Annotated in this window: 52 protein-coding genes and 2 riboswitches (1 of these 54 cut by a window edge); of the genes, 26 read left to right on the top strand and 26 right to left on the bottom strand. The window is 70.5% G+C overall.

Annotation, left to right across the window (positions count from 1 at the left end):
* A protein-coding gene (locus ACZ6SD_RS21380) for an NADPH-dependent F420 reductase (RefSeq protein ID WP_465318718.1) crosses the window boundary here: on the top strand, positions 1–366 show its 3' portion. Its footprint begins 363 nt before the window's first position; the window shows 366 of its 729 coding nt (coding positions 364–729); its start codon lies beyond the left edge, outside the window; its stop codon occupies positions 364–366.
* A 434-nt stretch (positions 367–800) separates the two neighbouring features.
* On the opposite strand, the gene ACZ6SD_RS21375 is transcribed toward ACZ6SD_RS21380, so the two are convergent.
* Positions 801–1190 (bottom strand): MerR family transcriptional regulator, encoded by a 390-nt coding sequence (locus tag ACZ6SD_RS21375; RefSeq protein WP_465318717.1) that lies wholly within the window; start codon positions 1188–1190, stop codon positions 801–803.
* A gap of 59 nt (positions 1191–1249) precedes the next feature.
* Between ACZ6SD_RS21375 and ACZ6SD_RS21370 the strand changes: the two genes are divergently transcribed.
* Positions 1250–2113 (top strand): NAD(P)-dependent oxidoreductase, encoded by an 864-nt coding sequence (locus ACZ6SD_RS21370; RefSeq protein ID WP_465318716.1) that lies wholly within the window; start codon positions 1250–1252, stop codon positions 2111–2113.
* Positions 2114–2224: 111 nt separating this feature from the next.
* On the opposite strand, the gene ACZ6SD_RS21365 is transcribed toward ACZ6SD_RS21370, so the two are convergent.
* The 5 genes from ACZ6SD_RS21365 to cobN form a co-directional block, all read right to left on the bottom strand.
* On the bottom strand, positions 2225–2998 hold the full coding sequence (locus tag ACZ6SD_RS21365; protein ID WP_465318715.1) for a pirin family protein: 774 nt from the start codon (positions 2996–2998) through the stop codon (positions 2225–2227).
* Positions 2999–3508: 510 nt separating this feature from the next.
* Entirely contained in the window at positions 3509–6100 is a 2592-nt protein-coding gene (locus ACZ6SD_RS21360; RefSeq protein ID WP_465318714.1) for a bifunctional FO biosynthesis protein CofGH, read from the bottom strand.
* A gap of 88 nt (positions 6101–6188) precedes the next feature.
* Positions 6189–6749 carry a DoxX family membrane protein gene (locus ACZ6SD_RS21355; RefSeq protein WP_465318713.1) on the bottom strand — a complete coding sequence of 187 codons (561 nt, stop codon included), beginning with the start codon at positions 6747–6749 and terminating at the stop codon, positions 6189–6191.
* A gap of 12 nt (positions 6750–6761) precedes the next feature.
* Positions 6762–7268, bottom strand: a complete 507-nt coding sequence (locus ACZ6SD_RS21350) for a hemerythrin domain-containing protein (protein WP_465318712.1) — start codon at positions 7266–7268, stop codon at positions 6762–6764.
* Between the two features lie 259 nt (positions 7269–7527).
* Entirely contained in the window at positions 7528–11112 is a 3585-nt protein-coding gene (gene cobN, locus ACZ6SD_RS21345; protein ID WP_465318711.1) for a cobaltochelatase subunit CobN, read from the bottom strand.
* A 49-nt stretch (positions 11113–11161) separates the two neighbouring features.
* Positions 11162–11279: riboswitch (cobalamin riboswitch) on the bottom strand.
* 42 nt (positions 11280–11321) lie between these two features.
* Between cobN and ACZ6SD_RS21340 the strand changes: the two genes are divergently transcribed.
* The 10 genes from ACZ6SD_RS21340 (at position 11322) to ACZ6SD_RS21295 (ending at position 19503) form a co-directional block, all read left to right on the top strand.
* The gene (locus ACZ6SD_RS21340; RefSeq protein WP_465318710.1) at positions 11322–12512 is read left to right on the top strand and encodes a precorrin-3B synthase; all 1191 of its coding nucleotides are present in this window, start codon (positions 11322–11324) and stop codon (positions 12510–12512) included.
* Positions 12509–13129, top strand: coding sequence for a precorrin-8X methylmutase (locus ACZ6SD_RS21335; RefSeq protein WP_465318709.1), 621 nt, complete (start codon positions 12509–12511; stop codon positions 13127–13129). The genes ACZ6SD_RS21340 and ACZ6SD_RS21335 overlap by 4 nt, the downstream gene beginning before the upstream one ends.
* On the top strand, positions 13126–14631 hold the full coding sequence (cobJ, locus tag ACZ6SD_RS21330) for a precorrin-3B C(17)-methyltransferase (protein WP_465318708.1): 1506 nt from the start codon (positions 13126–13128) through the stop codon (positions 14629–14631). The genes ACZ6SD_RS21335 and cobJ overlap by 4 nt, the downstream gene beginning before the upstream one ends.
* 15 nt (positions 14632–14646) lie before the next feature.
* Complete coding sequence (locus tag ACZ6SD_RS21325; protein ID WP_465318707.1) at positions 14647–15138, top strand: DUF2165 domain-containing protein; 492 nt, start codon at positions 14647–14649, stop codon at positions 15136–15138.
* A 14-nt stretch (positions 15139–15152) separates the two neighbouring features.
* On the top strand, positions 15153–15656 hold the full coding sequence (locus ACZ6SD_RS21320; protein ID WP_465318706.1) for a YbaB/EbfC family nucleoid-associated protein: 504 nt from the start codon (positions 15153–15155) through the stop codon (positions 15654–15656).
* A 14-nt stretch (positions 15657–15670) separates the two neighbouring features.
* Positions 15671–15982 carry a type VII secretion target gene (locus ACZ6SD_RS21315; RefSeq protein WP_465318705.1) on the top strand — a complete coding sequence of 104 codons (312 nt, stop codon included), beginning with the start codon at positions 15671–15673 and terminating at the stop codon, positions 15980–15982.
* The gene (locus ACZ6SD_RS21310) at positions 15979–17268 is read left to right on the top strand and encodes a CdiA C-terminal domain-containing protein (RefSeq protein ID WP_465318704.1); all 1290 of its coding nucleotides are present in this window, start codon (positions 15979–15981) and stop codon (positions 17266–17268) included. Before ACZ6SD_RS21315 ends, ACZ6SD_RS21310 begins: the two co-directional genes overlap by 4 nt.
* Before the next feature lie 23 nt (positions 17269–17291).
* Positions 17292–17774, top strand: coding sequence for a SitI3 family protein (locus tag ACZ6SD_RS21305; protein WP_465318703.1), 483 nt, complete (start codon positions 17292–17294; stop codon positions 17772–17774).
* A gap of 13 nt (positions 17775–17787) precedes the next feature.
* A complete protein-coding gene (locus tag ACZ6SD_RS21300) occupies positions 17788–18357 on the top strand; it encodes a dihydrofolate reductase family protein (protein WP_465318702.1) in 570 nt (189 codons plus the stop codon).
* Between the two features lie 105 nt (positions 18358–18462).
* A complete protein-coding gene (locus ACZ6SD_RS21295) occupies positions 18463–19503 on the top strand; it encodes a ubiquitin family protein (protein ID WP_465318701.1) in 1041 nt (346 codons plus the stop codon).
* A gap of 7 nt (positions 19504–19510) precedes the next feature.
* Here the strand turns inward: ACZ6SD_RS21295 and ACZ6SD_RS21290 are convergent, their stop codons facing one another.
* From ACZ6SD_RS21290 to ACZ6SD_RS21270, 5 genes are all read right to left on the bottom strand, one after another.
* Positions 19511–19870 (bottom strand): hypothetical protein, encoded by a 360-nt coding sequence (locus ACZ6SD_RS21290; protein WP_465318700.1) that lies wholly within the window; start codon positions 19868–19870, stop codon positions 19511–19513.
* Positions 19867–20886, bottom strand: coding sequence for a hypothetical protein (locus ACZ6SD_RS21285; protein ID WP_465318699.1), 1020 nt, complete (start codon positions 20884–20886; stop codon positions 19867–19869). Before ACZ6SD_RS21285 ends, ACZ6SD_RS21290 begins: the two co-directional genes overlap by 4 nt.
* Positions 20887–20906: 20 nt before the next feature.
* Positions 20907–21305 (bottom strand): hypothetical protein, encoded by a 399-nt coding sequence (locus ACZ6SD_RS21280; protein WP_465318698.1) that lies wholly within the window; start codon positions 21303–21305, stop codon positions 20907–20909.
* Between the two features lie 135 nt (positions 21306–21440).
* Complete coding sequence (locus ACZ6SD_RS21275; protein WP_465318697.1) at positions 21441–21704, bottom strand: DUF4334 domain-containing protein; 264 nt, start codon at positions 21702–21704, stop codon at positions 21441–21443.
* On the bottom strand, positions 21677–21838 hold the full coding sequence (locus ACZ6SD_RS21270; protein WP_465318752.1) for a GXWXG domain-containing protein: 162 nt from the start codon (positions 21836–21838) through the stop codon (positions 21677–21679). Before ACZ6SD_RS21270 ends, ACZ6SD_RS21275 begins: the two co-directional genes overlap by 28 nt.
* Before the next feature lie 235 nt (positions 21839–22073).
* On the opposite strand from ACZ6SD_RS21270, the gene ACZ6SD_RS21265 reads away from it, so the two are divergent.
* From ACZ6SD_RS21265 to ACZ6SD_RS21255, 3 genes are all read left to right on the top strand, one after another.
* Positions 22074–22289, top strand: a complete 216-nt coding sequence (locus ACZ6SD_RS21265; RefSeq protein WP_465318696.1) for a hypothetical protein — start codon at positions 22074–22076, stop codon at positions 22287–22289.
* Entirely contained in the window at positions 22286–22618 is a 333-nt protein-coding gene (locus ACZ6SD_RS21260) for a GIY-YIG nuclease family protein (RefSeq protein ID WP_465318695.1), read from the top strand. The genes ACZ6SD_RS21265 and ACZ6SD_RS21260 overlap by 4 nt, the downstream gene beginning before the upstream one ends.
* Positions 22619–22705: 87 nt before the next feature.
* Positions 22706–26080: a TM0106 family RecB-like putative nuclease gene (locus ACZ6SD_RS21255; protein ID WP_465318694.1), complete on the top strand. Its 3375-nt coding sequence runs from the start codon at positions 22706–22708 to the stop codon at positions 26078–26080.
* 223 nt (positions 26081–26303) lie between these two features.
* On the opposite strand, the gene ACZ6SD_RS21250 is transcribed toward ACZ6SD_RS21255, so the two are convergent.
* The 4 genes from ACZ6SD_RS21250 to ACZ6SD_RS21235 all read right to left on the bottom strand — a co-directional run bounded on the left by ACZ6SD_RS21250 (position 26304) and on the right by ACZ6SD_RS21235 (position 30267).
* Positions 26304–26708, bottom strand: coding sequence for a hypothetical protein (locus ACZ6SD_RS21250; protein WP_465318693.1), 405 nt, complete (start codon positions 26706–26708; stop codon positions 26304–26306).
* A gap of 442 nt (positions 26709–27150) precedes the next feature.
* Complete coding sequence (locus ACZ6SD_RS21245; protein WP_465318692.1) at positions 27151–27690, bottom strand: hypothetical protein; 540 nt, start codon at positions 27688–27690, stop codon at positions 27151–27153.
* Positions 27691–27899: 209 nt separating this feature from the next.
* Positions 27900–28556 (bottom strand): HEAT repeat domain-containing protein, encoded by a 657-nt coding sequence (locus ACZ6SD_RS21240; protein ID WP_465318691.1) that lies wholly within the window; start codon positions 28554–28556, stop codon positions 27900–27902.
* Between the two features lie 217 nt (positions 28557–28773).
* Positions 28774–30267, bottom strand: a complete 1494-nt coding sequence (locus tag ACZ6SD_RS21235; RefSeq protein ID WP_465318690.1) for a hypothetical protein — start codon at positions 30265–30267, stop codon at positions 28774–28776.
* A gap of 195 nt (positions 30268–30462) precedes the next feature.
* Here ACZ6SD_RS21235 and ACZ6SD_RS21230 point away from each other — a divergent pair, with 195 nt between their 5' ends.
* Positions 30463–32133 carry a hypothetical protein gene (locus tag ACZ6SD_RS21230; protein WP_465318689.1) on the top strand — a complete coding sequence of 557 codons (1671 nt, stop codon included), beginning with the start codon at positions 30463–30465 and terminating at the stop codon, positions 32131–32133.
* A 4-nt stretch (positions 32134–32137) separates the two neighbouring features.
* Here ACZ6SD_RS21230 and ctaD read toward each other — a convergent pair whose 3' ends face one another.
* Both ctaD and ACZ6SD_RS21220 read right to left on the bottom strand, forming a co-directional pair.
* Positions 32138–33904 carry an aa3-type cytochrome oxidase subunit I gene (gene ctaD / locus ACZ6SD_RS21225; protein WP_465318688.1) on the bottom strand — a complete coding sequence of 589 codons (1767 nt, stop codon included), beginning with the start codon at positions 33902–33904 and terminating at the stop codon, positions 32138–32140.
* A gap of 80 nt (positions 33905–33984) precedes the next feature.
* On the bottom strand, positions 33985–34878 hold the full coding sequence (locus ACZ6SD_RS21220) for an aminoglycoside phosphotransferase family protein (protein WP_465318687.1): 894 nt from the start codon (positions 34876–34878) through the stop codon (positions 33985–33987).
* A gap of 77 nt (positions 34879–34955) precedes the next feature.
* On the opposite strand from ACZ6SD_RS21220, the gene ACZ6SD_RS21215 reads away from it, so the two are divergent.
* The 5 genes from ACZ6SD_RS21215 (at position 34956) to ACZ6SD_RS21195 (ending at position 40925) form a co-directional block, all read left to right on the top strand.
* The gene (locus tag ACZ6SD_RS21215; RefSeq protein WP_465318686.1) at positions 34956–35369 is read left to right on the top strand and encodes a hypothetical protein; all 414 of its coding nucleotides are present in this window, start codon (positions 34956–34958) and stop codon (positions 35367–35369) included.
* On the top strand, positions 35369–36301 hold the full coding sequence (locus ACZ6SD_RS21210; RefSeq protein ID WP_465318685.1) for a universal stress protein: 933 nt from the start codon (positions 35369–35371) through the stop codon (positions 36299–36301). The genes ACZ6SD_RS21215 and ACZ6SD_RS21210 overlap by 1 nt, the downstream gene beginning before the upstream one ends.
* Positions 36302–36412: 111 nt before the next feature.
* Positions 36413–36892 (top strand): hypothetical protein, encoded by a 480-nt coding sequence (locus tag ACZ6SD_RS21205; RefSeq protein ID WP_465318684.1) that lies wholly within the window; start codon positions 36413–36415, stop codon positions 36890–36892.
* Positions 36893–37231: 339 nt separating this feature from the next.
* Complete coding sequence (locus ACZ6SD_RS21200) at positions 37232–39919, top strand: AfsR/SARP family transcriptional regulator (protein ID WP_465318683.1); 2688 nt, start codon at positions 37232–37234, stop codon at positions 39917–39919.
* Positions 39920–39998: 79 nt separating this feature from the next.
* Positions 39999–40925: a nucleoside hydrolase gene (locus ACZ6SD_RS21195; RefSeq protein ID WP_465318682.1), complete on the top strand. Its 927-nt coding sequence runs from the start codon at positions 39999–40001 to the stop codon at positions 40923–40925.
* Here ACZ6SD_RS21195 and ACZ6SD_RS21190 read toward each other — a convergent pair.
* The 4 genes from ACZ6SD_RS21190 to ACZ6SD_RS21175 all read right to left on the bottom strand — a co-directional run bounded on the left by ACZ6SD_RS21190 (position 40916) and on the right by ACZ6SD_RS21175 (position 46376).
* Complete coding sequence (locus ACZ6SD_RS21190; protein ID WP_465318681.1) at positions 40916–41566, bottom strand: hypothetical protein; 651 nt, start codon at positions 41564–41566, stop codon at positions 40916–40918. The genes ACZ6SD_RS21195 and ACZ6SD_RS21190 overlap by 10 nt on opposite strands.
* Positions 41567–41664: 98 nt before the next feature.
* The gene (locus ACZ6SD_RS21185) at positions 41665–42816 is read right to left on the bottom strand and encodes an SWIM zinc finger family protein (protein WP_465318680.1); all 1152 of its coding nucleotides are present in this window, start codon (positions 42814–42816) and stop codon (positions 41665–41667) included.
* Complete coding sequence (locus ACZ6SD_RS21180) at positions 42813–45590, bottom strand: DEAD/DEAH box helicase (RefSeq protein WP_465318679.1); 2778 nt, start codon at positions 45588–45590, stop codon at positions 42813–42815. The genes ACZ6SD_RS21185 and ACZ6SD_RS21180 overlap by 4 nt, the downstream gene beginning before the upstream one ends.
* Positions 45591–45626: 36 nt before the next feature.
* The gene (locus ACZ6SD_RS21175) at positions 45627–46376 is read right to left on the bottom strand and encodes a cobalt-precorrin-6A reductase (RefSeq protein ID WP_465318678.1); all 750 of its coding nucleotides are present in this window, start codon (positions 46374–46376) and stop codon (positions 45627–45629) included.
* A 50-nt stretch (positions 46377–46426) separates the two neighbouring features.
* Between ACZ6SD_RS21175 and ACZ6SD_RS21170 the strand changes: the two genes are divergently transcribed.
* Positions 46427–47518, top strand: coding sequence for a cobalt-precorrin-5B (C(1))-methyltransferase (locus ACZ6SD_RS21170; RefSeq protein WP_465318677.1), 1092 nt, complete (start codon positions 46427–46429; stop codon positions 47516–47518).
* Here the strand turns inward: ACZ6SD_RS21170 and cobM are convergent.
* Genes cobM through ACZ6SD_RS21145 form a run of 5 tightly spaced genes read right to left on the bottom strand, consistent with a single transcriptional unit; the run spans position 47512 to position 50775 of the window.
* Positions 47512–48255, bottom strand: coding sequence for a precorrin-4 C(11)-methyltransferase (gene cobM, locus ACZ6SD_RS21165; protein WP_465318676.1), 744 nt, complete (start codon positions 48253–48255; stop codon positions 47512–47514). The genes ACZ6SD_RS21170 and cobM overlap by 7 nt on opposite strands.
* A complete protein-coding gene (gene cbiE / locus ACZ6SD_RS21160; RefSeq protein ID WP_465318675.1) occupies positions 48252–49430 on the bottom strand; it encodes a precorrin-6y C5,15-methyltransferase (decarboxylating) subunit CbiE in 1179 nt (392 codons plus the stop codon). The genes cobM and cbiE overlap by 4 nt, the downstream gene beginning before the upstream one ends.
* A 39-nt stretch (positions 49431–49469) precedes the next feature.
* Positions 49470–49673, bottom strand: a complete 204-nt coding sequence (locus ACZ6SD_RS21155) for a DUF397 domain-containing protein (RefSeq protein ID WP_465318751.1) — start codon at positions 49671–49673, stop codon at positions 49470–49472.
* Positions 49673–49882, bottom strand: a complete 210-nt coding sequence (locus ACZ6SD_RS21150) for a DUF397 domain-containing protein (RefSeq protein ID WP_465318674.1) — start codon at positions 49880–49882, stop codon at positions 49673–49675. Before ACZ6SD_RS21150 ends, ACZ6SD_RS21155 begins: the two co-directional genes overlap by 1 nt.
* 23 nt (positions 49883–49905) lie before the next feature.
* A complete protein-coding gene (locus ACZ6SD_RS21145; RefSeq protein ID WP_465318673.1) occupies positions 49906–50775 on the bottom strand; it encodes a helix-turn-helix domain-containing protein in 870 nt (289 codons plus the stop codon).
* A gap of 178 nt (positions 50776–50953) precedes the next feature.
* Here ACZ6SD_RS21145 and ACZ6SD_RS21140 point away from each other — a divergent pair, with 178 nt between their 5' ends.
* The 4 genes from ACZ6SD_RS21140 (at position 50954) to ACZ6SD_RS21125 (ending at position 56042) form a co-directional block, all read left to right on the top strand.
* Positions 50954–51184: a hypothetical protein gene (locus ACZ6SD_RS21140; RefSeq protein ID WP_465318672.1), complete on the top strand. Its 231-nt coding sequence runs from the start codon at positions 50954–50956 to the stop codon at positions 51182–51184.
* 61 nt (positions 51185–51245) lie between these two features.
* Positions 51246–51370: riboswitch (cobalamin riboswitch) on the top strand.
* Between the two features lie 305 nt (positions 51371–51675).
* On the top strand, positions 51676–54057 hold the full coding sequence (locus ACZ6SD_RS21135; protein ID WP_465318671.1) for a magnesium chelatase subunit D family protein: 2382 nt from the start codon (positions 51676–51678) through the stop codon (positions 54055–54057).
* A 9-nt stretch (positions 54058–54066) separates the two neighbouring features.
* Positions 54067–54681 (top strand): cob(I)yrinic acid a,c-diamide adenosyltransferase, encoded by a 615-nt coding sequence (gene cobO / locus ACZ6SD_RS21130; RefSeq protein ID WP_465318670.1) that lies wholly within the window; start codon positions 54067–54069, stop codon positions 54679–54681.
* Positions 54675–56042: a cobyrinate a,c-diamide synthase gene (locus tag ACZ6SD_RS21125; protein ID WP_465318669.1), complete on the top strand. Its 1368-nt coding sequence runs from the start codon at positions 54675–54677 to the stop codon at positions 56040–56042. The genes cobO and ACZ6SD_RS21125 overlap by 7 nt, the downstream gene beginning before the upstream one ends.
* The last annotated feature ends 176 nt before the right edge of the window (positions 56043–56218 follow it).

The following is a 56218-nucleotide window of genomic DNA, read 5'->3' as shown; positions in this document are numbered from 1 at the left end:
GAGCGTGACGGGGTGATTGAGGACATCGAGAACGGCACTCCGGAGAGCGTGTGGGTCCAGAACCTGCTTGGCAGGCCGGGAATCGTGAAAACGTTCAACACCATTGCCGCTGAGCGGTTGCTCACCGGCGGCAAGCCCGCCGGCACGCCCGGGCGGATCGCACTGCCGGTCGCGGGTGACGACCCTACGGCGAAGGCCGTTGTCATCGCCGCCATCGATGAACTCGGCTTCGACACGGTGGACGCCGGTTCGCTGGCCGAGTCGTGGCGGCAGCAGCCTGACACCCCCGGCTATGGGGCCGACTTCGACGTCGAGCGCCTGCGGAAGGCTTTGGCGGAGGCGACGCCGCTGCGGCAGGCTCGGTAGCGAGTCTCCCCTAGATCTGGGGCCAGCGGTGTGGTTTCGACTGCGGTGATCCGGGCTGGCTGCTCGTGTTGTTTGCTCGATGGGGTGGAGTGGTTTCTTCGGGGCCCCTACGAAGGAAGATCGCCGTGTGAAAGACGGGTGGGAAGCCTACGGCCTCACACGCGCGCAGCCAGCTTAGCGATCTTCCTTCTCCCCCGAAGAAACCACTCCACCCCATCGAGCACCTGGCGGGCCTGGGTGCCGCTTGGCAGGAGCGTGGGTTCTCTGTCTTTGCTCCCACCGAGCGTCTCGCAACTCCGGGCGCGGTTGGCGGGTGTTCGGGTTAGCTGTTCCGCTCCCATCGAGCACCCAAGGCAGCGTTAGATGCGGCTGGCAGGAGGGCGGGTTCGCTGGTTGACCCCGCCCGGCACCTGGCTTGTCCGGCCGGTGACCGGCTACCGGGCGGACAAGGCGGAAGCGCAGGCGGTGGCTGCGGGCGGTGTGGCGGCGATGACCTTCTCCAGCAGCGAGCGGGCGGTCTCCAGGTCGCGGATCGCAGTGCTGATTCGGTCGCGCTCGCCCTCGAAGTGGGGTAGCAGTTCTGGGCAGCCGGGAGCCAGGCCGTCGCCTAGGTCGACCATGCAGGGTAGGACTTCGGCGATCAGCGTGGTGGGGAGTCCGGCGGCGAGCAGGGTGCGGATGTGGCGGACGGTTGTGACGTCGGCGTCGGTGTACTCGCGGTAGCCGCTGGGTAGGCGGGCGGGGCGCACGAGGCCCTGCTGCTCGTAGTAGCGCAGCGCGCGCTCGCTGACCCCGGCCCGCCGGGCCAACTCCCCGATTCGCATGTGTCCCAGGCTATCGCGGCTTGACCTTGACACTGGTGTCAAGGTTTAGCTTCATCACCATGACAGCTCAACCCACTCCCGTCACGGTGCTCGGCCTCGGCCCGATGGGGCAGGCGCTCGCGGGCGCCTTCCTCGCCGCGGGGCACCCGGTCACCGTGTGGAACCGCACTCCCGGAAAGGCGGAAGCCCTGGTGGCGCGGGGAGCCCGGCTCGCGGACAGCGCGGCGGCGGCGATCGCGGCGAGTCCGCTGGTGATCGTGTGCGTCATCGACTACGCGGCCGTGCGCGCGATCGTCGAACCGGCCGTCGACGCGCTGCGCGGCCGCACCCTGGTGAACCTGACCTCCGACGAGCCCGAGCGGGCCCGGGACCTGGCCGCGTGGGCCAGCGGCTTCGACTATCTCGACGGCTCGATCATGACGCCGACGGCCACGATCGGCGGGCCGTCGGCGCGGGTCCTCTACAGCGGTCCGCGGGAAGCCTTCGACCGGCACCGCGACGCGCTCGCGAGCATCGGCGGAACCGCGATCTACCTCGGCGCAGACCCCGGCCGCGCGGCCGCGTACGACGTGGCTCTGCTGGACGTGTTCTGGACCTCGATGTCCGGGCTGATGCACGCCTTCGCCCTGGCGCGCGCGGAGGGGATCAAGGCCAGGGAGCTCGCCCCGCACGCGCGGGAGGTCATGTCGCTGCTGCCCGCGTTCGCCTTGCGACTCGCGGGCGAGGTGGACGACGGCGAGCACCCGGGCGAGGACTCCACGCTGCGCTCGGCGGCCGCGGGCATGGCCCACATCCTCGCCGCGAGCCGCCGCCACGGGCTGGACAGCTCGGTTCTGGCCGCCGCCCTGGACATCGCTCGATCGGCGATTCCCGACCACGGCGACGAGGGCTTCTCCCGGCTGGCGGAAGTCGTCGCCCGGTAGTCCCCATGCCCTGACAGGAACGACGACAGCCCGAGCGCGACGGTCAGATAGCGGCCACGCCCGTGACGGAGAGCCCCGCCGAACGACGCTCTCCGTCACGGGCCGCGCGCCTCAGCCCATTCGGACGCCCGCGTGCATTTCCCACACCAGGATCTCGGCGCCCTCGGCACCCGCGGTGACCCGTTGTCCCCCGGTCGCGGTCAGCCGGGCGGCGTCCCCGGTGTCCAGCGGTCCGCCGCCTTCCAGGGACACGGTTCCCCTGGGCACGAACAGGTGCACGAACGGCGCGTCCGGAAGGGTGACCGTGCCGTGCGGGGCCATACGGGCGGCGTACAGCGCGGCGTGCCGCTGTCCGATGCGGATGGCCGCCGCGCCCGCGTGTTTGTCCATTCCGGACGCCACCGGGACCAGGCCGCCCGCGAGGAGTTCGGCGTCGATCTCCAGTTGCTCGTAGCCGGGGTCCTTGCCCGCCTCGTCCGGGACGACCCACATCTGCACGAAGTGCACCGGGTCGGTGTGCTCGGGGCCGCCCGCGAGGCGCCAGGAGTCGTTCTTCTCCGAGTGCAGGATGCCGGTGCCCGCGCTCATCCGCTGCGCCAGCCCGGGGTAGATGATGCCGTTGTGCCCCTCGGAGTCCTGGTGCACCAGGGCGCCGCGCAGGACCCAGGTGACGATTTCCATGTCCTGGTGCGGGTGTGTCTCGAAGCCCGCGCCGGGGGTGACCACGTCGTCGTTGTTGACCAGGAGCAGGCCGAAGTGCGTGTTGGTCGGGTCTCGATGTCTACCGAACGAGAACGAGTGCTTCGAGTCCAGCCAGCCGATCTCGGTGGCGAACCGGTCCGCGGACCGTCGAATGTCTATTTCGGACACCAGGTGCCGAGTCATACCACCACTTCTCCGTACATCTCGCCCAGCGGGATCGGCGATCAGCTCGATCCGCGCGCCGTCAGGATCCTTGAAGTCCCCCTCGCCGCCGCACGTGCGTCGTCCAGTGGAAAGCGGCGAGGGACTGCGCTGTCCACTGGCGGGTTCCCGTCGCCATAGTCCGCGACACCCGTCCGCTGCGGTGCGGTTAACGGATTAACCGACCCGACGGTAGAGCGTATTTAGTTGTCCTGTCAATTACTGGACCGGGTGATCTACCCCGCGCCGGACGATGTACGGGCTACCCCTAGTGGATCATTGCGGGCCCTAACGACACGGCACCGCCCCCCACCGGACCGAACGCGACGGTGGTCAGCGGCCGAATCCCGGCAACCGAGCAGGTGAGCGCGCCGCTGACCGCGGCGGCCCGGACTGGTCCGTCCGAGTGAGCCCGCCCCGGCGCGCGGACCGACGCCGTCGACACCGCCGGTTCGCCGAGAAGCAGGCGGCGTCGGCCCGCGCGGTTGGGCGTCAGGTGCCCAGCAGCGGCAACAAGCTCGGCTTCCACACCCCGTCGTTCTTCCGCGCCGTGGCCAGCCGCTCCCCGGGGACCTCGCCGTAGGTGGTCGTCCGCTGCCGCGCCGGGCGGCCCGCGGCGGTGGCCAGGGCCTCCAGGTCGGCGACGGTCTTGTAGCTGCCGTTGTCGCTGCCCGCCATGCGGCTGATGGTCTCCTCCATCAGGGTGCCGCCGAGGTCGTTCACCCCGCCGCGCAGCACGTCCACCACGCCGTCGTCGCCGAGCTTCACCCAGCTCGTCTGGATGTTGGGGATGCGGCCGTGCAGCAGAATCCGCGCCAGCGCGTGCACCGCGCGGTTCTCCAGCCGGGTCGGGCCGGGGCGGGCGATGCCCGCCAGGTAGAGCGGGGCGTTGGTGTGCACGAAGGGAAGCAGCACGAACTCGGTGAAGCCGCCGGTCCGGTCCTGGATCTCGCCGATCAGCTTGAGGTGGGCCACCCAGTGCGCGGGGGTGTCCACGTGCCCGTACATCATTGTCGACGTGGTCGGGATGCCCAGGGCGTGCGCCGTGGTCACCACATCGATCCACGTCGCCGTGGGGAGTTTGCCCTTGGTCAAGATCCAGCGGACGTCGTCGTCCAGGATCTCGGCCGCGGTTCCGGGCAGCGAGTCCACACCGGACTCCCGAGCCTGAGTCAGCCAGTCCTTGATGGACAGATTGGTCCGGCTGGCTCCGTTGACGACCTCCATCGGCGAGAACGCGTGGACGTGCAGCCCGGGGGCGCGTTTCTTGACCTCGGCGGCGATGTCGAAGTACGCCGTGCCCGGCAGGTCGGGGTGGATGCCGCCCTGCATGCACACCTCGGTCGCGCCGACCTCCCACGCCTGCTCGGCGCGCTGGCCGACCTGGTCGAGCGAGAGGGTGTAGGCGTCCGCGTCGGTGCGCCGCTGGGCGAAGGCGCAGAACCGGCAGCCGGTGTAGCAGACGTTGGTGAAGTTGATGTTGCGGGTGACGACGTAGGTGACGTCGTCACCCACCGCGTCCCGGCGCATCCCGTCCGCCAGCGCGGCCAAGGCTTCGATCTCCGCGCCCGGCCCGGCCGAGAGCAGCACCAGGGCGTCCGCGTCGGACAGCCCGGTCGGGTGGCGCTCGGCGTGGCGCAGGGCGGCGGCGAACTCCGGCCGCAGCGCGCCGCCCGCGCCGGTCAGCGCTCCCGCGCCCTGGGCCACCTGGGCGCGCAGCTCATCCCAGTCGCCGTACACCGAGTCGAAGTCGTCGCGGCGGTCCGAGGTGCGGCCCTCGGCGTCGATCGCGGTGTGCAGGTCGGTGCGGCCGGTCTCCACCAGCGCCACTTCCGGCTCCTGCCACGGTCTGCCGACCAGGACCGCGTCTTCCCGGGCGAGCCCGGTCGCCGGGTCGGCGAGCGCGGCGACGTGCGCGCTCAGCCTCGGGTCCAGCCACGGCTCGCCCGCCCGCAGGTACTCCGGGTAGATCGTCAGCCGCTCGGCCAGCCGGAAGCCCGCGCGCGCCGTCTCCTCGGCCAGCAGGTCGATGTGCGGCCAGGGGCGCTCGGGGTTCACGTGGTCCGGAGTCAGCGGCGACACCCCGCCCCAGTCATCGATGCCCGCGCGGATGAGCAGGCCGAACTCGGACCCGATGAGGTTCGGCGGGGCTTGGACGCGGATCTTTGGGCCGAGCACGACCCGGGCGACCGCCACGGTCGCGGCCAGTTCCTCGGCCTCGGCGTCGGGCATCGCCCGCATCGCGGTGTCCGGCTTCGCGCGGAAGTTCTGGATGATGACTTCCTGCACACCGCCGTACTGCCGGGCGACCTTGCGGATGGCGAACAGCGACTCGACGCGCTCGGCCAGGGTCTCGCCGATGCCGATCAACACCCCGGTGGTGAACGGCACGGCCGAGCGGCCCGCGTCTTCCAACACCCGCAGCCGCACGGCGGGCTCCTTGTCGGGCGAGCCGTAGTGCGGGCCGCCGGGCTCGGACCAGAGCCGGTCGGCGGTGGTCTCCAGCATCATGCCCATCGACGGCGCGACCGGCTTGAGCCGCTGGAAGTCCGTCCACCCCAGCACGCCCGGGTTGAGGTGCGGCAGCAGGCCGGTCTCCTCCAGCACCCGGATGGCCATCGCGCGCACGTAGGACAGCGTGTCCGGGTAGCCCTCGGCCTCCAGCCACTCCCGGGCGGCCGCCCACCGGTCCTCGGGGCGGTCGCCCAGGGTGAACAGCGCCTCCTTGCACCCCAGGGCCGCGCCCTGCCGGGCGATCTCCAGCACCTCGTCCGGGCTCAGGAACGGCGCGGGCAGCCGGTGCGGAACCGTGGCGAAAGTGCAGTAGTGACAACGGTCACGGCACAGCCGGGTGAGCGGGATGAACACCTTCCGCGAGTAGGTGATCACCCCGGGCCGACCGGCCGCGACCAGGCCCGCGTCACGCACCCGGGACGCGGTGTCGAACAGGTCGGCCAGCCCGTCGCCGCGGGCGTGCAGCAGGACCTCGGCCTCCACCTGGTCGAGCGCGGCGCCGTCGCGGGCCCGGCGCAGCGCGCGCCTGATCGCGGACTCGGCGGGCACTGGCTGCTCGGCACGGCTCACGGACAACCTCCAAGGGAGCGATTTCGTCCAACCTATCCACCTGAGTGGACGAAATCCTGACCCCGGTGATTCCGTTGGGCCGTCCGGATCAGCCGGGCAGCACGCTTTGCAGCGCCTTCTTGGCCTTCTTCGGCGCGGCTCCCACGGTGTGGGTGGTGTCCTGCGCCCATTCGCCGAAGTCGTGCGCGTGCTCGCCGAGCGCGTGGCCCGCCCGCCTGGCCCGCCAGCCCAGCGACGGCTTGCCCGCGGTGTCGGCCGCGGCGAGCAGCAGCCCGCCGAGCAGGCCGACGTTCTTGACGAAGTGGATCTGCTGCTCCTGCCGCCGCTCGGGCTCCTTCTCCTCCCAGAACCGGTGCGTCGCCAGCGTGGTCGGCACCAGGCTCCCGGACAGCAGCAACGCGGCCAGACGCGGGAAGCGGCCGAACGCGAGCGCGAGGCCCGCGCCCACCTTCACCATGCCGTCGATCTTGACCAGGGTCGCCGGGTCGGTGGGCACCTGTTCGGGCAGCTTGTCGCCGACCTTGCCCATGGCGTCGTGCAGGAACGGTTTCGCCGCCTCGGCGTGCGCCTCGGGCGCGCGCAGGGCGTTCACACCGCCGCTGATGAAGATCGCGGCAAGCATTGGCCGGGCCAGCCTGCGCAGGATCATCGTCTCGTCCTCTCAGTCGTCGATCCGGTCTTTGGTCTGCTCGGCCACCTCGCGCACGTGCGCCAGCTCGCCGCACCCCGCCTTGATCCGCTCGTCGCGGACGGTGACGAACCGCTCCCCCAGTTCCGCCCGCCTGCTGTCGGCGACGTTCTCGCGGGCGTCGTTGAGGATCGTCCGCTCCTCCTCGTCCACGTGGTGGTTGATCGCCGTCACCAGTTCCTCCAGCGCGTCCTCCCACGCTTCGGCCTCGGTGTCCTCGATCTCCATGAGCGCGAGCAGGGCCTGATGCCCCTCGGCGTGCTCCTCGCGGCCGTGGTCGACCTCGCCGTCGGGGATGTCCTTGTAGCGGCGCAGCGCCGGGTACACCTCGGCCTCCTCGGCCTCGGCGTGCGCGACGAGCAGGTGGGCAAGTTCGTCCAGCACCTTGGCTCGGTCACTGGTGCGGTCTCTGAGCTGCCGGAACAGCTCCTCGAAGCGGCGGTGGTCGGCCATGATCAGCTCGATCACGTCTGCGGACATCGGGCGTCCTCCGTGGTGGGTGTGGCGTCGCTGCGGTGGGTACCCCGCATGACCAGCGGTCAACCCTGGGCGAGTCGATCACCGTGGGCCTTGGTCGCCGCGCTCGCGGGGAGGCAGCCAGACGCCGGGGTCTCACCCGGCCGGGGGAACGAAACCTGCCGCTCGGGGGCCGGGCGGGCGAGGGCGTCCCGGTCAAGACTGGCGCCCGCCTGGGCGCGGGCGCCAGTCCGTCCTCCACAGCTTTCTCAGCGGGCGCCCGTCACTCCGAGCCCGCCTCGATGTCGCCCTCCACCTGGAGGTACAGCTCCTGGAGCCGCCGCAGCGTCGCCGGGTCGGGCTCGGCCCACATCTTGCGTTCGGCTGCCTCAAGCAGGCGCTCGGCGATGCCGTGCAGCGCCCACGGGTTCGACTCGGTGAGGAACTTGCGGTTCTCCGGGTCCAGCGCGTAGGTCTGGGCGAGCTTGTCGTACATCCAGTCGGCCACGACGCCGGTGGTGGCGTCGTAGCCGAACAGGTAGTCGACCGTGGCGGCGAGCTCGAACGCGCCCTTGTAGCCGTGCCTGCGCATGGCCTCGATCCAGCGCGGGTTGACCACGCGGGAGCGGAACACCCGGTTGGTCTCCTCGGCCAGCGACCGAGTGCGCACCGCGTCGGGCCGGGTGCTGTCGCCGATGTAGGCGGCGGGCGCCTTGCCGGTCAGCGCGCGCACCGTGGCGACCATCCCGCCGTGGTACTGGAAGTAGTCGTCGGAGTCGGCGATGTCGTGCTCGCGGGTGTCGACGTTCTTCGCGGCGACGTTGATCCGCCGGTACGCCGACTCCATGTCCGCGCGGGCGGCGGCGCCGTCGAGGTCGCGGCCGTAGGCGAAGCCGCCCCAGACGGCGTAGACCTCGGCGAGGTCCCGGTCGTCGCGCCAGTTGTGGCTGTCGATCAGCGGCAGCAGACCGGCGCCGTACGCGCCGGGCTTGGAGCCGAAGATGCGGGTCGTGGCGCGTCGCTCGTCCTTGTCCTTGTCCGCCAGGACATGGGCGCGCACGTAGTTGTCCTCTCCGGACTCTTCCAAACCGGCGACTAGGCGCACCGCGTCATCGAGAAGGTAGACCACGTGCGGGAAAGCGTCCCGGAAGAAGCCGGAAATCCTTACCGTGACGTCGATGCGCGGGCGGCCAAGCTCGGCGAGCGGGATCACGTCCAGCCCGCTGACCCGCCGCGACGCCTCGTCCCACACCGGGCGCACGCCCAGCAGGGCCAGCACCTCGGCGATGTCGTCGCCCGCGGTGCGCATCGCCGAGGTCCCCCACACCGACAGGCCGACCGAGCGCGGCCACTCGCCGGTGTCCTTGCGGTAGCGGGCGGCCAGCGAGTCGGCCATCGCCGAGCCGGTCTCCCAGGCGAGCCTGCTCGGGATGGCCTTCGGGTCGACCGAGTAGAAGTTGCGGCCGGTGGGCAGCACGTTGACCAGGCCGCGCAGCGGCGAGCCGCTGGGGCCCGCGGGCACATAGCCGCCGTCGAGGGCGTGCAGGATGTTGCCGATCTCGTCGGTCGTCTTGGCCAGCCGGGGCACGACCTCGACGGCGGCGAAGGTCAGCACCTCGGCCACGGCGTCGTGGTCCGCTCCGAGGACGTCCCGGGTGACCTTAGCGACGTCGTCGGGCCGCCAGTCGTGGTCCTCCATGGCCTGCACCAGGGCCAGCGCCCGCGCGTCGATCTCGTCGGTCTTGGCGCGGCTTTCCGAGCCGTCTTCCGCCAGTCCCAGCGCTTCGCGCAGGCCGGGCAGCGCGGCGGTCTGGCCGCCCCACATCTGCCGGGCGCGCAGCATCGAGTTGACCAGGTTGACCCTGGCCGCGCCGACCGGCGGGTCGCCCAGGGTGTGCAGGCCGTCGCGGATCTGCACGTCCTTGATCTCGCACAGCCAGCCGTCGACGTGCAGCAGGAAGTCATCGAACTCGGCGTCGTGCGGGCGGTCGTCCAGGCCCAGGTCATGGTCGAGCTTGGCGGCCTGGATCAGCGTCCAGATCTGCGCGCGGATCGCGGGCAGCTTCGCCGGGTCCATCGCCGCGATGTTCGAGTGCTCGTCCAGCAGCTGCTCAAGGCGGGCGATGTCGCCGTAGCTCTCCGCGCGGGCCATCGGCGGCACCAGGTGGTCGACCAGGGTGGCGTGCGCGCGCCGTTTGGCCTGGGTGCCCTCGCCCGGGTCGTTGACCAGGAACGGGTAGATCAGCGGCAGGTCGCCCAGCGCGGCATCCGGCCCGCAGGCCGCGGACAGCCCCAGGTTCTTGCCGGGGAGCCATTCCAGGTTGCCGTGCTTGCCGAGGTGGATCATCGCGTGCGCGCCGAAGGTCACCGCGACCCAGCGGTAGGCGGCGAGGTAGTGGTGGCTCGGCGGCAGGTCCGGGTCGTGGTAGATCGCGACCGGGTTCTCGCCGAAGCCGCGCGGCGGCTGGACGATGAGCACGACGTTGCCCGCGCGCAGGGCGGCGAGCACGATCTCGCCGTCCGGGTTCCGCGACCGGTCCACGAACAGCTCGCCGGGCGCCGGGCCCCAGTGCTGCTCCATGGACTCGCGCAGCTCGGTGGGCAGCGTGTCGTACCAGGCGCGGTATTCGGCGGCCGGGATGCGGACCGGGTTGCCGGAAAGCTGCTTCTCGGTGAGCCAGTTCGGGTCCTGCCCGCCCGCCTCGATCAGCGCGTGGATGAGCGCGTCGCCGTCGCCAGCGTCCACTCCGGGCAGCTCGCCGATGTCGTAGCCCGCCTCGCGCAGCGCGACGAGCAGCCGCACGGCGCTGGCAGGCGAGTCGAGGCCGACGGCGTTGCCGATGCGGGAGTGCTTGGTCGGGTACGCCGAGAGCATCAGCGCGATCTTGCGCTCGGCGGGCGGCACGTGCCGCAGGGCGGCGTGCTTGACCGCGATCCCGGCGACCCGCGCGGCCCGCTCGGGGTCGGGCACGTAGACCGACAGGCCATCGCGGTCCTGCTCCTTGAACGAGAACGGGACGGTGATCAGGCGGCCGTCGAACTCGGGGACGGCGACCTGGGTCGCGGTGTCCAGCGGGGACAGGCCGTCGTCGCTGTCCTCCCACGCCGACCGGCTGGAGGTCAGGCACAGGCCCTGCAGGATTGGGATGTCCAGGTCGGCGAGCGCGCCGACGTCCCACGCGCCGTCGTCGCCGCCCGCGCTCGCGGCGGCCGGGAGCGTGCCGCCCGCGGCGAGCACGGTGACGACCAGCGCGTCGAGGGTGCCCAGGACGTCGAGCAGCTCGGGCGGGGCGGTGCGCAGCGAGGCGCAGTAGACGGGGACGGCCTGGCCGCCCGCGTCCTCCACCGCGTCGGCCAGGGCTTCGACAAACGCGGTGTTCCCGGCGAGGTGGTGGGCGCGGTAGTACAGCACGCCGACCCGTGGTCCCTCGGTGCGCCGGGGCGTGCGCTCCAGGCGCCCCCACGGGGCCAGTTCGGCGGGCGGGGCGAAGCCCTCGCCGGTCAGCAGCAGCGTGTCGGACAGGAAGTGAAAAAGTTCACGCAGGTTGTCCGCGCCGCCGAAGGCCAGGTAGCGGTGCGCCTCGGCGACGACGCCGCCGGGCACGGTCGAGCACTCCATCAGCTCGGCGTCGGGGGCCTGCTCGCCGCCGAGCACCACGACCGGGCGCGGGCCCGCTAGCAGTGTGTCCAGGCCGTCCTCCCAGGCTCGGCGGCCGCCGAGCAGTCGCACGATCACCACGTCCACGCCGTCGAGCAGGGCGGGCAGGTCGTCCAGCGGGAGCCGGGCCGGGTTGGCCAGCCGGTAGTCCGCGCCGCTGGCGCGCGCGGAGAGCAGGTCGGTGTCGGAGGTCGACAAGAGCAGGATCATGAGGCCCTTCCTGGGGTCCTCGCCCCGGGTCGTGGGTCGCGACGGCCGGAGTGTCCTGGCTTCCGGATCGCCGCTCCCCCTGGCCTTCCGGCTCGCGCCGTGGCCGATCTCAGGGTTCGCTCCCCGGTGACAGTGGCGGGACCGCGCCGGATTCGCACCGGCTTCCTCCACATGCCATCGCTGTGTCGGGCTCACCCTATATTCGAGCGGTGCCTTCCCCCCAGCGCCGAACGGGCGCCGACGCCTGCCCGGGCGCGCTCGACGTGCACCGGGCCGCCGACGGCGGGCTGGCGCGCGTCCGGGTTCCCGGTGGTGTGCTGCGGGCCGAGCAGTTGGCCGCCGTCGCGGAATCGGCCGCCGACCTGGGCGACGGCACGCTGGAGCTGACCTCTCGGGCCAACCTGCAAGTGCGCGGCCTGGCGCTGGGAGCGGAGGTCGACCTGGCCGCGCGGCTGGCGAAGGTCGGGCTGCTGCCGTCGCTGACGCACGAGAAAGTGCGCAACATCATGGCTTCCCCGCTGGGACCGGCGGGGCCCGCAGCGGCGCTGGACGAGGCGCTGTGCGCGGCACCGGAGCTGGCGGGGCTGCCCGGCCGGTTCCTGTTCGCCCTCGATGACGGTCGCGGGGATGTGGCCTGGCTGGGCGCGGACGTTGCGGCGCTGCCGACCGGCGACCGGGTGGCGCTGCTGTTGGGGGGCCGGGATTTCGGCGTGCGGGTGGCGCCGGGCGAGGTCGTGCCCGCGATGCTGGCGGCCGCGGCGGCGTTTCTGGAACTGCGGGCCGAGCAATGGCGGATCGCCGAACTCGGGCCGGATGTGGCGAAGATCGCCGCTTCGCTCGGCGCGAGTGACGAGCGGGTGGCCATCGGGTCGCCGCCCTCGGTCGGTCCGATCGGGCCGGTCGAGTTCGCCGACGGCACACCGGGTCTGGGCGCGGTCGCGCCGCTAGGGCGGCTCACCGCCAAGCAGGCGTCCGCGCTCGGCGACGTGGTGCTCACGCCGTGGCGCGGGCTGGTGGCGCGCGGGCGCGCCCCGCTGCCCGCCGGGCTGCTGACCGACCCGGCGGCTCCGGGCATCGGCGTGACCGCCTGCGCCGGGCGGCCGGGGTGCGCCAAGGCGCTGGCCGACGTGCGCTCGGCAGCGCTGGGAATGCCCGCGATGCGCCCGGCCCCGATGGGATCAACCGCGATGCGATCGACGGCAGCGGGATCGGGCGCGGTGCGATCGGGCGGGCCGGGGCGGCCCGTGCACTGGTCGGGGTGCGCCCGGCGGTGCGGGCGGCCCGCGGGAGATGTGCTCGACGTGGTGGCCACCGAGGACGGCTACCTCGTCGGGGGCCGGGCGGTGCCCGGCGACCAGGCGGCCATGGTGGCCGCGGGCAGAAGGCAGGAGCAACAGTGATCGACTACATCCGGGACGGCGCGGAGATTTACCGCCGCTCGTTCGCCACGATCCGCGCGGAGGCCGATCTGTCGGGGCTGCCTGCGGACGTGGCGCGCGTGGTGGTCCGCATGATCCACGCCTGCGGGATGGTCGACCTGGTGCGCGATGTCGCCTACTCCCCCGATGTCGTCGCCGCCGCGCGCGCCGCGCTGCTCGCGGGCGCCCCGGTGCTGTGCGACGCGCACATGGTCGCCTCCGGGATCACCCGCAGGCGGCTCCCCGCCGATAACGAGGTGATCTGCACGCTGTCCGACCCGCGCGTCCCGGCCCTGGCCGAGGAACTGGGCGACACCCGCAGCGCCGCGGCCCTGGAACTGTGGCGCGACCGCATCGATGGCGCGGTCGTCGCCATCGGCAACGCGCCGACCGCCCTGTTCCGGCTGCTGAACATGATCGACGCGGGCGCCGCCAAGCCCGCCGCGGTGCTGGGCCTGCCGGTCGGGTTCATCGGCGCGGCCGAGTCCAAGGACGCGCTCGCCGCGTTCGGAATCCCGCACCTGGTCGTGCGCGGCAGGCGCGGCGGCAGCGCCATGGCCGTCGCCGCGGTCAACGCGATCGCGAGCGAGGAAGAATGACCGGCACCCTCTACGGCGTCGGCCTCGGCCCCGGCGACCCGGACCTGGTGACCGTCAAGGCCGCCCGGCTGATCTCCGCCGCCGACGTGATCGCCTACCACAGCGCCCGGCACGGCCGGTCCATCGCGCGCGGGGTCGCCGCGCCGTACCTGCGCGAGGGGCAGATCGAAGAACAGTTGATCTACCCGCTGACGGTCGAGACGACCGACCACCCGGGGGGCTACGCGGGCGCGATCGCCGAGTTCTACGAGCACAGCGCCGCGCGGCTGGCCGCGCACCTCGACGCCGGTCGGGATGTGGTGGTCCTCGCCGAGGGCGACCCGCTGTTCTACGGGTCCTACATGCACATGCACAAGCGGCTGTGCGACCGGTACCGCACCGAGGTCGTCCCGGGCGTGACTTCGGTCAGCGCCGCGGCGGCGGTGCTGGGCAGGCCGCTGGTCGAGGGCGAGGAAGTGCTGACCGTGCTGCCCGGAACGCTGCCCGCCGAGGACCTGGCACGGCACTTGGCGAGCACGGACTCGGCGGCGGTGCTGAAGCTGGGCCGGACGTTCGGCAAGGTCCGGGACGCGTTCGCGGCGGCGGGCAAGCTGGACCGCGCGCTGTATGTCGAGCGGGCGACCTGGGACCAGGGCCGCAGCCTGCCGCTGTCCGAAGTGGACCCGTCGACGGTGCCGTACTTCTCGTTGGCACTGCTGCCAAGTCCCGTCAACGATGGGGTGTCGTCCACAGTGGAGCGCAAGGCTGCCGAGGGCGGTGAAGGCGAGGTCGTGGTCGTCGGCACCGGACCGGCCGGGCGGCCGTGGTTGACCCCGGAGGCGCAGGAAGCCCTCGCGGTCGCCGACGATCTGGTGGGCTACAAGACTTATCTCGACCGGGTGCCGCCGAATCCGCGCCAGCGCAGGCACGCCTCGGACAACCAGGTGGAGGCGGAGCGCGCCGCGTTCGCCCTGGACCTGGCCAAGCGCGGGCGGCGGGTCGCGGTGGTCTCCTCCGGCGACCCGGGCGTGTTCGCGATGGCCGCGGCGGTGCTGGAGGTGGCGACCGATCCGCAGTGGAAGGACGTGCCCGTCCGGGTGCTGCCCGGCCTGACCGCGGCCCAGGCCGTCGCCAGCCGGGTCGGCGCGCCGCTGGGGCACGACTTCTGCGTGATCTCGCTGTCAGACCGGCTCAAGCCGTGGGAGGTCATCACCGCCCGGCTCGACGCGGTGGCCGCGGCCGATCTGGTGATCGCCATCTACAACCCGGCGTCGAAGACCCGCACCTGGCAGCTCGGCGAGGCCCGTGATCTGCTGCTGCGCCACCGTTCCCCGGACACCCCCGTGGTGATCGGCCGCGACGTCGGCGGCCCGACCGAGAGCGTGCGCGTGCTGCGACTCGCCGACCTCGATCCGTCTACTGTGGACATGCGGTGCCTGGTGCTGGTCGGCTCGTCGCAGACCAGGACGGTGGAGCGGGGGGACGGCAGCCAGGTCGTGTTCACCCCGAGGCACTACCCGTAGCGGTACGGTGGCCGCATGCGCGTGATCTCCCGGCTGGGCGGCCTGCGGACGGCTGTCACGCTGATGACCTTGTTGACGGCGGCCTATCTAGTGCTGGTCGCCGTCAACAACATCACCGACTACCCGACCAACGAGGCGTTCGTCGTCCACGTGCTGGCGATGGACACCACCTTCGGATCGCCGAACACGATGTGGCGGGCCATCACCGCGCCGTGGGCGGCCACCGCCGTGTACCTCGGGATCATCGTGTGGGAGGCGCTCACCGCGCTCGTGCTGGCGACCGCGACAGTCCAGTTCTTCCGCGGCCAGGACACCGTGGCACGGCAGTGGGCGACGACCGGCTGGGTCATGATGCTGACCCTGTTCGGCCTGGGCTTCATCGTCATCGGCGGCGAGTGGTTCCTGATGTGGCAGTCACAGCAGTGGAACGGGCTGCAGGCCGCGCTGCAGAACGTCATCATCGCGTCGGTGGGCCTGGTTCTCGCCCACCTGCCGCGCCGGGGATGAGTAGGGTCGCCGCCATGAGTTTCCCCAGCAATCTGTTCGGCGGCGACCCCGAGCAGGTCGACCGAGGACTGGACGAGTGGGTGGCCGGGTTCGAGCGGAACGCCGAGCGGTACCAGGAGCTTCAGCGCCGGGCCGACGACGTCCGGCTCACCGCGACCAGCCCGAGCGGCGTGGTCACGGTGACCGTGGACGCGACCGGCGCGCTCACCGACGCGACGTTCACCGACCGGGTCGCGTTCACCCCGCCCGACGAGCTGAGCAGGCAGCTCATGGCGGCCCTGACCAAGGCGAAGGGGCAGATCGCCGCCCGGATGCGCGAGGTCGCCGACGAGGCCCTCGGCCCCGAGCGCCGCGACAGCGCCGACCGCATCGCCGGTTACTACATCGAACGTTTTCCGGAGATCGGGGAACCGGAACAGGGCGCGCGGCAGTCTGAGGCTCGCCGGTCGGAACCCCACGACGACACCGACGACACCGACGACATCGACGGGGGGTCGATCTTCGACCGGGACAGCTGAGGTCAGGGGGTGGCATGGCCGGGTTCGAGGTAGCGGGAAGCGACCTGCGCGCGCACGCGGGCAAGGTCGACGGGCACGCGTCGAAAGTGGGCCAGGCCGTCGCGGCCGCGGACCACGCGATGTCCGACGACACCTACGGCCTCATCTGCCAGTTCCTCCCGCCGCTGTTCAACGACATCGAGCAGGCGGGCCGGGACGCGCTGACCGCGAGCCAGGACAGCCTGACGAAGATCGCCGAGAACCTGCGGTCGACCGCCGACAGCTACGAGAACCAGGACCAGTCGGCCGGGCAGGCGTTCCGGGGCATCGAGGACGGTCTGCGATGACCGACAACCCACTGATCGCGCCGGTCGAGGACTCCACCGAGTGGTACACCGGCATCGGCATCGCCGAGTCGGTCGCCGACCTGGTGCAGGGCATCGAAAGCGGAAACTGGGTCGACATCGGCCTCGGCGCGCTCACCACCGGGCTGGAGGCGCTCAGCATCGCAATGGACCCGATCGGGTCGGTGGCGTCGAACCTGGTGTCGTTCATCATCGAGCACGTCGGGCCGCTCCAGGACGTTTTGGACGAGTTGGCGGGCGACGCGGACGCGGTGGCGGCCCAGTCCCAGACGTGGAAGAACATCGCGGGCGCCGTCGCACAGGAGCAAGCCGCCTACGGCGACGAGGCCACCGCCGACACCGCGGGTTGGACGGGCAAGGCAGGTGACGCCTACCGGGCCCGCGCCGCCGACACCGCCGCTTTGATGGGCGCAGCCGCCGAGGCCGCCAGTGGGCTCGGCAGCGCCATCGAGATGGCGGGCGTCGTGGTCGGCGTCGTCCGCGAGACGGTGCGCGACCTGATCGCGGACCTGGTGGGCCGTCTGGTCGTGTGGGCGGCCGAGGCGCTGACGATCGTCGGCGCGCCCGCGGCCGCCGCCCAGGCCGCGACCGCGGCGGCGAAGTGGGCGGCGCGGATCGCGCAGGTCGTCAAGCAGCTTGTGCGGACGATGCAGAACCTCATGCCGCTGCTGCGCAGGCTCGGCGACCTGTTACGCACCATCCGCAAGAAGCTGGACGACTTCCGCGGCCGCGACAAGGACGGCGACGGCAAGCCCGACGACCAGCCCGACGATAATGGCGGCGACGAGCCGCCGGACGATCCGGACGACCCGCCCAGCTCCACCGGCGACGGCGACCACACCCAGCCCTCCGGCGATCCCGATCCCAACGCCGAGCCGGACGGCAGGCGGACCCCCATCCCGGACGGGGAGAGCCCGGAGAACAAGCTCGCGCTGCAACGGGAGAACGAGTCCGCCACGACGCTGTCCCGGGCCGGCTACCGCGTCGAGCAGAACCCCACAGTCCCCGGCGACAAGAACCCGGACTACCGCATCGAGGGGCAAGTCTTCGACAACTATGCCCCGACCAGCGGGAACCCGCGCAACATCGCCACCAACATCGAGAAGAAGGTCACCTCGGGGCAAACCGACCGGGTGGTGCTCAACCTCTCCGACAGCTCGGTCGACCTCGACGCCATGCGCGCGCAGCTGCGCGACTGGCCCATCGAGGGCCTCAAAGAGGTCATCGTCATCGACCGCGGCGGAAACGTCGTTAACCTGTACCCGTAGAACCCCCGAACGAGGACAACCCCATGGCCATCGCCTACAGCCTTGAGATGGCGACCCCGGCGCCCGCCGACCAGGTCGCCCAGGCGCTGTACTCCGCCGCGCGAGAGCTCGGGCTGCTCGACGCGTCGAGCACCGAGGACGCCCTGCTGGACGGCACGGTGATCGCCTCGGGTCTGTGGGTCCGGGTGATGGCGAGCAACCCCCGCCCGTGGGACCCGGTGATCACCGACTTGGGCTTCACCCCCACGGTGTGGGCCAGTTTCCGGCTGGACAAGATGACCGGCATGGACCACCAGCAGGACGACATGGTCCGCTTGGTCTCCGGCCTGCTCGCCCGCGTGCCCGGCGACGCGGTCCTGCACTTCCAGAACGAGGTCATCTGGCTGCTGCGCCGCGACGGCAAGCTCAGCGTCAACGAGCGGGACGACCTCTGGCCCGCGCGCCGCCTGGTGGGCCTGTCCCAGCACACCTTCGTCCGGGAGACGCACGCCTTCTCCGACGAGTGAGACGAGGACCGCGATGGGGAAGATCGTCCTGGCGATGTCGGTGTCCGCCGACGGCTTCTTCGAGGGACCGAACCGGGAAATCGACTGGCACCTGGTCGATGACGAACTGCACCGGCATTTCAACGATTACCTCAAGACCGCGAACGCGTTTCTCGACGGCCGCGTCACCTATGAGCTGATGGCCGATTTCTGGCCCACGGCCGACGCCGACCCCGCCTGCGGCGAGGTCGAGGCCGAGTTCGCCGAGATCTGGCGGGAAATGCCCAAAATCGTCTTCTCTAGGACCCTTCGGCAAGCGGAGTGGAACACGACCGTCAAACACGAGGTGGTCGCCGAGGAGATCCGGGCGCTGCGGGCCCAATCGGGCGGCGACCTCGCGCTGGGCGGCGCCAATCTCGCCGCCACGTTCCGCGACCTCGATTTGATCGATGAGTACCGGCTTTATGTCCACCCGGTCCTCCTTGGCCGCGGCCGCCGTCTTTTCACCGAGACGGACGCCATGACCAACCTCGACCTGGTTGAGACGCGAGCCTTTGGCAGCGGAGTCGTCCTGCTGCGCTATCAACGCTCCGGCTCCCGGTAAAGCCACACCGGACAGCCACCTGGGACGGTCCGATTTCACCTGCCGGTAACGCCTCCGCCGATTCGCCGATGCACTGGGGTATCCGTCGAGCGTCTGGAGTGCGACATGGTGGAGAACCCGTCGGCCGATCTGGTCATGCTGGAGGCCGAGGTGACCGTCGCGGTCACCCGCGAGGAACACCACCAGTCCACCTTGGCCCGCTACCCCGTCGCCCCGGGAGCGCAGCGGCCGGTGGTCGTGGAGCTGGGCTGGTGCACCGTGGGCTCGGGCAAGCACCGCGGCAAGCCCGCCATCGAGGTGCGCCTCGACGGCCACCGCGTCGGCGAGCTGACCCACCTGATGTCGCAGCGCTACGGCGCCCTCGTCGCCCAGGTCACGGACGCGGGCGGCAGGCCGGGCTGCGCGGCGACCATCCAGTCCGGGCCCAAGGGCATCGAACTCACCCTCCGCCTGCCCCGCGACGCCGACCAGACCATCGTCGTGCCGCCCCCGGCCAGTCCCGGGACCGCCGTGCCGCCCGCCGCCACCCGCGTCATCGCCACGCCACCACCGACGCCGCAGGCCCAGCCCGCCGGGGCATCCGTGCCGCCGTATGCCGCGACGCCCCTGCCCGCCGTTCCGGAGCAGCGCCGTCGCCGCTCGTCGCGTCCCGCCTGGATCGCCGCCGCGGTGATCGCCGTGGCGCTGATCGCCGCCATCGCCAACGGCGACGACTCCCCCGCTCCCACCGCGGGCGAGATCCGCGCCACCACGACCACCGCCGCCCAGCCGACCACGACCACCCGGGCCACCACGACCCAGGCCACGACAACTCAGGCTCCCACGACCACCACCCCGGCTCCGACGACGACCGAGACGGTGGCCCCCGAGCCCGCGGTCCCGCTGACCACCGCGCCGAAGACGACCACCCGCAAGCCCGCCACCACCACGAAGCCCGCCACCCAGGCCCCACCGCCGCCCGCGGCCGAGCCCGCGCCGCAGTCCAAGTGCGACCCCAACTACAGCGGCTGCGTCCCCGTCGCCAGCGACGTCGACTGCGCGGGCGGCACCGGCAACGGCCCGGCCTACGTGGCAGGCCCTGTCCGTGTCATCGGCAGCGACGTCTACGGCCTCGACCACGACAAGGACGGCACCGGCTGCGAGTAGCGGCAGGTCAGAGGTCGGGGCTGGGCGCGAACGGGTCGAACGACTCGTCCTCGGCGACGGCGGTGGCGATCGCCTCCCGGTTCTCCTCCGCCATCCGTTCGAGGTGGCCGCGCAGCAGGTTCGCGTTGGGCGACTCGCCCGAGAAGATCGCCCGCCAGGAGTCCTGGCCGGTCTCCACCCGCCGCGCGAGTTCGCGCATGTCGTCGCCGAGTTCGCCGCGCCGCGCCGCGTCCTGCAGGGCTTGCAGTTCCTCTCGGGTCGGCTCGTTGGCCCGCTGGAACCGGTAGAGGTCCTCCTGGGCCCGGCCGATCACCGTGTCGAGTTCGGCTATGGCCGCCTGGATGCGGTCCTCGGCGCCGGGCATCATCCGCCCACTCCCGCCGGGGTCGGCGCGGGCGCGGTGGCCGGGGCGGGCGGCAGCGACTCGGCGCTGAACGCGGACGCGCACATCTTGATTGTGTCGACCACGAGCTTGAGCACGTCCCAGAACACCGTGATGACCTTGCGCGCGTTATTGATCATCGTGATGGCCTGCTTGACCGAGTTGATCAGCTTCCACTGCCCGTAGAACGGAATCGCCGCGTTGCTCAGTCCCGCGGAGACGACGTCGATCACGGTCTTGATGATGTCGACCACGACCTGGGCCATCTTGACGGCCTGGTCGACCATGGATTTCAGGTGCGCGGACATCTGCCGCATCTTGGCGGCCTGATCGACCAGGCAGGTGCTCCACTTGCCCATCTGCGCCGCGGACGCCGAGGCCGCCGGGCCCATCCAGGTCCCGGCGATCGCCGCGCCGCCCTTTTTGAGGTTCGCCTCGACGGCCTCGACGCAGGCGGCGACGCACTCCCACGCGATCGCCTGCATGGAGGCCTTGTTGACGTCACCCGCGATCCACTTGGTGACGTACTCGCGCGGGTCCGGGCCGCCGACCCAGATGACCAGCTCGCACACCTTGTCGAGAATCCACCCGAACGACACCTCGGGCAGCGTGATGTTGGCCGTGCTCGGCGCGGTCAGCTTCGTCTGCGCGGTGACGCCGTCCTCGAAGCCGTTGGCCACGCCGTCGTCGGAGGCGTGCAGCGCGCCGGAGCCGCCGAGCTCGACGAACCGGTCACGGCCCTGCTTGTCGGCCTCCTGGTAGGCGTCCGCGCTCGCGCTGAGCGCGCGCTGTTCCAGGCCCATGCCGGAGCTGTCGCGTTCGAGGATGCCGTGCATCTTGGGCAGCAGCGCGGCGTAGTCGCCGGTGATCAGCTCCAGGATCGCGCCGAAATCGGCGTCGGCGATATTGGAGCTGGCGTACCCGTGCGCCGCGCCGAGGTCGGCTGACCCGCGCCCGGTTTGCGCGGCCCATCCCCGCAGGTCACTCAGCTCTACCGTCACATCTGTCATCGCGCCGCCAATCAGTGCGTCTTCCAGAACAGAACCATGTACACCGCCTGAACGGCGATCACCACGGCGATGACGGCCCACTGCCTGCCGAACGACCAGTGCCGGATCACCGCGACCGCGACCAGCCCGACACCGACCACACCGGACACGATCCCCGCCGCGGCCCACGCCGCGTCACCGGACGTCGCCGCCATCACCGCGACGATCACCGAGAACACCACGGCGCCGGTTTTCAGCGCGTCCCGCAGGAACCCTTCGGCCAGCGCCACCAGCGCCCGCGGGGCGAACCCGGCCATCGCCTTGCGACGGTCGCCGGGAGTCTCCGCCCGGTCCACCGCGTCGGCCTGCCGATAAGCCTCGCGAAACAGCGGCCCGTCTTCCTCGGTCGGCTCGGAACCTCGTCCCGCCATGGACGCCTTCCTCTCCTCGACCCGCCGCCGCAGCACCCCTCCGACGTGCGAGGCCCCGCCGCGGTTCCACCGCGCCCCAGGATGCCCGAGCCCCCACCCCACCCGCGGCGAGGGGTCCACCGCCACGTGATCGACTCAGGCCCGGTCAAGGATGAAGTACAAGTGGTGCCCGTTGTCGAACACGAAATCCGTGTCCTTGCCGTTCATGACACCGAGCACTGTGTCCGGTCCCGCGGCTTTGAAATGGTCCAGCAGCGGCATCCGGTAGTACACCATCGCGGTCACCTCACCCCGGTACGCGGCCATCCACAGACTGGCCTCCCCACCGTCCGCGGGCTCCGACCGCAGCGACCCGTCCGCGGCGCGGCAGATCAGCGGTTTCGCGTCCACAGCGGACACAAAGTGTTCCCGAACCAGGAAATCTCCCGCAAATACTCCAGCCGCTTGTGCCCCGTCTCCACCGGCGTGCCGCGCCAGAGCCCAAGGTTCTCCTCCACCCGAACAACCGGGAGCCGCGGCCAGAGCGCGGCCACCTCCCGGGGATCGACCCGCCCCACGGTATTCCGCAGCTTCTCGAAGTCAGCGCGCGCTGTCGTTTGTCACTATCATGCTGTTAGATGGTGACTCCAGCGATAGCCACAGCGCAAAATTCCCAGGTTGGCACGCCCGATAGTGTGGAAAACACCTGTCTCGTTCGGCGATCACCCGCCGCCGCCCATGACACTTTCAGGTTGCGGCCAAGCCACTCCCAGCGGGCACACTGTGCCAATGAACGGCACCACTCCCGACGCGCGCGCCATCATCACACGATTACAGCGACCCGAGCGCCTCTGGACGCGCGACGATGTCCATGTCCGCCCGTCGCCGGTGCCCGCCGTGCCCGGCGTCTACGGCTGGCATTTCACCGTGGCCCCGCACGAGTCCCTGGACGGGGGCGCCTGCTGTATGTGGGCGTCGCTCCGCGGCAAATACGCGTCCGGGTGAGACAGCATTTCCGGGGCAACGCGTCGGGTTCGACCCTGCGCCTGACTTTGGGCTGCCTGCTGGGCTTGGAACTACGCCGAGTCGGCGACGGCAGACGGATGACTTTCGGCGATGACGACGAGGAAGAGCTGTCCAAGTGGATGGGCGCACACGCCCGGGTGTGCTGGCAGCCCTGCCCCGACCCGCACGCGGTCGAGGCCGCGGCGATCGCCGCGACTGACCTGCCGCTGAACCTCGACCAGAACCGCCATCACCCCTACTACACCGTGCTGTCCCAGCTTCGCCGCGACGCCTGCGCGAAAGCCCGCGCCCTGCCCATTGTGGATTAGGGCGCAGCGCGAGGGCGCATAAAGGCCTCGGGGTTCTCGGCGTGTCGGGGCGTGGGCCGCCGATCACCCCTGCCAGACTGCTGGGCGATGTTCACCCCGACCGATCTCGCCGATCTGCTGGAATGTGAGCACCGCAGCGTCCTGAATCAGGCGTTCGCCGCCGGATTGCCCGGGGCGCCTCAGCCGGAGCGGGGTGGCGACCGGCTCGCGGTGAAGCACGGCCAGGCGCACGAGCGGGCGACCCTGTCCCGGCTGCGCGAGGAGCGGCACGCGGTCATCGAGATCGATCTCGGCGCGGACGCCGTCGCGGCGACCAAGGAGGCGCTGGGCTCCGGCGCCCCGGTGATCTACCAGGCCGCCTTTGACGACGGCGAGTTCCGCGGCCGGGCCGACTTCCTGCTGCGCGACGCCGAGGGGCGCTACGAGGTCTACGACACCAAACTCGCCCGGCACGCCCGCCCGGCCGCGGTGCTCCAGGTCGCCGCGTACGCCGACGCGCTGCGGCGTGCGGGGTGGCCAGCGGGGCCGAACATGCACCTGCTGCTCGGCGACGGCAGCACCCGGACGCTGCGGGTGGCGGAGTTTTTGCCGCTGCTGCACCGGTTGCGCGCGCGACTCCTGCGACGGGAACCGAGGCTTCCCGACCGGCTGTGGGCCGACCCGCGGCCAGCGTGCGCGAGTTGCGGGTTCGCCGCGCAGTGCGCGTCCGGGCGGGAAACCGACCGGGACCTGTCCCTGGTCGCGGGTATGCGCGCGAGCCAGCGGCGCAAACTGGTCGATGCGGGGCTGGGGACCATCGACGCGCTGGCCGCGGCGGGCCCCGACGATCGGCCCAGGGACATGACCGCGGGGTCGTTCGCGGCGCTGCGGGCGCAGGCCGCGATCCAGGTGCGGCAGGACCGCACCGGCGAGGTCGCGTACGAGATCATCGATCCGACCGCGCTGGCGGAACTGCCGCAGCCGAGCCCGGGTGACGTTTTCTTCGACATGGAAGGCGATCCGTACGCGCTCGACGGCGCCGGGATCGAGTACCTGTTCGGCGCGGTCACCGCTGACGACGGGCCGCGGTTCACCCCGTTCTGGGCGCATTCGCGGGCCCAGGAGAAACTCGCGTTCGAGCGGTTTGTCGACTTCGCGACCGCCCGGCTCGCCGCACACCCCGGCGCGCGCGTCTACCACTACGCGCCGTACGAGGTGACCGCGCTCAAGCGGCTGGCCGCCGTGCACGGCACCCGCGAGGAAGCCGTCGACAGCCTGCTGCGCGACGGCGCCTTGGTCGACCTCTATGCCGTGGTGCGCAAAGCATTGCGAGTTTCGCAGCGGTCGTACTCCATCAAGGACCTCGAACCCCTCTACATGCCCTCGGCCCGCGCGGGCGAGGTCAAGAACGCCGTGTCCAGCATCGAGGCGTACGAGGATTACCTGACCCTGACCCAACTCGGCGACACCGAGAAGGCCGCGGCCGTGCTGCGCGAGGTCGCCGACTACAACGAGTACGACTGCGTTTCCACGCTCCGCCTGTTCGAGTACCTGCACAAGATCCGCGCGGAGGCGGGCATCGAGCCTGCCGAGCCCGCCGCCGAGTCCGATGTGGACGTCCTGTTAAGACAGACCGAAGAGGACCTGGCCGCCGAGCGCAGAGCAGAACGAGCCGCCCGCATGGCCGCGCTGGTCGACCCGCTGCTGGACGGGCTTCCCGACAACCCGGCCGATTTCGGCCCGGACGAGCGGGCCCGCGCGCTGCTCGCGGCCGCGGTCGGCTATCACCGGCGGGAGACAAACCCCGCGTGGTGGGACTTCTTCCGCCAGCTCACCGCGCCGCTGACCGAGCTGGAAGCCGACTCCGCTTGCGTGGTGCCGATTTCGGTGCGCGCCGAACCTTGGGTCGCCCCCACGGGCCGCGCACGCACCGCCAAGCGAACGCTGCGCATCGCCTGCGCCGCCGACCAACCGCATCTGTTCTCCCCCCGCGACCAGGTGCGGCTCCGCTACGCGAACGCCTATTACAACGCCGTAGTCACCTCCGCGTCGACCGACCACCTCACCGTCGAGGAAAGCCGCAAGCCTGACGAGACCGCCGACGACCAACCGCTGGCGGTCCTCCCCGGCGAGCCGGTGCGGCCGACCCCCAAGGACGAGGCCATCGCCGACCTCGCCCAGTCCGTTGTGGACGGACTGCCCGCTCTCCCCGAGCACCCGGGAATCGACCTGCTCCGCGGCTCACCACCGCGACTCCGCGGCGGCGGCCCCCTGCCCGCGCCAACCGACGACCTGGTGCGCACCGTGATCGAGGCAGTCGACGCGCTCGACGGCTCGACGTTGGCCGTGCAAGGCCCACCCGGCGCGGGCAAGACTTACCTGGCCGGAAAGCTGATCGCCCACCTGGTGCGGGCGGGTAAAACCGTCGCCGTCACCTCCACCAGCCACAAGGCCGTGGAGAACGTCCTGACCGCCGCCTTGTCGTCGGCGCCGGACCTCCCCTGCGCCAAGCAGGCCAAGGTCCCCGACCCCGACAGCGCCTGGGACCAGCCCAAGTCCTACCCCCAGTTGGCCAAGTGGCGGACCGAACACGACACCGGCCACCTAGTCGGCGGCACAGCGTGGACGTTCGCCAACAAGTCGGTACGCACCCACCCGTTCGACGTCCTCGTCATCGATGAGGCAGGCCAGTTCGCCCTAGCCGACGCCCTAGCGGTGTCCACCGCCGCCAAGAACCTCGTCCTCCTCGGCGACCCCCAACAACTCCCGCAGGTCGTGCAAGGCACCCACCCACCCGGCAGCGACTCGTCCGCACTCGGCCACCTGGTCGGCGACGCCGACGTCATCCCCGCGGACCTGGGCTACTTCCTCGACCAAACCCGAAGAATGCACCCGGCCGTCTGCGCCCCCGTGTCCCAACTGTCCTACGCGGGCCTGCTGCACGCCCATCCCAGCACCGCCGATCGCGCCATCGAAGGCATCCCTTCCGGCCTCTACCTGGCTGAGGTAGACCACCACGCCAACACCACCCGCTCGGTGGAAGAAGCCGCCGCCGTTGCCGAGATCGTCAAGGCTCTCCACGGCCGCACATGGACCGACCAAGGAACGTCCCGCCCCCTAGGCGACGAAGACATCCTCGTCGTGGCCCCGTACAACCTCCAGACCCGCACGGTGGCAAGAGAACTGGACCGCGCGGGCCACCCCGGCATCCGAGTCGGCACCGTGGACCGCTTCCAAGGCCAAGAAGCCCCCGTGGTGATCACGACCATGACATCGTCGTCAGCGGTGGACCTCCCCCGAGGCTTGGACTTCCTCCTGTCCCGCAACCGCCTCAACGTAGCCCTCTCCCGCGCCCAGGCCGCCGCCATCCTGGTCTGCTCCCCCCGCCTGGTCGAAGCCGACATCCGCACCGTCGACCAGATGCGCCTGGTCTCGGGAATGATCGGCCTGATGAACGCCGCCCACCCCGTCGACTTCACCTGACCCGTCGACCAAGCCGCCACGGCCGCTACGAAACGCACGCCATGGTCGGTCACCAAACCGAGTGCGAGCGGGCGCTCAGCGAGACAAGCACGCACTTCAACCGGACAGACGACACCGACGTCCCCTCGACAGATTCGCTAGTCGTGACAACCCAGACTGTTCCACAGTTCGATAGGTCGATTACGCGCCCTTCACCGGTGCTACTCAAGGGCGCGTAATCTAATCAGCTGCGATTGAACCGTTTTTTGAGCTGGCGCCATGTATCGCGCAACTCTGAGATGACGGTCGACGGCGCCCCCCAAGGATCGCTAAAACCCTGCTCCTCGATCAGTTCGGTGATTTCGCCAGGCGACAGCCATCGCAGCCGCAGGACAGGACCGAACCAATCGACCTCCCCCGCGAGCAGAGCCGGGTATGCGTCGCTACCCTCAGGATCGTCCATTTCGAGGTCTTCCCAGGGCTCCTTCGCGTCACCTGTCCGCCGGGACAGGGTCATGGTGACCGCCAGCTCTGATCCCACCTGGGTGACCTTGACCCAGAGGTAACCCACCGACCGTTCACCGTCGAATGCCTCAGCGACAGTCTGGTCGAAACTGGCCAGGGCGGGCAACGGGCCTTCGTTCATCATCACCACCAACGTCTATGCCGAACATGAAAATTCGTGGTCATCTTGCCCTTGCTCCCCGCACTAGACTCGAAGCTCGACTGCCACTTACCGCACTCCTTGATGTGCTTGCCAGTCTTACGGGCGGGCGGTACTGACGCAAACTATTTTGGAGAGCCATCGAAGCCCGACCTTTCCGGCCTTCTTCGCCGCGCCGCAGCCAACCCAGACCCTGCCAGCGACCCGTGATGTCAAGCGACCAATGGAACCGACGCCACAACAAATGCGACGCCGGTTCCATTGCCCCGCATCAAGACACTGCGACCAGCGAATCATTGATCATAGACCGTTAACCCTTCGGGGAAATATGAAACTTCACAAGTTGCCCATGAGAGAAGGGGGAACCCCCTTGAGCGAACTCAGGGTGTTTCGCCGCTTTGGCACCACCAAATGTGACGCGATTCGGTTACCATTTAATCCTGGCGCATACGAGACGAACTAGGTGTGCGAGCGGAAGTGTATCAATCTCCGTACACCGCAACACCTTGGTGAACTCTTTCGGATACCTTGCGACCGCTTGACGCACCATCTCCCGCAACTCTTCGGAGTCGCCGTCACCGGATAATAGACTCGGGGTCTCGCCGGTGAACTCAACCCGGAGCCGGGCACCCGCGCTATCGAAGACGGCCACCAGCTCGTCCGCTGTCTCCGGGCTTTCCGCTATTCCCACGAGGTATTTCTGGTCACGCATAACGTAGGGGAAGAGGTCGAAGTCGAAAGCCAAGGCCGGCCAATTCACGGTCACCGCATCCCTGCCAGGTGCGGCGTTTCCCCGTTGCCACCGCGATACCAGATAGTACACCCCTATCCCAGCAAGGGCGTAGCCGCCGTAGATCGCGAGGCCGACTGGTTTGGGAGGTTGTGTGACGCTCAGGACGAAGCCCAGCGCGAGCGTGCCCAGGGAAAGAACCCAGTCCACTGTCCTCGGCTTCCGCCACCTGGCCATGCGTTCCTCCACAGGAGCCAACCGCCATCCAGCGGCGCGATCTGGCCTCTTCCGCGTCATCTGTCCGCCGGTGAAGGTCCCTACCGCGTGACCTTCACCCGGAGATCGCCCATCGACCGCATATCGGCATCGGGACTGGTGTTGTTACCGGCACCAGTCGGGCCTAACCGCACTTACGCCAAGCAAATCGTAATCACATCAGGAAACTTCTAACCCCCGATGTCACCCGGCCATATTTGCGAAAGCGGCGGGATCTCATCCCGGAGAGCCGATTCAAAAACTGCGATCCGATCGGACCTGGGATTCGTCCGACGCAGTTCCTCATCTACAGGCGAGAAATCTCCCATGCTTCCGAGCGCCCAAGCAGCCCGACTTACTACATCCAGTTTCGCATCCTTCAGGCAACGAACCAGCGCCTCGCGCAAATCTGCAGCCTGCGCCGAAACCACCCTGGTATCCCGCACCAAGCGCCGCGCCGACTCCGCCGCGATACCGCGAACCCGCCAGTGTCGATCATCCAAAGCACGCACTAACCATGGCAGAGCAGCTAGGTCCGCAGTGTCTCCCAATGCGAATACCCCTGAATACCGCAAACCAGCACGTCGACTTCCCAGAGCGATGGAATAGTGCCGCACAGGCTTGGCCTGACGAAGGCGCACGACACCATGGATTATGGTGAACGGAAGTCGAAACAATTGTCGAACTAAAAACTTTTCACGCCACCGAGCAATCAGCGAGTCCCCGGATACACGATACTTGTCGAACAGATACCGTGGACTTCGGTCCGGATCGCGTTCCGCCAGTATCCGACTGTAGACGGAGGAGGCCGTCGCGGACCTCTCGAAATATTGATCGAAAGCCGTCATCAACTTCGAGTCAATATCCGGTTCAGCACAACTGATGAGATATCGAACAGAGTGCGCCCTAGTCGGCGAGTCAACATCCAAGACGTCGACCAAAGCGCTATCGGCAGCGGATACGGGCACAGCCACCTCTCGTTCCGAATATATCAACACTCATGGCCAGTAAAATCCACCACTGGGAACCAAGAGCGGGGAAACCGGAGCCTTCGCTTTCGCAGAATCAGGGGAGCGGCACGATGTCGAGGTAGCCGGGACCACCAAACCCAGACCACACCGGCACACCAGCAGGGGTGACGATGCTCTGCCACTGTGCCGGGACGGGGGCGACCGGTTCCCATCCGGCGTACAGCAGTCGCAGCACCGCGCCGCGCTTGCCGGGCTGGGCCAGGGCTTTCTCGATCACGGGGGTCATTCGGCCGCGGTCGGACAAGGGGTCGACCACTGTGCAGCGGCGGTCGCAGTAGTAGGCGAGGGCGCCGACTTCGCCGTGGCTGGTTTGCAATACCGCGCCAGTGGGGACGCGTTCGGCCAGTTCGGCGTATTGGACGGGGGTCGCGTAGTTGTTGTGGAACGGGTTGGCGGCCGTGGCGAAGTCGTGGTCGCTGAGGTAGGACACGCACAGCACGGTGAGGGCGGCGAGGGGCGCGACGGCGAGCCAGCCGGTTTCTCGGCTCCGGGCGATCATGGCGGCGGCGCCCATCGCCAGTAGGAATACCGCGCCAGCGGTCACGGGGGCGTAGTACCAGACGAACGGGGGCACAACCATCGCCGACATGAGGAGCATGTGGACCACGGCGCCGCCGCCGATGAGGATGGTCACCGGGTGGCGGGGGGCGCGGACGAGCCAGCCGACGAGGGCGGTCGCGCCGAGGACGACCAGGGCGACGGACAGCGCGGTCGCGGTGGGCCAGTGGTTGAGGAACAGCGGCACCGCGTCGCCGTAGTAGCTGCCGCCCAGGCCCTGCTTCTGCGCGGTCTTCCACACCAGGGTGTCCGGAATGGGGGTCGCGAACATCAGGATGGAGGCGATCGCCCAGGGGGCCGCCACCGCGGCGGCGACGGCGGGGGGCACCAGCAGCGCCCGCGCCAGCGGGATCTGCTTCCGGCTGGCCACCAGCAGGGCGATGGCGGCGGCGACGGCGAACACCGCCGCGTCCGGTCGGGCCAGGACCACCAGCCCGCAGAACACGCCCACCCACACCGGCCGCAGGCACACCACCGCGCGCAGCAGCTCGGCGAGCAGGGCGATGAGCAGGAACGACTCCAGCCCCAGCGTGGACACCATGACCGGGGACACGGCCAGCAGCACCGCGGCGATGGGCCCGGCCAGCCAGGACCACCCGCAGCGGCGCGCGGTCGCGGTCAGCGACGCGGCGGTGGCCGCGAGGCAGCCCGCGGTCACCAGGCCGAGAGCGATCACCGGCGCGCGCGTGATGGCCGTCACCGCGCTGAGGACCAGCACGAACAGCGGCGAGGTCGCGGTGTTCGACGGCACACCTGGCGTGATGGCCCACTCGCCGTGGAAGGCGAGGTTCCGCGCGTAGGACAGGGTGATGTAGGCGTCGTCGGCCATCCCCAGGTAGGCGAGGGCGAACATGGCCAGGCCCAGCGCGCCGCCGATCCCGGCGGCCCACAGGGCGGGGCGAGCGGCGAACCGAGAGACCTTGGCGGGGGCCTCGTGCACTGTGGGCTGCTCGGTGGTGAGGGATGCCATGTCGGAGAAGAGTAGAGCCACCCCTCGAACCCGCGACGCACGACCGGGGCGGTGGGGAACGACCGGCGACCGCGCGGTCCGCCGGCTATGTTCTTCCTCCCAGTCTTGTCACAACCGCGGCGGTGGCGTCGATTCCCTGTCCGTGAGAGGCGTGTCCGCCTGCTCTCAGACGCCGCGGACGGACCCGGAGGCCCTATGACGACCGATCAGCGCACCGCCGGGAGCACGGTGTGGCGGGAGCGAGCGGTGCTGGGGTCGCTGTGGGCGGTGGGGTGCGTGCCGGTCCTGTTGGCCGTCGCCGAGGTGCTGCGGTCGCCGCGGTTGAACTTCAACGACTTCTGGCTTGTCCTGGGCATGACCACCCGCCCGGACGGGACCTTCGACATCGCCAAGACCACCACCCTCGTCCAGGGCCAGCCCATGGAGTTGGTCAGCGTCGTCTACTGGCTCGACGCGAAACTCTTCGCGGGCTCCAACCAGGCCCTGGGCCTGTTCACCGTGCTGCTGTCGCTGGCCACTCTCGCCGCGATGGCCGCCATGCTCGGCACCCGCTTCACCGGCCGCACCAGGGTGGCGATCCTCGCCTGTCTGTCCGCTCTGGTGTTCTCCTCCGCCGCGATCACCTACTTCGGCATCGGCATGATGGGCGCCTGGTGGCTGCTCGGCCTCACCCCCGCGGTCGTCGCCATCGCCTTCGCCCATCACGGCAGAACCCTCCCCGCCCTGGCCTTCGGGGCGCTGGCCTGCCTAGGCCACGGAACCGGGCTGCCCGTCTGGGCCGCCCTCGTCCTCGTCGCCTGGCTCCGCCGCGACCCCCGATGGCGTCTGCTCGTCCCCACGGTCGCGGGCGCGGTCACCGTCACGCTCTGGCTGCTCGCCCCCGGCGGCGCGGGTCCCCAGAAACCCGACATCATCGGCGCCGACACCCTGCTCGCCACCACCCTGGCCACCCTCGGCAAGACCTGGTCCAGCGACTCCCTCGACCTCGCCGTCCTCACCGGCGCCCTCACCACCGCCGTCCTGGCCGCCCTCGCCGCCACCCTAATCGGCGAGCGGCTCCGCCCCGCCGAGCCCACCCGCGCCCACGACGCCGGATGGGCGGGTCTCGCCGCCCACACCGCCCTCGCCGCGACCATGATCGGCGTCAGCCGCGGCGGCTACGGCGCTGCCGAAGGGCTCGCCCACCGCTACGCCGCCCTGTCCCTGCTGTTCACCGCCGCCGTCGTCGTCCTCGCCCTCAGCCGCGGCCCCCGGCTCGCCCGCGCCCACGCCATCCCCATCACCCTGGCCGTCGCCCTGGCCAGCTACGGCATCGGCACCGGCAACGCCGCCGAAACCCGGCGCCAGTACCCCCACACCCCCATCCTCGCCGTCGCCATGCGCCTGAACGCCCCCTACATGATCAGCAGGAACTACGGCTACCCCGACCGCCTCGACGTCCTGCGCGCCCTGCGCGTCTACCCCTTCACCGACGACTTCACCCTCGGCTGCGGCGGTCCCGAACTCGGCGACCGCGTCGACCTGGCCGCCGTCCGCGATCTCCCCCCTCCCTCGGCGGGAACCAACACCGTGGGCCACATGGAAACCCCCAACGGCGTCACCGGCGACACCGAGATCGGCGGCTGGGCCATGATCAACGGTGAACAGGCGGAATGCGTCCTCGTCATCGACGCCACCGGCGCTGTCGTCGGCGGCGGCACCACCGGCCTGCCCAGGCGGGACATCATCATCACCGGCACCACCTGGGGCACCGGCCGCGCGGGCTGGCAGGCCGTGGCCAAACCCGGCACCCGCGACGGCACGGTCCTGCTCCGCCACGGCGACACCTTCTACCGCGTCACCTCGGGAACCACACCCGCGCCCTGAATGGTCACTTGGCCCGCGGGTCGCCCTGGCCGTCCTGGTCGTCGGGCTGGGTCTGGGCGGCGAGGACTTCCGAGGGGGCGGCGGCGCGACGGCCGCCGACGACCGCTTCCTCGCGGAACCGGTCGACCATGTGCGGGTAGTGGAGTTCGAAGGCGGGGCGTTCGGAGCGGATCTTGGGCAGTTCGGTGAAGTTGTGCCGCGGCGGCGGGCTGCTGGTCGCCCATTCGAGGGAGTTGCCGTAGCCCCACGGGTCGTCGGCGTCGACCGGCTCGCCGAAGCGGTAGCTGTGCAGGACGTTCCAGATGAACGGCAGCACCGACGCGCCGAGGACGAACGCGCCGATGGTGGAGACGGCGTGCATCAGGGCGAACTGGTCGCCGGGGAGGTAGTCGGCGTAACGGCGGGGCATGCCCGCGCTGCCGAGCCAGTGCTGCACGAGGAAGGTGAGGTGGAATCCGATGAAGGTGGTCCAGAAATGGACTTTGCCCCATCCCTCATCGAGGAAGCGGCCGGTCATCTTGGGGAACCAGAAATAGATTCCGGCGAAGGTGGCGAACACGATCGTGCCGAACAGGACGTAGTGGAAGTGCGCGACGATGAAGTAGGTGTCGTGCACGTGGAAGTCGATCGCGGGCGCGGCCAGCAGCACTCCGGTGAGCCCGCCGAGCAGGAAGGTGACGAGGAACCCGACGGTGAACAGCATGGGGGTCTCGAAGGTGAGCTGCCCGCGCCACATCGTGCCGATCCAGTTGAAGAACTTGATGCCAGTCGGCACGGCGATCATGAAGGACAGGAAGGCGAAGAACGGCAGCAGGACCGCCCCGGTGGCGAACATGTGGTGCGCCCACACCGTCATCGACAGCGCCATGATTCCGATCGTGGCGAAGACCAGCGCCTTGTAGCCGAACAGCGGTTTGCGGCTGAACACCGGGATGATCTCGCTGACGATCCCGAAGTACGGCAGCGCCACGATGTAGACCTCGGGGTGGCCGAAGAACCAGAACATGTGCTGCCACATGATCGCCCCGGCGCCGGACGCGTCGAACACGTGCGCGCCGATCAGCCGGTCGGCGAGCAGGCCGAACAGGGCCGCGGTCAGGATCGGGAAGGCCAGCAGCACCAGGACGCTGGTGAACAGGATGTTCCAGGTGAAGATCGGCATCCGCCACATCGTCATCCCGGGGGCGCGCAGGCACACGATCGTGGTGAGCATGTTGACCGCGCCGAGGATGGTCGCCAGGCCGCCGATGATGAGCCCCACCGCCCACAGGTTTCCGCCCGGTCCGGGCGAGTGGACGCTGGTGGACAGCGGTGTGTAGGCGAACCAGCCGAAATCGGCGGCGCCACCGGGGGTGATGAACCCCGCCATGGTGATGAGCCCGCCGAACAGGTACAGCCAGTAGGACAGCGCGTTGAGTCGGGGGAACGCGACGTCCGGCGACCCGATCTGCAGGGGCAGCACGAAGTTGGCGAACCCGAACACGTTCGGGGTGGCGTAGAGCAGCATCATCACCGTGCCGTGCATGGTGAACAGCTGGTTGTACTGCTCCAGCGAGAGGAACTGGAGTCCGGGCACGCCCAGTTCGGCGCGCATCAGCACCGCCATCAGGCCGCCCGCGAGGAAGAACGCGAACGACGTGGTGAGGTAGAGGATTCCGATTTGCTTGTGGTCGGTCGTGCGGATCAGCGCCAGCAGCGCCGACCCGCGCGGCGCGTGCCGTACTGGGTACGGGCGAGTCGGGACCGGCGTCGCTGACTGGGTGAGCGCCACTGGGACTCCTCGGGCAGACCAAGCGGACAAACCCGGGCTACCCTGCGGGTCCGCGCGCTACCCCTGGTTTCCGCCGGTATTCACGCGACCGGAGTGGTCAGCAGTTGGCGGAGGGCATGTTCGGAGATGCCGACCAGGGGTGACTCGGTGCCGCGATAGACCGCCAGGGCGATCGCCGCGAAGGACAGCGCCCAGCCTCGGCCGCGGGCCCAGGTGGCGTCGTCGACCGCGACGGCCGCGCGGAACACCGCCCGGCTGTCCTCGGTCAGCAGCGTCCAAGCGGCCATCAGGTCGCAGGCCGGGTCGCCCACGGCGAGCAGGCCGAAGTCGACCACGGCGCTCAGCCTGCCCTGGTCGGCCAGCAGGTTGCCCGCGTGCAGGTCGCCGTGCAGCCAGCGGGGCGATCCGGCAAAAGCGTCCGCGGCCAGGGCGGCCTCCCACTCCCGGGTCGCCTCGGCCACGTCGAGGACATCGGCCAAGTCGGCGATCGCCGTCCGGGTGGCCCGGTCGCGCACGGCCAGCGGCACGCCCCGGTCGCCGTTGCCGGGCCCGCTCGCAGGCCCATCCGCCGGGTCGACCGACCACAGGTCCACCAGGAACCGGCCGAGCCGCCGCGCTGTGTCCCGCGGATCGCGCACGTCGCCGTCGACCAGGCTCACCCCGGGCAACCACCGGTAGACCGACCACGGCCACGGGTAGTCGCCGGTCGACTCGCCCATCCCGAGTGGGACGGGCACCGCCAACGAGAGAAACGGGCCCAGCCTCGGCAACCACCGCTGCTCCTTGCCGACCTGCCCGGCCGCCGCCCGTGACCGCGGCAGCCGCACCACCATGTCCGCGCCGAGCCGGAACATCAGGTTGTCCGTCCCGCCGAAAGGCGCGGGCGAAATCGGCAAATCGGCCCACGCCGGAAACCGCGCGGCAAGCAACCCGCGCACCGCCGGGACATCCAGTGGGCGAGCGAACGACGTCACGCCCTGAGCTTGCCATCTGGCGATAGTCGGACGAGCTCCGCCGGAGTCGCCCGCGCGCGGCGGGGTACCCCTTCCTAGTGATAGAGCGCGACGGCCTTCGGCGTCCGGGCGGTGGACCGCTGCCCGGGGTCGTGCTCTGCGTGTTCGCGCTGTCCGCGTGCGGGGTGTCCGACGATCCCCCGAGCACTCCCCCAAGCCCCACCAGCACGGTCCCGGCGACCTCGGACACCGGGGCCGGGGTGCTCACCCTGCGCGGACGGGTGAGCCACGGGATCGAGCCCGGCTGCCTGCTCCTGACCGATGGCGACCAGACATATCTGCTGTTGGGCGCGCGGGAGCGGCTGCCGGAGTCGGGCGAGATCACCGTCCGCGGCCGACCCCGGCCGGAGATGGCGACCACCTGCCAACAGGGCGTCCCGCTGCTGGTCCTGGACGTGCTCGACGCGGACGAGGCCCCGCCCAGTTCCGATTCGCCCCCGAGAGGACCGTGATGACCGCCCTGACCACCGGAGCCGTCGTCGTCGGCTACGACGGCTCGACGGGATCGCAGGACGCCCTAGCCTGGGCCGCCGATGAGGCCGGGAACCGCGGGCGCCCGCTGGTGGTCGCGCGGGTCGTGGAGCCGCAGTGGCCGGTCACCGGGTTCCCGATGACCGTCACCCACGATTTCGCGTTCGACCAGGACCTGATTCGCAACGCCGCGAACACCGAACTGACCGAGGCCGCCGACGAGACCCGCGCCGCGCATCCCGAGCTTGAGGTCACCCCAGTGCTGCTGGACGGCCCCCCGGTGCGGCTGCTGGCCGCGCTCGTCCACGACACCGAGGCCACGCTGCTCGTGCTGGGCTCCTCAGGCGCCAGCGGAGCCGTGGACGCCCTGCTGGGGTCCACCGCCACCACCCTGGTCCGCTCACCCACCACCCCGACGGTGGTGGTCCGCGGCGCGTCTTATGCCACAGGACCGGTAGTCGTCGGTGTCGACGGGTCACCCACCAGTGAGCGCGCGCTGGGCTTCGCCTTCGACCACGCCGCCCGCCACGGCGCCGCGTTGGTGGCGGTGCACGCCTGGTCCGACCGCCCGATCGACGCGGTCATCTCGGCCCTGTTCCGCGCCGAGGGCGACAACCGACCGATCGACGCGGCGGAACTCCTGGTCAACGACCAACTCCACCGCTGGAGCGGCGACTACCCGACCGTGCCGGTACGCGCCCTGCACAAAACTGACCGCCCCGCGCACGCCCTCCTCGAAGAAGCCCAGGGCGCCCGGCTCCTGGTCGTCGGCAGCCACGGACGAGGCATGCTCAGCAGGCTGGTGACGGGTTCGGTGAGCCACGCGGTAGTGCACCGCTCGCCCTGCCCGGTCGCGGTCGTCGGGCCCTTGCGCGAGAACCCCGCCGCGGAACCGGGACCCGAGTCCGCGTAGCACCGCGTCGGGAGACCTGGGCCGCGGCTCCCCCTGTTAGCGATCGGTTAGCGGACGAGGTCAGTGTTCGACCTGTTCCACCAGCCAGCAGCAACCAGGGGTGAGACAACCATGATCAGACAAAGAATCCGACTGGTGACCGCGGCGTTGTTCGCGGTCGGCGTCCTGTTCGGCGGGAGCGGCGTGGCCACGGCGGCGCCGGTCTCCGAGCCTGTGTCGCACACGACGGTGAGCAGGCAATCCCTGACGCCGACGGGCACGGCGGGCCAGGAGTCCTTCCAGCAGTCGTGTTTCGGCTACACCGGGACCTTCCGGGATGGGACTGTCGTCAGGCTTGTGGACTGGGCCACCGTTTCGGACGAATGCTTCGGCATCGCCCCCGACCGCACGATCTGGCACGCGTGGCCGAACTCGGGGGGTTGGAAACCGATGCCGGGCAATGGCCGCGCTGACCACACGGGAACGATCTACCTGGAGAACACCAGCACCGGCAGCCGGGTGGTCACGGTGTGGGTGAACAACGGCACCGGCAACTGGTGCCAGAGCTACGCCCCCGGTTCCGGGTGGTCGGGACGCTGGTACGACTGTTGAGAGGTGCGGCGGAAGTGACCGCCGCCGAATAGATCACCGGGCCCGAACCCGACATAGCCGTCCAGTTTCACGGAACATCTCGTGCCGGAGCCGACAAGGCTTCGGCACGAGATCTGGAACGGAAATCCTGTGCGTACACCACCCACGCCGGAATTTCCCCCGAACAGGCTACCCCGAGGTGAACACCGATGTGCGAGGCTGGTCGTGCCGAAGTCGTGGGGGACGGGGGACGGCGCGATGGGAACAGAGGCGGCAGACTGGGATTTTCGCGTGCTGGGGCCGGTGCGCGTGTTTCGGGGCGGCGCCGAGTTACCAATCGGCACACCGCAGGCGAAGGCCGTGCTGACAATCTTGCTGCTGTCGGCGGGCGAGATTGTGCCGCGTTATCGGCTCGTCGACGAACTATGGGGTGCGGAACCACCCGCGTCCGCCAAAGTGAAGATCCAGGGATTGATCTCGCAATTGCGCCACGCGCTGCCCGGGTTGAACATCGTCACCAGGGGCACCGGTTATCTGTTGCGCGTTTCCGCGGGAGAGTTGGATGTGGACCGATTCCGCGGCGATGTCGAAGCCGGGCGCGCGTTGGTCGCCGACGGCGAACTCGAATCCGGGTCGCGCCGGTTGGCCGAAGCGCTGCGGCGCTGGCAGGGCCCGGCGCTGGCCGATGTCACCGTCCCCGCCGCGCGGGTGGCGGCCGCGCAGTGGCAAGAGTTGTTCCTGGCGGCGACCGAGGAACGCATCGAGGTGGACCTGGAGCTTGACCGGTGTGCGCGGGTCGCGGCCGAACTGCCGAATCTGATCGCCGCGCACCCGTTCCGGGAACGGCTGCGCGGTTTCCTGATGACCGCGATGGCCCGGTCCGGAAGGATCGCCGAGGCCCTGCGGGCGTACCGCGACTGGCACCGAGTCCTCGCCGATGAGCTGGGCGTTCCCCCTTCGCCCGCGATGCAGGCCCTGCACGCGGCGATTCTGCGCGCCGAGCCCGGTCTGCGGCCGCACAGCTACTCGGTCCTGCGACGGCGGGGCGGGCCGTGCAGGCTTCCCCTCCCGGAGGCCGATTTCACCGGCAGGCACAGCGAATTGGCGGAGCTCACCCGGCTGCTGACTCCCGCGCCCGGCCGGGACGCGCCGCCGATGCTGATGCTCACGGCCGCGGGCGGCATGGGCAAGACCGCACTGGCGGTCAAACTCGCCCACGAGGTCAAAGCGAGCTACCCGGACGGAGTTCTGCTGGTCCCATTGTGTGGAACCAGCACCGAGCCGCTGACTCCGATGGCGGCGTTGTCACGGTGCCTTCAAGCGCTCGGTGTGCCCGCCGACATGCTGCCCGCGGACCAGCCTGGCTGCGCTGAACTGTTCCAGGACATGCTTTCCGGCCGCCGGGTGTTGGTGGTGCTCGACGACGCGCTGGACGAACACCAAGTCCGGGCGCTCACGCCGGGTGAGCCAGGCTGCGGGCTGATCGTCACCAGCCGCCTGCCGATCGCCGGACTCACGGGCGTCCAGCACGTCCCGCTGTCGGGGATGCCCGCGGCGCACGCCGCCGCGCTGCTGGCGCGCATCGTCGGACAGGACCGGCTCGACAACGAGCGGGCGGCAACGGCCAAGGTACTGGAACTGTGCCGCGGGGTGCCGCTCGCGCTGGCGATCGTCGGCCGCAGGCTCGCCGACCAGCCCGGCCTTTCCCTGGCGGAGGCCGCGGGCGCGGTGGCCGACGAGGCGGTCGCGCGGACGGGCGACGTGGCGGCGCAGTCCGCCTTCGCTTTCAGTCAGCGCTACCTGCGACCGGAGCACCTCCTGTTGTTCCGTAGGCTCGGCCTGCTGCCCGGGGTGACCTTCTCCGGGTGGGTGGCCCGCGCGTTGCTGGACGCCGGGGCTGAGGCCGACTCGTTGGTGGACGACCTCGTGCGCTGCCACATCGTGCAGTCGGTTGGACCTGGCCGGTACCGGCTGCACGACCTGCTGCTGTCGTTCGCCCGAGAACAGGCCGGGAAAGATCCTGAACCGGACCGGCGGCAAGCCGTCACCCGCGTTCTCGGCGGATGGCTGTGGCTGGCCGAACGCGCCGCTGAGGGTCTCCCCAGGAGCGTGCTGCGCCCGCTGCCGGGCGACGCGTTCCGCTACCCCGTCGACTTCGACGTCCGCACCGCTCCCTATGCCTGGTTCAACCTTGAGCACCAGGCACTGGTATTCGCCGTCGGGCTCGCCGCGGACCTCGGGATGGGCGACCTGGCGTGGGAGATCGCCGTGGTCGCCGCCGTCTACTTCGACCACATGGGGCTTCGGGGAGAGTGGTTCCGGTGCCACCGCCGTGCCCTGCCCGCGGCGAGGCGGGCGCGGTGCGATCGCGGGGTGGCGGCGTTGCTGCGCGGGATCGGCCAGCTGCACATCTACTGGGACAACTTTCCCGAGGCGATGGCCGCCTTGGCCGAGTCGGGTCGGATCAGCGAGCGGATCGGCGACCGGCACGGCGTCGCCCGAGCGCTCGCGGGCACGGCTTCGATCCTGCGCGAGACCGAACGCCACGATGAGGCGGCGGCGGCCGCCCTGTGCGCGCTGGACCTGCTGGTCGAGGTCGGCGACGTGAACGGCGCCGTCCAGGTCCGCAACGGACTGGCCGCCGTCCGCATCGCCCAAGGGCGACCGAAGGAGGCCAAGGCGTTCCTGGACACGGCGATGCGCGCCTGCGCCGAACTCGGCGACGACCACCGCACGGCCAATGTCCTGCAGGTGTATTCGCAACTCCACATGAGCGAGAACGACTGGCCCGCCGCGATCCGCTGCCTGGCCCGCGCCCTGGAGACCTTCGATTCCCTGGGCGACGAACGCTGCACCGCGAACGTCCGCCTGATGCTCGGCCAGGCCTACGCCGCCCTGGGCGATCACGAAGCCGCCCGCAACGCCCTGATCAACGCGTCCGTCCAGTTCGTCCAGGTCGGAAACGGCAAGGGCGAGGCGACCTGCGCCCGGCTCCTCGGAGTCCTCGCCGCGAGCCGGGTGGCCGCCCCCGCCACATCCCGCTGGTGATCTCGGGCTCACCGCCCCCGTCGAGCGCGGGCGGTGGTGGGACGCTCTGGGTGATCGGCGGAGAAGGACAGCGGACGGTATGAGCGGTGACGAGCTGAACTGTGAGCGTGAGCGCCCGATGGCCCCGGATGAGCCGCTCATCGTGGACACCGACGTCGGAGGTGATCCGGATGACGCGGTCGCGTTGGTGTTGGCCGCTGCCGAGCCGTCGCTGGCGCTGGTGACCACGGTGGACGAGCTGGGTGGGCGGCGGGCGCGGTTCGCGCGGTTGTTGTTGGACCTGGTGGGGCGCGCGGACGTGCCGGTGGTGGCGGGGGCGGCTCTGGGCAATACCCGGCTGGACTGTGTGGACGGACTGGTTCCCGACGCGGTGCCTGACCAGCCGGGCGGGGTCGTGGACGCCGTCGCCAAGGTGTGCGCGGGGGTCGAGGGGCCGGTGCGGTGGGCCGGGCTCGGGCCTGCGTCGAACCTGGCGGAGGTGCTTGCGGCGCGACCGGATCTGGCTGACCGGTTGGCCGTGACTCAGATGGGTGGGGCGCTGCGATACCGCGATCCGACGCGCGCGGAGCACAACTTCCGGGTCGACCCCGCCGCGGCGGCGACCCTGGTGCGTTCGGCCCACGTGCCGAGCCTGGTCCTGTCGGACACGACGTTCACTCCGCAAATCGAAATCCGCCGCGACGACGCCCTGCATCGCAGGCTCGCCCACCCTGGGGCGCCGCCGTGGGCGGGGCTGCTGGCGGCGCACATGGCCCAGTGGTTCGAGCGTTTCCACCCAGCCACGCTCCAACACGACGCGCTCGCCTTGTCCGCCGCGCTTCAGTTGCCGTATGTGGAGTTGGCGCGTGAACGGGTGGTGTTGGACGAGATCGGCCGGATGACCACAGCCCCGGAGGGCCACCTGGTGCGGCTCAGCGTGCGGGCCGACTACCCGGCGTTCTTCGGGTGGCTGGAGCGCGGCCTCGACACCGCGCTCCAGCCAGATCGGTGCGCCGATCAAACATAGCCGGACTCGGTCATCCGACACCCGTCAACAGTGATCCGGTGCGTCTGCCCTGAACCGCCCACCACCCGCGACCAGCTCTTGACCTCAAGTTCCTGTCCCTGCAGGACGTAGTAGAAACCCCCATACATCCCAGGCACCGGAAACGACATCCGGCCGTCGGAGAGTTCGGTCAGCAGGTCAAGTTCGGGCAACCGCAGCTGATGCTTGTCGACCAAGTCGGCCGCGCGCTCGCGGACAAGGTCGTGAAAGTGCTTCTGGAGGGCGGCAAGCACGTCGGTGGGCACGGGATTGCGGATCACTGGCGTGAGCAGGCCACCGAGGTGCGCGTGCCCTCCGCGCAGTGCGATATCGAGTGGCCGGTCACCCGCCGCTGTGCGCAGAGTCAGCCACGGGCCATGGCTGACCAGGGCCCGGACGACCTCGGGATTCGCACCGTGCCAAGCCGCCTGATGCACCGGCGTATACCAACTGGCGCCGCCCGGACGCCAGGCGTTGACCAGCTCTGGAGACTTGGCGAGTTCCTCCAGCACACTCTTCCAGTCGCCGTCATGCGCCGCCGACGCGAATCTGTCTCGCCGCGCCAGGTAGTCATCCCCGTAGGTGGTGCGAAGTGTTGCTCCGTCCCACTCAGCACTATCCACATTCCACCTCGCGCCAAACCGGAAGCATGTACTCACGACGCCCCGTCAGGAGCAGCTAACAAGTTCCCCGGCGCGACGGACGAGCGGGGAAGGCCAGGTTAGCTCAGCACCGACAACAAGGCCGAGGCGATGTCGCGCTGCGGCGGGCCCGCGGGCCACCAATCGCCAGCGGAGGGGCGGTAGGGGTACCAGCGGCCGTCTTTGCCGTAGCGGAGTTGGACTTCGCCGATTGTCCAGTGGTTTCGCCAGATGGTGACCTCTGGTGGGGTGTCCTCCCAGGAGTTGGCCAGGGCGTCGTGGGCGCGGGCAAGGTCGGTTCGGGGTGGGGCCCAGGGGGTTTCGAGGACTTCGAGGGCGGGCTGGCCGCCGGTGTGCCAGGCGGCGATGGCGCGGTCGAGGGTGGGGTGGCGTTGGCGGAGGCGGTCGGTTGTCGCGGGGTAGGTGGCGGCGTAGCGGACAGTGTCTGGCCAGCGTGGAAGGTCGGTGATGTCGCCGGTCAACCACTGGCGGGCGCGGGTGGCGGCGTCGGTGGCGAGGAGTTCCAGGGCGGCCGGGTCGATGCCCTCCGCGGCGGGGAACGACAGGGGCGGGGCGGGCGCGTCGGGGATTGGGGGTGGGGCGGGGAGGGGGTGTGGGGGCTGGGCGAAAACGGCCGCGGCCGGGGTGCCGGGGGTGTCGGGGGCGGCGGTCTCCAGGCCGTGGAGGGCGGCCAGGAGTTCTTGTTGGCCTTTGCCGCGCAGCAGCAGGAGGATGAACGGGTCGGCGTCGAGCAGCCAGGCCGCCTGGTAGGACAGGGCGGCGGCGTGCCTGCACGGCAGTTCCCAACCGGGGCAAGGACATTCCGGGTCCAGGTCGCCGATTTCGGGCAGCAGGCGAACACCGGCGTCGGCGGCGGCGTCCACCAGGTCGGCGGGCATGTCGCCGTCCAGGAGGGCGGCGATGTGGCCCGCCTGGGCGGCCACCTGACCCAGGAACCGGCTCCATTCGGTGTCGGACAACGGTTCCAGCCGCACCATCGTCTGGTAGCTGGTGTCGTCTTCGTAGTCGCGGACCGTGGCGGACAACAGGCCGGGGCTGACGGTGATCGCGCCCACGTAACCGGTGCGGGCGTACTTGCGGCCTTGGCGCAGTTGAGCCTGGTCCAGTGCGGTGTCCTCGACCGCCTTCACCCAGGCTCGGCCCCACCAGGACCGCGCGAACGACCCCGGGCCGCGAGACGGAGGGAAAGCGGGGAAGCCGCGCGCGGTCATCGGATTCCCCGCAGTTCCACCAGGTCCGCCAGTTCGGCGTCGGTCAGCTCGGTCAGCGCGGCTTCGCCTGCGGTGAGGATGGCGTCCGCCAAGTCCCGTTTGGACCGCAGCATTTCGGCGATGCGGTCCTCCACGGTGCCTTCCGCGATGAGGCGGTGCACCTGGACCGGCCGGGTTTGGCCGATCCGGTAGGCGCGGTCGGTGGCTTGGTCTTCGACGGCCGGGTTCCACCAGCGGTCGTAGTGGACCACGTGGTCGGCGCGGGTGAGGTTCAGACCGGTTCCCGCCGCTTTCACCGACAGGAGGAAGACGGGGAAAGCGCCTTCTCCGAACTCTTTCACCAAGCTCTCGCGGCGCGGCACGGGAGTCGCGCCGTGCAGGAACCCGGTCGGGACGCCGCGATCGCGCAGGTGCCGCTCCAAAAGCCGCGCCATCGTGACGTACTGGGTGAAGACCAGGACGGCGCCGTCTTCGGCCAGAATCGTGTCCAGCAACTCGTCCAGCAGTTCCAGCTTTCCGGAGCGGCCAGTGAGCCGGGCCTTGGATTCCTTCAGATACTGCGCGGGATGGTTGCAAATCTGCTTGAGCGCCGTCAGCAGCTTCATGATCAGGCCGCGGCGGGCCATCCCGTCGGCCTCGCGGATCGCGGTCATGGTCTCGCGCACGACAGCCGTGTACAGCGCGGCCTGCTCGTGAGTAAGAGACACGGGCTGGTCGGTTTCGGTCTTGGGCGGCAGTTCGGGGGCGATGCCGGGGTCGGATTTGCGCCGCCGCAACAGGAACGGCCGCACGAGCCGCGCCAGGCGGTCGGCGGTGGCGTCGTCGTGGTCGGCTTCGATCGGCTTCGCCCAGCGGGAACGGAAATGCCCCAGGGTGCCAAGCAGGCCGGGGGTGGTCCAGTCGAGCACCGCCCACAGCTCGGACAGATTGTTCTCGACGGGAGTGCCGGTGAGGGCGACGCGGGCGCCCGCCGGAATGGCTCGCAATGCCTTGGCGGTGCCCGAAGCCGGGTTCTTCACGTGCTGCGCCTCATCGGCCACGAGCAGACCCCAGCGGTGCCCGCCGAGCCGTTCCGCGTCAAGCCGCATCGTGCCGTAGGTGGTGAGCACAAAGCCGTCCGTAGCGCCGTCGAGCGAACGGCCGGCGCCATGGAACCGCCGCACGGCGGTGCCGGGCGCGAACCGCTGGACCTCCCGTTCCCAGTTCCCCAAAAGCGAAGCAGGACACACGACCAGCGTCGGGCCAGCGGTGTCCACATCGGACTGACGGTGCAAGTGCAGGGCGATCAACGTGACCGTCTTGCCCAAACCCATGTCGTCGGCGAGACATCCGCCAAGCCCCAGCGATGTCATCCTGGCCAGCCACCGCAGGCCCCGAAGCTGGTAGTCGCGCAGGGTCGCGTCGAGCGCGGCGGGCTGCTCGACCGGCTCAGCGCCGCCGTCAGGATCGGCGATGCGGGCCCGCAGCGCCTCCAACCAGTCGTCGGCGACGACCTCGACCGTGCGCCCGTCGACCTCGGTCGACCCGGCAAGCGCCACCCCCAGCGCTTCCAGCGGCGTGATTGGCTTGAGTTCGCGGTCGCGCGCCTTGCGGGCCAGGTCCGGGTCGACCAGCACCCACTGGTCGCGCAGCCGCACCACCGGCCGGTGCGCCTCGGCGAGCCGGTCGAGTTCGGCGCGGGTCAGCGGCTGGTCGCCGAGCGCGAGCTGCCAGTCGAACGACAGCAGGCCGTCGCCGCCGAGCACCGAGCGCAGGTCGGACGGCGGCGAGTCGGACCGGCCGACCATGGCCCGCGCGGTGAGGGTGCCGACCAGGTCGCGCGGCCAGTGCACGTCGATCCCGGCGGCGGCGAGCCGGGGCGACTGGGTGAACAGGTCGTTGACCTCGGCGTCGTCGAGCACCAGCCGGTCGGGGACGCCTTGGAACAGCAGCCGGTCGAGCACCGGCCAGGTGCGGGCGGCGCGGCGCAGGGCGCGGGTCAGCTCGACACGGGCGCTCGCGCCCAGGCCGTGGTCGGTGCGCTCCCACAGCTCTCCCGCGTCGACCATCACGGCCGGGTCGGCGAGCGAGTGCGCCTGGACGACGGCGTGGAAGGCGCCCTCGGCGTAGCCGCCCGCGACTTCCAGCCGCAGCGAGACCCGCACGCCCGCGTCGATGCCCGCCGACAGCTCGTCGGACCAGGACCGCAGATGCGGCACCCGGTTCGGCGCGCGGGAGGCGAACAGCGGGCTTCCGGTGGCCAGCGGCGCGGCGGCGGTGCGCGGCATCCCGTCGGCCACGGCGTCCACGAAGGCCCGGACGAGGGTGTGCGCGTCGGGCAGTTCGAGCGGGTCGCGGTCGGGCAACGGGGTCGCGCGGGCCTCGGCGGGCATCGCGGCGGCGAGTTCGCGCAGCCGTTCGGCGTCGGCCGCGTCGAGCGGCCCGGCGCGCCAGGCGTCGAACCCGCCCGGCGACACTCCGGGCACGATCCGGCCGCGTGCCACCAGTTGCAGGGCGACGAGCACGACCGCGCCCCAGAACGCGGCGGCAGGGTGGGCGGCCGGGTCACGACGGGCCCGGGTCAGGACCGGGATCGCGTCGGCGACCGACAACCGCATCGCCGCGACGGTCACAGCCTCGACGGTGTCGCCGCGCGGAGCCGCGACGACGAGGTCGCCCAGGTCGCCGTCCGGCACCTCCCCATGGAACGCGATGACGCCCGCGCGCGGCGGATCGGCGACTTCCATGACTGCCGCGCAGCGCGCCAGTCGGGCGGCGGTCTCGGCCGCGAGCATGACGTTCCCCCTTCCAGCCGGTCTTGTCGGGCCAGGCTAACCGCCGGGCTTCGGTGTCGAAGGGGGTACGGCTTGCGTCAGCCAACCGAGGATATGACCTACTGTCTCGACGATCGGAATGTCCGGTATGTCCGGTCGGCGGACGACCACCACCGGCAGCCCCAATCGCTCGGCCGCGTCGAGCTTGGCGACCGTCAGCGGACCGCCGCTGTCCTTGGTGACCAGCACGTCCACCCGGTGCTCACGCATCAGAGCAAGCTCGCCCTCCACCGAATACGGCCCCCGGTCCAGCACAAGATGGGTCCGCGCGGGCATCGGCGGGTCCGGCGGGTCGACGCACCGCACCAGGAACCACAGCGGCGACTCGGCGAACGCGGCCAGCCCCTGCCGCCCGGTGGTCAGGAAGACCCGCTCCCCCAGCGACTCGATCCGAACGGCGGCTTCAGCCAGATCCGCCACCCAGTGCCACCCCGGCCGGGACGCCCACCCCGGCCTGCGCAGCATGATCAACGGAACGCCCGCGGCATGGGCCGCCGACGCCGCCGAGGCGCTGATCCGCTCGGCGAACGGGTGCGTGGCGTCCACCACCGCGTCGATTCCCTCGTGCGCCAGCCATTCGGCGAGCCGCGCGGGCCCGCCGAACCCTCCGATCCGCACCTCGCCGACCGGCAGCTTCGGATTCCGCACCCGGCCCGCCAGCGACGAGACCACGTGGACGTCCCGCTCGTGCAGAGCGGCGGCCAGCGCCCGCGCTTCACCGGTCCCGCCGAGCACCAGCACCTTCACGACCGCACCCCCGCTGCCCTGTGGTCTCGGCCATCGTTCACGCTGGTGCCATGACCGGAGCACGACGCACGCCGGAAGGGCTGCGCTATGGCTGGACGACCGGGGCGTGCGCGACCGCGGCGACCACGGCCGCCTACACCGCGCTGCTCACCGGCGAGTTCCCCGATCCGGTCGGCATAACCCTCCCCAAAGGACAGACGCCCGCATTCGCCCTGGCGGTCGAGTCGTTGGCCGCCGAGTCCGCCATGGCCGGAGTGGTCAAGGACGCGGGCGACGACCCGGACGTCACCCACGGCGCACTCATCCGCGCCACGGTCCGGCACGGCGAACCGGGAACGGGCGTGACTTTCCGGGCAGGCCCCGGGGTGGGCACGGTCACTAAGGCGGGGCTGCCGCTGGCGGTCGGCGAGCCCGCGATCAATCCCGTTCCCCGCCAGCTGATCCGCGAGCACGTGGCCGCCGTGGCCGCGGCGCACAACGGGACCGGCGATGTGATCGTGGAAATCTCGGTCGACCACGGCGAAGAACTGGCCCGCAAGACCTGGAATCCCCGACTCGGCATCCTCGGCGGACTGTCCATTTTGGGCACGACCGGTGTCGTCGTGCCGTACTCGTGCTCGGCGTGGATCGACAGCATCCGGCGCGGCATCGACGTCGCCCGCGCCGCTGGCTACACCCATGTGGCCGGGTGCACCGGTTCCACGTCCGAGAAGACCGTGATGGCCCTCTACGGGCTGCCCGAAGACGCCCTGCTCGACATGGGCGACTTCGCGGGCGCGGTGCTCAAGTACCTGCGCCGCCATCCCGTGCCGCGCCTGACGATCGCGGGCGGCTTCGGGAAGCTGTCCAAGCTCGCCGACGGCCATCTCGACCTCCACTCTGGACGGTCGCAAGTGGACTTGCGCAACCTGGCCGAGACCGCGATCGCCGCAGGCGGTGACGCGGACCTCGCCGAGCGGATCGCCCAGGGCAACACCGCCCTGGAGGCGCTGCGGCTGGCCGAGGCCGCAGGCGTGCCGCTCGGCGACGCGGTGGCCGAGCGCGCCCGGCGAACGGCGGTGGAAGTGTTGCGGGGCGCGGAAATCGCCGTCGACGTGGTGGTGATCGACCGCGCCGGGACGATCGTGGGCCGCGCTCACTGACGCTCGCGCGCGGCCGAGTACAGGTGGCTCTCGCAGAAGCCGTCCGGGTCGAGCACCCGGCCCACGATGATCACCGCCGTGCGCTTGATCCCGGCCGCGCGAACCTGGTCGCCGATATCGGCCAGCGTGCCGCGCAAAATCACTTCGTCTGGCCGCGAGGCGTAGGCGACGACGGCGACCGGGCAATGCGAGCCGTAGTTCGGCACGAGTTCCGCGACCACCTCGTCAATCCGTTGCACGGCAAGGTGCAGCACGACGGTGGCCCGACTTTGGCCCAGTATGGCCAGATCCTCCCCGGGCGGCATCGGCGTCGCGCGGGCGGAGGTGCGAGTCAGCACGACGGTCTGACCGACAGCGGGCACGGTCAACTCACACCGCAGCGACGCGGCGGCGGCGGCGAAGGCGGGCACACCGGGCGTCACGTCGTAGGGCACGCCCGCCGCGTCGAGGCGGCGCATCTGCTCGGCCATGGCGCTGAACACCGACGGGTCCCCGGAGTGCAGCCGCGCCACATCGTGGCCTTCCGCGTGCGCGGCAAGCAGTTCGGCCATGATCTCGTCCAGAGTCAGATTCGCCGTGTCGACCTTCCGCGCCCCCGGCGGACACGCTTCCAACACCTCGTCCGGCACCAACGCGCCCGCGTAGAGGCAGACCGGCGACGCGGCGATGATGCGCTGGCCGCGCAGGGTGATCAGGTCGGCCGCGCCGGGTCCCGCGCCGATGAAATGCACCGTCATGTGTCCTCCTCCTTGGTGGCCGCCCACTGGGTGACCGGCATCATCGGCCGCCACCCGGTGAAGCCGCCGAGCGGCGCGGCGCGGCTGACCGACAGCCGGGTCAACTCACCGCCGACCTCGGCGTGCCACCGGGTGACCAACTGCTCGGACTCGACCGTCACCGCGTTCACCACGATCCGGCCACCGGGCCGCAGCGCCGCCCAGCACGCGGGAAGCACGCCGTCCGCGGTCACGCCGCCGCCCACGAACACCGCGTCCGGGGCGGGCAGACCGGAAAGCGCGTCCGGCGCCGCGCCGCGAACCACGCGCAACTCCGGCACACCCAGGGCCGACGCGTTGCGCTCGACGCGATCGGCGCGCTCAGGGTGCGGCTCGACGGCGACGGCCCGGCAGGCCGGGTGAGTCCGCGACCACTCGATGCCCACGCTGCCCGACCCCGCGCCCACGTCCCACAGGAGCAGGCCGGGTTCCGGGGCGAGCGCGGCGAGGGTGACCGCGCGGATCTCGCGTTTGGTGATCTGCCCGTCGTGCTCGTAGGCGTCGTCGGGCAGGCCGGGGGTGCGGGGCAGGTGCCGCGCGCCGACGCACTCGACGGCGACGATGTTCAGATCGCCAGCATCGGCCGCGAAGTCGGCTGCGGTCCCGGTGTCGACCCGCTCCCCCGGCCCGCCCAGCTCGGTCAACACGGTGACCGTGCTCTTGCCGAAGCCGCGTTCGCGCAGCAGAGCGGCGACGGCGGCCGGGGTGTGGGCGTTCTCGCTCAGCACCAGCACGCGCCTGCCGTTGTGCAGGAAGGCATTGAGCCGTTCGACGGGACGCGCGACCGCGCTCACGACATCGACGGAGTCGACCGCCCAGCCGAGCCGGGCGCAGGCCAGCGACACCGACGACGGCTGCGGCAGCACCCGGACGTCGGTGAACCGGCGCAGGGTCGTGCCGATGCCGTGGAACATGGGGTCCCCGCTGGCGAGCACGCACACCGACTGGTGGGCGTGCTCGGCCAGGATCTCGGGGATGGCGGGCACCAGCGGCGACGGCCACTCGACCCGCTTGGCTGTCAAGGACGGCGGAAGCAGAGCGAGTTGGCGGGCGCCGCCGACCACGACCTCAGCCGCGGCCAGCGCCGCTTGGGCGGCGGGCGCGAGTCCCGCCCAGCCGTCCGCTCCGATACCCACCACAGTCACCACGGACGGACACACTAGACGCCGGGTGGCTCAGGCCAGGTCGCCGTCCTTGACGGCGGTGACGAGCGAGGTGAAGCCGGACGGGCTCAGCCGCAGCACAGCGCCTTCGGAACCGCCCTTGCTGTCACGCACCAACGGCACCAAGCCCGCGAACGCCACCTCAACACAGTCATTCGTGTTCCCGTCACCGCCAGCGCCACTACTGCGGCTCGACTTGCGCCACACCAGCTCCATCACGCCTCCCGCACACTGGCGACCAGCGCCGCGAAGCCAGAGGCGCTCAACCGCAGCACACCGCCTTCGGAACCACCCTTGCTGTCACGCACCAACGGCACCGAGTTCGCGAAGGCCACCTCAACACAGTCATTCGTGTTTCCGCTGCCACCAGCGCCACTGCTGCGGCTCGACTTGCGCCAAACCAGACCCGCGTGACTCCCACTCATGACTTCACCACTCCGTTCCACAGTTATGACTCATCTGCTGAGGCGTACGAGCGTGCAGCCTTCAGGATAAGGGCCTTGGAGGCTGGCAAGCTCAACGCTGCAACCCGTTTGCGCTCCCAAGCGACCCGATACGGTTCAGTGGCGGACTGGCGGTCCCGAAAGAACGCCTCGCCGTGGGTGTCGACGCGCACCCGGTCGGTCGCAGGGTCGTTGTCGAGCCGGATGAGCAGGAACGAACTGCCCATGCCCGGGTAGCCACCCGCGCTGGTCGGCTGGATCTGGATTTCCACGTTCGGCAGGTCGCACATCGCCGCCAAGTAGGTCAACTGCTCATGCATGACCGCCGGGCCACCCACAGGCAGCCGCAGCGCGCACTCGTGGATCACCGCGCGCAACATGGGCGGGTTGGGCTGTGTCAGCGTGTCCTGCCGCCTCTTACGCACGCTCAACAGTTCGCCTACCCTCTCGGCTGGCATGATGTCGCCGTTCGTCTCGAACAAGGCGCGGATGTAGGTCTCGGTCTGAAAGTGCGCCGGGATGAGGTCGATGTGCACCATCAGGATCTCGGTCGCCTCGGTCTCCAACTCCAGCCACGCCCGCGTCTTCACTGACACGAAGGCCGGGAAGGTGCCCTTGTTGCCCCGGCTGCGCTTGGCCAGCTCCAGCAGGCCGTCAAGCTCGCTGGTTGTCAGTTTGTAGGCACTGGCGAGCACCTTCAGTTTGGCGCGGTCGACTGGGGCTTCGCCCTTCTCGATCCGCCCCATGGTCACCGTGCTCACGTCGATCAGGTCGTTGACGTCTTCGATCCGCTTGAAGCCCGCTCTCATGCGGAAACTCCGCAGGGCAGCGCCCAGTTCGCGGCGGTTGCCGCTGACCGTTCGTTTGGTCGCCATCGGGGTGTGAGTCCTCTTTTCGGGTGAATGTTGCAGTTTCAAACTGAAGCCTGACGAAGGCTTGCTAGCCTACTTGTGGCTGATAGTTGCACCGAAGGTACACAGAGAAGGGTCAGGTTGCATGTCCAGCAATGCTTACGAGCTAGTCAGGTGGGACGGTGAGGGCGTGGGAAGCCGGGTGACCACACTGCGAATCACTCGCTTCACCGACTCGACACCGACGGCACTTGCCCAAGGCCTGCGCAAATGGGCAGTAGAACAGCTCCACGAGGCGGGGGCGGCCAACGGCGAGTATACGGCGTACCTCATGCCGGTCGACGCGGAGGGTGACTACGACCGGGACGAGGCGGCGCACGTCGAGGAGATCCTTTGGTTCTACGACCGCGAACATGTGCCGGTAAACACCTGACCAGTGGTTGGTGCGGGGGCCGCCGTCTGCGACGATGCCAGACGACCAAGCAGGGTGTGCGAGGAAACCGGTGCGAGTCCGGTGCGGTCCCGCCACTGTGACCGGGGAGCGCCACTCCCCCGCGTGCCACCGGGGCGTCGCCCTGGGAAGGCCGGAGCGGCGCGGTGATCCGGGAGCCAGGACACTCGGCCCTGCCGGAGACCGACCCGGGCGCGGACCCGGAGTGAGGATCGCGGCGTGCTGCCTTCGCTTACCTTGGCACCGACTGCCCCGGCACCGGCCGCCCCGGCACCGACTGTCCCGGCACCGAACGTCCTGGCACCGGCTGCCCCGACGTCGAACGTCCTGGCGCCGACCGTCCCGGCACCGGCTGCCCCGGCACCGGCCGCCCCGGCACCGGCTGCCCCGCCGCCGAGCGTCCTGGCACCGACCGTCCCGGCACCGGCTGCCCTGGCACCGATTGCCCCGACGTCGGAAACCGGTGACCGCCGATGAACTACCCGTTCTCCGCCGTCGTCGGGCATGACGACCTGCGGCTTTCCCTGCTGCTCAACGCCGTGCATCCCGGGATCGGCGGTGTGCTGGTGCGCGGTGAGAAGGGGACCGCGAAGTCGACGGTCGTGCGTGCTCTCGCGGCGCTGCTGCCTGAGGCCGACGTGGTGGCCGGGTGCCGGTTCTCCTGCGACCCGGCCAGGCCCGACCCGCGCTGCCCGGACGGCCCGCACACCGGGGCCGAGTCCGACACCCGCGCGGCGCGGCTCGTGGAGCTGCCGGTGGGGGCAACCGAGGACCGGCTGATCGGCTCGCTGGACCTGGAACGGGCGCTGACCGAGGGCGTCCGCGCGTATCAACCCGGTCTGCTGGCGGCAGCGCACCGGGGCGTGCTGTACGTGGACGAGGTGAACCTGCTGCACGACCACTTGGTCGACCTGCTGCTCGACGCCGCCGCGATGGGCCGCGCGCACGTCGAGCGGGAGGGCGTGTCGGTGACCCACGCGGCGGCGTTCCTGCTGGTGGGCACAATGAACCCGGAGGAAGGCGAGCTACGCCCGCAGCTGCTCGACCGGTTCGGCCTCACCGTCGAGGTGCGGGCCGCCCGCGACGTCACCACCCGCACCGAGGTCATCCGCCGCAGGCTCGCCTTCGAGGCCGACCCGGCGGGCTTCGCCACCCACTGGTCCAGCGCCGACGCGGAGCTGGCGGCCAAGATCGTCGCCGCCCGTAAGGCCCTCCCCGAGGTCGCCCTCCCCCACTCCGAACTACGCCGCATCGCCGCCGTCTGCGCCGCCTTCGACGTAGACGGCATGCGCGCCGACCTAGTCCTAGCCCGCACCGCAATGGCCCACGCCGCCTGGCGAGGCGCCACCACCGTCGAGGAAATCGACGTAGCCGTCTCCGCCCGCCTAGCCCTCCCCCACCGCAGACGCCGCGACCCCTTCGACCAGCCCGGCATAGAACAGGCCCACCTAGAACAAGCCCTACGCCACGCCGCCCAAGAAGCCAACCAACCCCCAGACCCCGACGACCCCAACGGCGGCGGCTCCCCCAGCCCCCAAACCCCCACCGACCAGGCCCACAACTCTCAGCCCAACTCCCCCAACGCCCCCCACACAGAGCCCACCCTCCCTGGGGGCCATCCCCGATCCAGTCTACCGGGGGGCACCGACGAAAACGGGGCGTCGGATGGGCCTGTGGATAACTCGGCTGTGGATAACCGGGGAGATTCACCGGACGGAGTGAACGGTTCGCTAGGGGCGAACAGCGGGCCGGACAACTGGGGCGCGAACCGCTGGGACGGCGGCTCGGGTGACAGCGGCTGGGATAACCGGCCCTGGGACCAAGACGGCTCAGGCGACGACGGCCAAGGCCCCGGCGGCTGGGGCAAGAACGGCCAGAGCACCAGCGGCTGGGGCAACCGCGGCCGGGGCGACGGCACCGGAGGCGCGGGCGCCGATGGCGAGGGTCCGGGCGGCGCGGGCGAAAATGGCGCGGGCGGCGATGGCCGAGGACCTAGCGGCCTGGGCTCCGGGAATCCGGCCGAAGGCAGGTCCGTCGCGCCGGATGAGGCGTTTCGGGCGCGGGTGTTGGAGATCGACGGGGTGGGCGAAGGGGCTCCGGGCAGGCGGTCGCGGTCGCGCGGTGGGGCGGGGCGGGCGTTGCGCTCGTCGGCGACGCAGGGGTCCGGGGTGCATCTGGTCGGCACGCTGATCGCGGCGGCGCCGTTCCAGCGCGACCGGGGCCGCAGCGGGCCGGGGCTGCTGGTGCGGGCCGGCGACGTGCGGCACGCGGTGCGGGAGGGCCGGGAGTCGAACCTGGTGCTGTTCGTGGTCGACGCGTCCGGGTCCATGGCCGCGCGCAAGCGGATGTCGGCGGTGACCGGCGCGGTGATCTCCCTGCTGCGCGACGCCTACCAGCGGCGGGACAAGGTGGGCCTGGTGACGTTCCGCGGCGCGGAATCGGAGCTGGCGCTGCCGCCGACGTCCTCGGTCGAGGCGGCCGTGGCCCGGTTGCGGAACCTGCGGACCGGCGGCCGCACGCCACTGGCCGACGGGCTCATGCGCGCCCGCAAAACCCTGGCCACCGAACGCCTGCGCGACCCACGCAGGCGCGCGCTACTGGTTGTCGTCACCGATGGCCGCGCCACGGTTCCGTTGTCCCGCAACGGAAGCAACCCTGTCCACGATTCCCTCCGCGCGGCGGCGCTGCTCGCGGGCGACGGCATCGCCAGTGTGGTGGTCGACTGCGAGAGCGGTCCCGTCCGCCTCGGCTTGGCGAACACGCTCGCCGTCGCGCTGCGCGGAACCGGTCTGCGCCTGGAAGAACTGTCCGCCGACTCGGTCGCGGGTGTCGTCCGCGCCGCCCGCGCCGCATAAGGATTCGCCATGCCTCAAGGAAAACCGGCCGTCGTCCCACAGGACGGCCTCACTACCCGCCAGCGGCGCAATCGCCCCTTGGTCGTGGTCCACACTGGCGAGATGAAGGGCAAGTCGACCGCCGCGTTCGGCTTGGCGCTGCGCGGCTGGAACCAGGGCTGGTCGATTGGCGTGTTCCAGTTCGTGAAGTCCGCGAAGTGGCGCGTCGGTGAAGAATCCGCCTTCCTGGCCTTGGGGCGGCTGCACGACCAAACCGGCGAAGGCGGCCCGGTCGAGTGGCACAAAATGGGCGCGGGCTGGTCCTGGTCCCGCAAGTCGGGCACCGAGGACGACCACGCCGAAGCCGCCCGCGAGGGCTGGGCGGAAATCTCCCGCCGAATAGCCGACGAGCGCCACGACCTCTATGTCCTGGACGAGTTCACCTATCCCCTCAAGTGGGGTTGGATCGACACCGAAGACGTGATCACCACTCTCGCCAACCGTCCGGGCCACCAGCACGTCGTCATCACCGGCCGGGACGCCCCACAGTCCCTTGTGGACGCGGCGGACCTGGTGACCCACATGACCAAGGTGAAGCACCCGATGGACGCGGGCCACAAGGGCCAAAAGGGCATCGAGTGGTAGCCAGATTAGTCGTCGCCGCACCAGGTTCAGGCAGCGGAAAGACGACGGTGGCCACCGGCCTCATGGCGGCCCTGCGCCGCCAGGGCCACCAAGTGGCCCCCTTCAAGGTCGGCCCGGACTACATCGACCCCGGCTACCACACCCTCGCCGCCGGACGCCCCGGCCGAAACCTGGACCCGGTCCTGGTCGGAGAACACCGAATAGCCCCGCTGTTCCGCCACGGCGCACGCGGCGCGGACACCGCCATCATCGAAGGTGTCATGGGCCTGTTCGACGGCAGAATCGGCCACCAGGTGAACACGGGCGGCTTCGGCTCAACCGCGCACGTGGCCGAACTGATCGATGCCCCGGTCCTGCTGGTGGTCGACACCCGAGGCCAAAGCACCAGCCTGGCGGCCCTGCTGCACGGTTTCCGCTCCTACCGCCCAGGCGTGCGCCTGGCTGGCGTGGTCCTCAACCAGGTCGGCTCGGACCGCCACGAGCAGGTCCTCCGGGAGGCCTGCGCCGACGTCGGCCTCCCGGTCCTGGGCTCGGTCCGACGCGCGGCCGAGGTGGACGTCCCCTCCCGCCACCTGGGCCTGATCCCCGCAGCCGAACACGGCACCCCGGCAATACGCGCCGTGGAAGCAATGGCGGACCTGATGTCCACCTCAGTCGACTTGGCGGCTGTGATCCGAATCGCCCGGTCAGCCCCCGCCTTCAACGGTCCACAATGGAACCCCGAAGGCGAGGTAGCCCCCACAGCGGGACGACCCGTGATCGCGGTAGCAGGCGGCCCCGCATTCACCTTCGGCTACGCCGAACACACCGAACTACTCCGCGCGGCAGGCGCGGAAGTCGCCATCGTCGACCCAATCCGCGACAACCACCTCCCCGAAGGCACAGCAGGCTTAGTGCTGCCAGGAGGTTTCCCCGAGGCCCACGCGGAAGCCCTGTCCACCAACGAACCCCTGCGGAACGAGGTGGCCGCACTAGCCCGCTCCGGCGCTCCCGTGCACGCCGAATGCGGCGGACTGCTCTACCTGGTGACCAAACTGGACGGCCACCCCATGTGCGGCGTACTAGACGCCGAAGCAGCAATGACTCCACGCCTCCTACTCGGCTACCGAGACGCGGTAGCAGCCACCACCTCCCCGTTGCACCCAGAGGGAACCCGAGTCTCCGGCCACGAGTTCCACCGCACCCACACCCTCCCCACCCACGGAACCCCCCCAGCCTGGCTCTGGCGCGACCACGATGGCACCACCCGCCGCGAGGGCTTCATCCAAGGCAACCTGCACGCGTCCTATCTACACACCCACCCCGCCGGAAACCCCACGGCCATCCAGGACTTCACTACAGCCTGCACGAAAACGCCCTAGAGATCCGACCCACACCCGCCACCCGCCATCAACTCGACGGGTTGGGACAGCGCACCCGCCCACTCGCCAGACAGCACCCAACGCTGCCAGGTGCTCGATGGGGTGGAGTGGTTTCTTCGGGGGAGAAGGAAGATCGCTAAGCTGGCTCCGCACGTGTGAGGCCGAAGGCATCCCAC

The organism is Actinokineospora sp. NPDC051303 (genome assembly GCF_055586285.1).
The sequence above is the reverse complement of the archived record's forward strand: the minus strand, read 5'-3'. Positions and strand labels throughout refer to the sequence as shown.

Coding starts and splice junctions, on each gene's coding strand:
- ACZ6SD_RS21375 (WP_465318717.1), bottom strand. CDS start 1,190: ATGCGAATCGGGGAGTTGGCCCGGCGGGCCGGGGTCAGCGAGCGCGCG.
- ACZ6SD_RS21370 (WP_465318716.1), top strand. CDS start 1,250: ATGACAGCTCAACCCACTCCCGTCACGGTGCTCGGCCTCGGCCCGATG.
- ACZ6SD_RS21365 (WP_465318715.1), bottom strand. CDS start 2,998: ATGACTCGGCACCTGGTGTCCGAAATAGACATTCGACGGTCCGCGGAC.
- ACZ6SD_RS21355 (WP_465318713.1), bottom strand. CDS start 6,749: ATGATCCTGCGCAGGCTGGCCCGGCCAATGCTTGCCGCGATCTTCATC.
- ACZ6SD_RS21350 (WP_465318712.1), bottom strand. CDS start 7,268: ATGTCCGCAGACGTGATCGAGCTGATCATGGCCGACCACCGCCGCTTC.
- cobN (WP_465318711.1), bottom strand. CDS start 11,112: ATGATCCTGCTCTTGTCGACCTCCGACACCGACCTGCTCTCCGCGCGC.
- cobJ (WP_465318708.1), top strand. CDS start 13,126: ATGACCGGCACCCTCTACGGCGTCGGCCTCGGCCCCGGCGACCCGGAC.
- ACZ6SD_RS21325 (WP_465318707.1), top strand. CDS start 14,647: ATGCGCGTGATCTCCCGGCTGGGCGGCCTGCGGACGGCTGTCACGCTG.
- ACZ6SD_RS21320 (WP_465318706.1), top strand. CDS start 15,153: ATGAGTTTCCCCAGCAATCTGTTCGGCGGCGACCCCGAGCAGGTCGAC.
- ACZ6SD_RS21315 (WP_465318705.1), top strand. CDS start 15,671: ATGGCCGGGTTCGAGGTAGCGGGAAGCGACCTGCGCGCGCACGCGGGC.
- ACZ6SD_RS21310 (WP_465318704.1), top strand. CDS start 15,979: ATGACCGACAACCCACTGATCGCGCCGGTCGAGGACTCCACCGAGTGG.
- ACZ6SD_RS21305 (WP_465318703.1), top strand. CDS start 17,292: ATGGCCATCGCCTACAGCCTTGAGATGGCGACCCCGGCGCCCGCCGAC.
- ACZ6SD_RS21300 (WP_465318702.1), top strand. CDS start 17,788: ATGGGGAAGATCGTCCTGGCGATGTCGGTGTCCGCCGACGGCTTCTTC.
- ACZ6SD_RS21295 (WP_465318701.1), top strand. CDS start 18,463: ATGGTGGAGAACCCGTCGGCCGATCTGGTCATGCTGGAGGCCGAGGTG.
- ACZ6SD_RS21290 (WP_465318700.1), bottom strand. CDS start 19,870: ATGATGCCCGGCGCCGAGGACCGCATCCAGGCGGCCATAGCCGAACTC.
- ACZ6SD_RS21280 (WP_465318698.1), bottom strand. CDS start 21,305: ATGGCGGGACGAGGTTCCGAGCCGACCGAGGAAGACGGGCCGCTGTTT.
- ACZ6SD_RS21265 (WP_465318696.1), top strand. CDS start 22,074: ATGAACGGCACCACTCCCGACGCGCGCGCCATCATCACACGATTACAG.
- ACZ6SD_RS21255 (WP_465318694.1), top strand. CDS start 22,706: ATGTTCACCCCGACCGATCTCGCCGATCTGCTGGAATGTGAGCACCGC.
- ACZ6SD_RS21250 (WP_465318693.1), bottom strand. CDS start 26,708: ATGATGAACGAAGGCCCGTTGCCCGCCCTGGCCAGTTTCGACCAGACT.
- ACZ6SD_RS21245 (WP_465318692.1), bottom strand. CDS start 27,690: ATGGCCAGGTGGCGGAAGCCGAGGACAGTGGACTGGGTTCTTTCCCTG.
- ACZ6SD_RS21240 (WP_465318691.1), bottom strand. CDS start 28,556: ATGACGGCTTTCGATCAATATTTCGAGAGGTCCGCGACGGCCTCCTCC.
- ACZ6SD_RS21235 (WP_465318690.1), bottom strand. CDS start 30,267: ATGGCATCCCTCACCACCGAGCAGCCCACAGTGCACGAGGCCCCCGCC.
- ACZ6SD_RS21230 (WP_465318689.1), top strand. CDS start 30,463: ATGACGACCGATCAGCGCACCGCCGGGAGCACGGTGTGGCGGGAGCGA.
- ACZ6SD_RS21210 (WP_465318685.1), top strand. CDS start 35,369: ATGACCGCCCTGACCACCGGAGCCGTCGTCGTCGGCTACGACGGCTCG.
- ACZ6SD_RS21205 (WP_465318684.1), top strand. CDS start 36,413: ATGATCAGACAAAGAATCCGACTGGTGACCGCGGCGTTGTTCGCGGTC.
- ACZ6SD_RS21195 (WP_465318682.1), top strand. CDS start 39,999: ATGAGCGGTGACGAGCTGAACTGTGAGCGTGAGCGCCCGATGGCCCCG.
- ACZ6SD_RS21185 (WP_465318680.1), bottom strand. CDS start 42,816: ATGACCGCGCGCGGCTTCCCCGCTTTCCCTCCGTCTCGCGGCCCGGGG.
- ACZ6SD_RS21180 (WP_465318679.1), bottom strand. CDS start 45,590: ATGCTCGCGGCCGAGACCGCCGCCCGACTGGCGCGCTGCGCGGCAGTC.
- ACZ6SD_RS21170 (WP_465318677.1), top strand. CDS start 46,427: ATGACCGGAGCACGACGCACGCCGGAAGGGCTGCGCTATGGCTGGACG.
- cobM (WP_465318676.1), bottom strand. CDS start 48,255: ATGACGGTGCATTTCATCGGCGCGGGACCCGGCGCGGCCGACCTGATC.
- ACZ6SD_RS21155 (WP_465318751.1), bottom strand. CDS start 49,673: ATGGAGCTGGTGTGGCGCAAGTCGAGCCGCAGTAGTGGCGCTGGCGGT.
- ACZ6SD_RS21150 (WP_465318674.1), bottom strand. CDS start 49,882: ATGAGTGGGAGTCACGCGGGTCTGGTTTGGCGCAAGTCGAGCCGCAGC.
- ACZ6SD_RS21145 (WP_465318673.1), bottom strand. CDS start 50,775: ATGGCGACCAAACGAACGGTCAGCGGCAACCGCCGCGAACTGGGCGCT.
- ACZ6SD_RS21135 (WP_465318671.1), top strand. CDS start 51,676: ATGAACTACCCGTTCTCCGCCGTCGTCGGGCATGACGACCTGCGGCTT.
- cobO (WP_465318670.1), top strand. CDS start 54,067: ATGCCTCAAGGAAAACCGGCCGTCGTCCCACAGGACGGCCTCACTACC.